The sequence below is a fragment of the Pseudomonas sp. 31 R 17 genome (assembly GCF_900004915.1).
GTDB classification, from domain to species: Bacteria; Pseudomonadota; Gammaproteobacteria; order Pseudomonadales; family Pseudomonadaceae; genus Aquipseudomonas; species Aquipseudomonas orientalis_A.
This window is the reverse complement of the sequence record NZ_CVTN01000065.1, coordinates 523,133-580,803: the sequence shown is the minus strand read 5'-3', so window position 1 is coordinate 580,803 and position 57,671 is coordinate 523,133. Positions and strand designations below refer to the sequence as shown.

Below are 57,671 nucleotides of genomic sequence, written 5' to 3'. Positions count from 1 at the left end.
CGGTCGCAACAGCGGCGCAATGCTCAAATACGGCTACTCGAGCAACGACCATGAACAGGTCTACAGCAGTGCCGTGTACGGCCGCACCGACGACGGCCGTTTCGATGCGCTGGCCTATCTGACCCAACGCGACGGCGGCGACATGAAGGTTGCCGCCAAGTTGCCCAACGAGAACAACCAGTACCCGATCAATCCTCAGCGCCTGCCCAACAGCGCCCAGGATGTGGACGGCAAGCTGTTCAAGGTCAACGCGTACTTCACCGAGGAGCACAGTGTCGGCCTGTCCTACTCGCGCTCCCACAGCAACCGCTGGACGCCCTTCTCCGCCGCCAGCTACCCGACACCGCCGACCCAGCTCAACATCGACCGCTACGGTTACGAAGGTGCACTCAAGCGCTTTCTGGCGCACCGCGATACCGTCGACACCACCTGGTCGGGCAAGTACCACTACCAGCCGCTGGACAACCCGCTGGTGGACATGACCGTCAAGTACTCCCAGTCCAACACCGAACAGAGCGACGAGCGTGACGCCACCGCGTTTTTTCAGTTGGCCACCGGCGGGCGCAAGATGGACACCGCCTACACCGACAAGCATCTGGATATCCGCAACGTCAGCCTGTTCGACACCGGCCCCCTGCAGCATGCGCTGACCGTCGGCGGGCAGGTGCGCAAGCACGTGCGCGACACCGAAATGTGGATGCCCGGCAGCACCTACAATACGCCGCGCTATAACTACGGCCATTTCCAGCCGGGCTTCATGCCCCACGGCAAGGTCGACACCAACAGCTTCTTCATCCAGGACGCAGTGACCCTGGGCGACCTGACCATCACCCCGTCGCTGCGCTACGACCATGTGCGCAACCGGGGCGAAGGCAATGATGCGCCGTACTACAACAACCCTGACCCTGCGATCGGCCACGACTACAGCGACCGCACCTACACCGGCTGGTCGCCGCGCCTGGCGCTGTTCTGGACCGTCACGCCCAACGTCGGCCTGTTCGCCAACTGGAGCCAGACCTGGCGTGCGCCGGTGATCGACGAGCAATACGAAGTGCAGGGCCTGGGCAGCCGCACCGCCACCAGCGTGGACCTGGACCCGGAGCGCATCACCTCGATTACCCTGGGCAACATCACCCACTTCGACAATCTCGTCGCCCAGGATGACAACCTGCAATTGCGCACCACCTTGTTCCACAACAAGGTCGAAGACGAAATCTTCAAGGCCACCGGCGTGGGGTGCCGGAACCAGGCCGTCAACGGCGGCACGATTGGCTCCGCCTGCCCAGCGGGGGCGATGTCCAACTACCGCAATATCGGCGGCCTGACGATCAAGGGCATCGAAGTCGAGTCGATCTATAACTCCACCTACGTGTTCGGCTCGGTGTCATTCGCCTATGCCAAAGGACAGCACGAAGGCGCCTATACCAACCCCTGGGGCCCGGACGTGGCAGCGCGGGATATCCCGCCGACCAAATGGGTGCTGGTGCTGGGTACCCACATTCCGGCCTGGGATGCCCAGGTAGGCTGGATGGGCCAGTTCATCGGCGCCACCCACCGCCTGCCCAGCGACAACTATTCCGGCGGCCCGGGCTCAGCGGTCGGCGATCTGTTCTACGACCAGTACGACAACAAGCGCTACAACACCCAGGGCCTGTTCGCCAAATGGACACCGCAACAGGCGTACCTCAAGGGCACCGAGGTGAACTTCACCGTGGACAACCTGTTCAACGAAAACTTCCGCCCGGCGTTAAGCGGCGACCGCGCCTATACCAAGGGGCGCGATGCGAAGATCAGCGTGACGCGATTCTTCTGATTGCGACACCGGTAGGAGCGAGCTTGCTCGCGAAAAACTCACAGGCGCCGCGCTCATTCAGGAAGCACGCGTTATCGTTGACGATTTTCGCGAGCAAGCTCGCTCCTACAGACCGGCATTAGGGCAAGCCCCCTCCCACATGGGTCCTGTGTTCAGGTCAAGAAACCATCGGCGCGCAGCAGGGTTTCCAGGCAGTGTTCGGTGATGTGGTAGAACGCCTTGAGTTCCTGGATTTTCACCAATAGCTGCGCGTTGTCCAAAGGCTCGGCACGCTTGACCGCCAGGATCATCTTGTTCTTGTTGGTGTGTTCCAACGAGATGAACTCGAACACTTTGGTCTCATAGCCGCAGGCTTCGAGAAACAAGGCGCGCAGGCTGTCGGTGACCATTTCCGCCTGTTGGCCCAGGTGCAGGCCGTATTGCAGCATCGGCTTGAGCAGCGCCGGGCTCTGGATCTGCAGGCGAATCTGTTTGTGGCAGCACGGCGAACACATGATGATCGACGCACCGGAACGGATACCGGTGTGAATCGCATAATCGGTGGCGATATCGCAGGCGTGCAGGGCGATCATCACGTCCAGCCGGCTCGGCGCAACGCTGCGCACGTCGCCGCACTTGAACACCAACCCCGGGTGTTCCAGGCGCGCGGCCGCTTCGTTGCACAGGGTGACCATGTCCTGGCGCAACTCGACACCGGTCACTTCGCCTTCGGCCTTGAGCGTGTTGCGCAGGTAGTCGTGGATCGCAAACGTGAGGTAGCCCTTGCCCGAGCCGAAATCGGCAACGCGTACGGGTTGGTCGAGCTGCAACGGCGACGACGTCAGCGCATGACTGAACACTTCGATGAACTTGTTGATCTGCTTCCACTTGCGCGACATCGACGGGATCAGCGCCTGCCTGGCGTCGGTCACGCCCAGGTCGGCGAGGAACGGCCGGCTCAGGTCGAGGAAGCGATTTTTCTCGCGGTTATGCTCGGCCGATGGCGCCTCACGCAATTGCTGCGGCTTGCTTTTGAACAACGAGCTTTTGTTCTTCTTGCTGTATTCCAGCTGGGCTTCGTCAGTCAGCGACAGCAGGTGCGCGTTCTTGAACGCGGCCGGCAGCAGCTCGGCAATCGCCGCCACACCGTCGGCCAGCGCCAGGTTCTTGGTGATGTCGCGGGTCTTGTAGCGGTAGACGAAGGACAGGCAGGGCTGTTCCTTGACGGTGACCGGTTTGATGATCAGCCGCTGCAGTTCGGCTTCATCACCGACGTACTTGGCCAGCACCAGCTTGATAAAGGCGTTATGCGCCAGGCTTGCGTTCAACAGGTCGATGAACTGGGCATGATGATCCGGCGCAGGGCTGGCGGGTTGAGCGGTGACGGACATGAACAAAAACGCCTCGGGCAAAGAATGCCGAGCATTTTAGGGGGGATAACCCGCAACGGCACGGAGTTATTTGACCAGTGGTCAGTTCCAACAGAAGGTAGATCCAAATGTGGGAGGGGGCTTGCCCCCGATAGCAGTGGATCAGTCAGTATATTTGTAACTGACAGACTGCAATCGGGGGCAAGCCCCCTCCCACATTTAGAACGGTGTTGCCCTGGTTATTCGAGTACGACCAGGCGATTGGGCAGTTCATTGCGCGTCTGCGTCACCGGCACATGCACCTTGAGCAATTCACCACACGCCTCGATGCACGCAATGAACCCGGCCAGCGTTTGCCCCTGCTTCACCTGCTGGGTAAACGCCTTGACGATGCCGTCCCAGTTGCTGTCGTCCAACCGCTTGGAGATGCCGTCATCCACCAGGATTTCCACATAGCGCTCCGCCTCGCTGACAAAAATCAGCACCCCGGTGCTGCCCAGCGTGTGGTGCAGGTTCTGCTCAAGGAACTGACGGCGCGCCAGGTTCGAGGCGCGCCAATGGCGTACCGAGCGGGGGATCAAACGGGTGGTGACCTTGGGCAACCGAAACACCAGGCACAGCACAATGAAAGTCGCCCACTGCGCCAGCAACAAGGTGTACATGGTCAGGTAGCCCGACAAGTAATGCACCACGCCAGGCACCACCAACGCGATCAGGCTGGCCCACAGCAACGGGATGTAGGCGTAGTCATCGGCACGCGCCGCCAGCACGGTGACCAGTTCGGCGTCAGTCTGTTGCTCGACCCGGGCGATCGCCTCGGCCACTTGGCGCTGCTCGTGTTCAGTCAGTAATGCCATGGTTGTAGATGCTCTATTTTCGTTATTGTCATTACCAGCCGCCCGACGCCCCGCCACCGCCGAAACCACCACCGCCGCCGCGAAAACCACCGCCACCGCCACCGCCACCGCCGCGTCCGCTGCTGCTGAGGATCGCCAGCAGGATCGCGCCCACCGGCAGGCCCATGCGATTGCACAGCCACAACACGCCGATCAGCAGGACGAACAAACCGATGGAAAAGCCGGGATTGTCCTTGGCGAAATTCGTATCCGCCACGTGGGCCGGTACAGCCAGCGGTTCACCGCCCACCACCTGGATCATCGCCGCGACACCGTCGCTGATGCCCTGGCTGAAATTGCCGGCCTTGAACTTGGGCGCGATCACCTGATTGATGATCACCCAGGACTGCGCATCCGTCAGCACACCTTCCAGGCCGTAGCCGACTTCGATGCGCAACTTTCGCTCGTCGCGGGCAACCAGCAACAGTGCGCCGTTGTCCTTGCCCTTCTGGCCGATGCCCCACGCGCGGCCCAATTGATAACCGTAGTCTTCAATCGGCACGCCCTGCAGGTCGGGCACGGTGACCACCACGATCTGGTCACCGGAGGTCTGCTCCAGCGCCTGCAATTGCTGGGTCAGTTGCTCGCGCACCGCCGGGTCGATCATCTGGGCGTTGTCCACCACCCGCCCGGTCAATGCCGGGAAGGTCAGGGCCGCCTGGGCCAGGCCCACGCAGCCCAGCAGCCACAGCGCCAGGCCTATCCGTAATAAACGCATCGACACCTCAAGGCAGCGTTATTTGAACTTCACCTGCGGTGCCTTATCGGCATCGGCACTGGTGGCTTCAAACGTGGCGCGGATCGGCAAGTCGCTGTACATCACGCTGTGCCACAGGCGGCCCGGGAACGTGCGGATCTCGGTGTTGTAGGTCTGCACGGCCTGGATAAAGTCGCGACGGGCCACGGCGATACGGTTTTCCGTGCCCTCAAGTTGCGATTGCAGGGCCAGGAAGTTCTGGTTGGCCTTCAGGTCCGGATAGCGCTCGGACACCACCATCAAACGGCTGAGTGCGCCGCTCAGGCCGTCCTGGGCCTGCTGGAACTGCTTGAGTTTTTCCGGGTTGTCGAGGGTGCTCGCATCCACCTGGATCGAGGTGGCCTTGGCCCGCGCTTCAATCACGGCGGTGAGGGTGTCCTGCTCGTGGGCGGCGTAGCCCTTGACCACTTCCACCAGGTTGGGAATCAGGTCGGCACGGCGTTGGTACTGGTTCTGCACCTGGCCCCAGGCAGCCTTGGCCTGTTCGTCCAGGGTCGGGATGTTGTTGATGCCGCAACCGCTCAGCACGCTGCTGATCAATAACAGCGCCGCGGCTTTCAAGCCCCAGCGGTAACCTTGTGCTGCTTGCATGGTGTTTCTCCTGCCCAATCTGGATGGAATGTGATGACTAACCCTATAAACCACACGCTTGGGGCATAATCCGCCACCACTGGAATGCTTCGAGCCAATCAGCTACAAAGATGCCCAGCGCGAAAAAGAGTTCAGAGTGTGCTGCATTTATCTGAACAACACCCGAACAACAATAGACGCTCCCGTCATTTTGGCCGATCAGCCTGACCGCTGTGCAGTGAGCCGAAAAAGGATATTCATGAAGAAGCTGTGTTTGCTCGGCCTTGTCGCCACTCTGGCCAGCCACCCCGTATGGGCAGAAACAAAGCCTGCTGCGCTTAAAGACAAGGACGCCTTCGTCAGCGACCTGCTCAGGCAGATGACCCTCGATGAAAAGATCGGCCAGCTGCGCCTGATCAGCATCGGCCCGGAAATGCCCCGCGAGCTGATCCGCAAGGAAATCGCCGCCGGCCGCATCGGCGGCACCTTCAACTCCATCACCCGCCCGGAAAACCGTCCGATGCAGGACGCGGCCATGCGCAGCCGCTTGAAGATCCCGATGTTCTTCGCCTACGACGTGATCCACGGCCATCGTACGATTTTCCCGATCAGCCTGGCCCTGGCCTCCAGCTGGGACATGGACGCCATCGGCCGCTCCGGGCGCATCGCCGCCCAGGAAGCCGCCGCCGACAGCCTCGACATCACTTTCGCGCCGATGGTCGACATTTCCCGTGACCCGCGCTGGGGCCGCACCTCCGAAGGCTTCGGCGAAGACACCTACCTGGTCTCGCGCATTGCCGAAGTGATGGTCAAGGCCTTCCAGGGCGCCAGCGCCGCAAATGCCGACAGCATCATGGCCAGCGTCAAGCACTTCGCCCTGTACGGCGCGGTGGAAGGCGGCCGCGACTACAACGTGGTCGACATGAGCCCGGTCAAGATGTACCAGGACTACCTGCCGCCCTACCACGCGGCGATCAAGGCCGGCTCAGGTGGCGTGATGGTGGCGCTCAACTCGATCAACGGCGTACCCGCCACCGCCAACACCTGGCTGATGAACGACCTGTTGCGCAAGGACTGGGGCTTCAAGGGCCTGGCCGTGAGCGACCACGGCGCGATCTTCGAACTGATCAAGCACGGCGTGGCCAGGGACGGGCGTGAAGCCGCCAGGCTGGCGATCAAGGCCGGCATCGACATGAGCATGAACGACACGTTGTACGGCAAGGAACTGCCGGGGCTGCTCAAGTCCGGCGAGATCGAACAGAGCGACATCGACAACGCCGTGCGCGAAGTGCTCGGCGCCAAGTACGACATGGGCCTGTTCAAGGACCCGTACCTGCGCATCGGCAAGGCCGAGGACGACCCGGCCGACACCTATGCCGACAGCCGCCTGCACCGTGCCGATGCCCGCGACATTGCGCGCCGCAGCCTGGTGTTGCTGAAAAACCACAACCAGACCCTGCCCCTGAAAAAATCCGCGACCATCGCGCTGGTGGGCCCGCTGGCCAAGGCCCCGATCGACATGATGGGCAGTTGGGCCGCAGCCGGTAAGCCGGAACAGTCGGTGACCCTGCTTGACGGCATGAACGCCGTGATCGGCGAAAAGGGCAAAGTGATCTATGCTCGCGGCGCTAACATCACCGGCGACAAGGCGGTGCTCGACTACCTCAACTTCCTCAACTTTGATGCCCCGGAAGTGGTGGATGACCCGCGCCCTGCCCAAGTGTTGATTGATGAAGCGGTAAAGGCTGCAAAGAATGCTGACGTGATTGTCGCGGCCGTGGGCGAGTCCCGTGGCATGTCCCACGAGTCGTCGAGCCGCACCGACCTGAACATCCCGCAAAGCCAGCGCGACCTGATCAAGGCCCTCAAGGCCACCGGCAAGCCGTTGGTGCTGGTGCTGATGAACGGCCGGCCGCTGTCGATTCTCGAAGAGAACCAACAGGCTGACGCGATCCTGGAAACCTGGTTCTCCGGGACCGAAGGCGGCAACGCCATCGCCGACGTGCTGTTCGGTGACTACAACCCGTCGGGCAAGCTGCCGATCACCTTCCCACGCTCCGTGGGGCAGATTCCCACCTACTACAACCACCTGAGCATCGGCCGGCCGTTCACGCCGGGCAAGCCGGGCAACTACACCTCGCAGTACTTCGATGACACCACAGGTCCCCTGTTCCCGTTTGGCTATGGCCTGAGCTACAGCACATTCGGCCTGTCGGACATGGCGCTGTCGTCCACTACCCTGAACAAGACCGGCAAGCTCGACGCCAGCGTCACGGTGAAGAATACCGGCAAGGTCGATGGCGAAACCGTGGTGCAGCTGTATATCCAGGACGTGGCCGGCTCGATGATCCGCCCGGTGAAAGAGCTGAAGAACTTCCAGAAAGTCATGCTCAAGGCGGGTGAAGAACGCACCTTGCACTTCACCATTACCGAGGAAGACTTGAAGTTCTACAACGCCCAGCTCAAGTTCGCCGCAGAGCCGGGGGAGTTCAATGTACAGATCGGGCTGGATTCCCAGGATGTGCAGCAGCAGAGCTTCGAGCTACTTTGATCTAAAGCTGTATGTAGGAGCGAGCTTGCTCGCGAAAAACTCACAAACGCCGCGTTCATTCAGAAAGCCCGCGTTATCATTGACGTTTTTCGCGAGCAAGCTCGCTCCTACATTTGATTGAGGTGATTCGACTAGCCGCGCCGATCCAGCAGATTGACCACCAACCGATCAATCCAGCCCCACACCCGCTGCTTCACCCGCCGCCACAATGGCCGCGCCTTCCACGCCTCCAGGCTCACCGCCTGGCTTTGCGCAAAATCACGCTCGAAACTGCCCGCCACCGCCTGCGTCAATTCAGGGTCCAACGCTTCCAGGTTGGCTTCCAGATTGAAGCGCAGATTCCAGTGGTCGAAATTGCACGAGCCAATACTGACCCAGTCATCCACCAGCACCATCTTCAGGTGCAAAAAGCACGGCTGGTATTCAAATATCTGCACGCCTGAACGCAGCAGACGCGGGTAATAGCGGTGCCCGGCGTAGCGCACCGACGGGTGATCGGTACGCGGGCCGGTGAGCAGCAAACGCACATCCACACCGCGCCCGGCCGCACGGCGCAAGGCGCGGCGCACGCTCCAGGTGGGCAGAAAGTAGGGCGTCGCCAGCCAGATACGCCCTTTGCTGCTGTTCAAGGCGCGAATCAAGGACTGCAGGATATCGCGGTGCTGACGGGCGTCGGCATACGCCACGCGGCCAAGCCCCGGCCCGGTGGCAGGCACCTTGGGCAAGCGCGGCAAACCGAAATGGGTGGCCGGTTTCCACTCCCGACGTGCCGCGTTGGCGTGCCACTGGCGGTCGAACAGGGCCTGCCAGTCCAGCACCAGCGGGCCGCTGATCTGCACCATTACTTCATGCCAGTCGGCCGTGTCTTGCCCCGGCGTCCAGAATTCATCGGTAACGCCGGTCCCGCCGATCACCGCGACGTCCTGGTCGATCAGCAACAGCTTGCGGTGGTCGCGGTACAGGTTGCGCATCCAGCGTCGCCAGCTCAGGCGATTGTAGAAACGCAGCTGCACCCCCGCGTCGGTCAAGCGCTTGCGCAGCCCGAGGGTAAACGCCAGGCTGCCGTAATCATCGAACAGGCAGCGCACCTGCACCCCACGCTCGGCCGCGAGCACCAGCGCCTGCACCATCGCTTCGGCACAGGCCCCGGCTTCTACAAGGTACAGTTCCAGATCCACCTGCCGCTCGGCGCGGGCGATGCCCACCAGCATCTGCGGGAAAAAATTCGGTCCGTCGATCAACAGCTCGAAACGGTTGGCGCTGCGCCACGGGAACACCGCGCCGCCCACGTCAGCGCGCCGTGAAGATCAGCACCGCACCCACCGGCACCGACAAACTGATCGACTTCAACCCCGCCGCCTTGCGCAACGCGGCCACACCGGGTTGCAGCTCGAAATCTTCGGCGCGCACCACCACCGGCTCCAGGGTCACGACCTGAAAGCGCCGGTCATCCAGGCGCGTGGCCAACAGCTCGGCGTTGTAGGTATGGGTCTTGCCATGCAAGGTAATGCTCAGCGGCAGGCGCAATTCCAATTGCGCGCCGGACGCCAAGTCATTGATCGGTTGCAGGTTGATCTGCGTGCTGATCAACGCTTCGGGAAACTGCTTGATCTGAAACAGCTCCTTACGCATGCGCTCGTCACGCAGCGGGATACCACTGTTGATCGACTCCAGCTCCACCTGCACCTGGGCCGCGCCCTGGCCGTCGACCTTGCCGTGCAGCACCAGGAAGCGGTGCACTTCGGCAATCTCGGTGTTTTTGGTGGTAACAAAGGACAGGCGTGAGGATTCGTTATCCAGGTACCAGTCGGCGTGAGCAGGCACGGTGGCACAGGTCAGCAACGCGAAGGCCAGCGGTTTGACATTGAACATAAAGACTCATGGGGCAAAAAACCTGGGCGAACCTTAAGCGCAATATCACGAACGGCGCAAATCCAATGTGGGAGGGAGCTTGCCCCCGATGACGGTGGATCAGCAACACATCCAGTGACTGACACTCTGCCATCGGGGGCAAGCCCCCTCCCACAGAGAATCTTTGGTGTGTCAGGGGTTGAGGCGGCAGCCTTGGCGATCACCTAACCACCGCGCCGTATGCGTACGCCCCAACCCACTCGCCGTCACTTCACTACGCTCCGGCGTGTCGACAAACGCACTGGTCGGCACGTACTGCTTCACATACCCCAGGCAATACTGCGCCGGGTTGTTCTGCACATACCGGCACGAGCAATACTCCTTGGCCGTGTACGCCGCGATGATGTCGGGGAAGGCTTGCAGGTTGACGCGCTCGTGCCAGATCCAGCCCAACACTGCGAGCAGGAGCACCAGCAAAACACTGACAACCGGATGACGGCGGATCATGACCGCACCGCCGCCAGCACGCGCTTGAGCAGTTCGTTATGCCGGTAGCTGCCGTCGCGGTCATCGCCGTAGCGCACGATCACCAGGTGTTCGTCGGGCAGCACAAACAGTGCCTGGCCCCAATGCCCCAGTGCAGCGAAGGTGTCGGCCGGCGCGTCGGGCCAGGGCTGGGGCGCGCCCTTGTTGAGCCACCATTGGCCGCCGGGCACAGCGTCATCCTGGCCCGCTTTGTATTTGTCGAATGGCTGCCGATTGAAGGCCACCCACGCTTTGGGCAGCAACTGTTGCTCGCCCCAGCGTCCGTCCCGGGCCATCAGCAAGCCGACCCGCGCCAGGTCGCGAGCGGTGAGGTAGGCATAGGACGAGGCGACGAAGGTTTCGTCGGCATCGGTTTCCCACGTCGCGTTGCGAATGCCCAATGGCTTGAACAGCGCATCCCACGGATAGCTCATGTACGCCTTGTGGCCGAGCATCCCTTTAAGCGCAGCGGACAGAATGTTGCTGTCGCCGCTGGAATAGCGAAACGCCTGGCCGGGTTCGGCGGCGGCCTCGGTATCGGCGGCAAATTGCGCCATATCGCCATGCCCGCGGGTGTAAAGCATCGCCACGACAGAAGACTTCAACGGGGCGTATTCATAGTCCTCCTGCCAATCCAACCCCGAAGCCCAATGCAGCAAGTCGGCCATGCTGACCTTGGGGTGCTGTTTCATCGGCGAATAGAAGCGCGCGACGGGGTCGGTGAGCTTGAAGCGCCCTTCACCGTAGGCCACGCCGAGCACCGTGGCCATCAGACTTTTGCTCACCGACCAGGTCAGGTGCGGGGTGCTGACGGTGGTGGGTGCGGCGTAGCGTTCATAGATGATCACGCCGTCACGAATAACCAGCAGCGCGTCGGTGCGAATGCCTTGGCGGGTGGTGTCGTCACGGGGCGGGAAAGCGTAGGCGTTCAGCGCATCGAAGGCGGGACCTGCCAGGGGTGTGCCCAGGGCCCACTCCTTTTCGGGCCAGACTTCGGCGCGGGCAGTAACGGTGACGAACAGCACAACAACAACACACAACAGGCCTCGGACCATGGGCACAAACTCAAGGGGGGCATTCAAGCCCGCGAGCCTAGCGCAGGCCCATGACAGATTTGCGACATGAGGCTTGTCACCCAACCGTCACCGTAACTTCATGGAGATGACACCGAGGCTACATAGCCTGACTTTGGACAACAAAGTCGACTGGCCGCAACCTGGCCGGCACTCGGAGACTCGCTATGACTCAGATCGCCCGCATCAGCGACAAAGGCAATGAACGCCGCCTGCAAGCCGAACGCCTGGTAGGCGCACAGGCCTTGCAGGAAGCCCAGGCCCTGCGGTTCAACGTGTTCAGCGGCGAGTTCAACGCCAAGCTGAAAGGCGCGGAACTGGGTCTGGACATGGATGACTATGATGTTCACTGCAGCCACATCGGCGTGCGGGATTTGAACAGCGGTCGGCTCGTCGCTACCACGCGTTTGCTCGACCACCAGGCCGCCAGCACCCTGGGCCGGTTCTACAGCGAGGAAGAGTTCAGCCTGCATGGCTTGCTGCACTTGCAGGGCCCGATCCTGGAAATCGGCCGCACCTGCGTCGACCCGGCCTACCGCAACGGCGGCACCATCGCGGTGTTGTGGGGGGAGTTGGCCGAGGTGCTCAACCAGGGTGGCTACAGCTACCTGATGGGCTGCGCGAGTATCCCGATGCACGATGGCGGCATCCAGGCCCACGCGATCATGCAGCGTCTGCGCGAGCGCTACCTGTGCAACGAGCACCTGCGCGCCGAACCGAAGAAACCCCTGCCGGCCCTGGACCTGCCCTCCAACGTCATCGCCGAAATGCCGCCGCTGCTCAAGGCCTATATGCGACTGGGGGCGAAGATCTGCGGCGAACCGTGCTGGGACGAAGATTTCCAGGTGGCCGACGTGTTCATCCTGCTCAAGCGCGATCAGCTGTGCCCGCGCTACGCGCGCCACTTCAAGGCGGCGATGTGATGGACCGCCTGCGCGTGTACGGGCGCATCGCCCGCGTCCTGCTGGTGGTGGCGCTGGGCCTGAGCATGGCCAGTGTGTTTGGCCTGTTCGAGCGCCTGGGGGTGGCCAACTCAATGGTGCGGCGCCAGCGATGGTCGCGGTTCTTCATGGCCCGGCTGACCAATGCCCTGCCCTTTCGCGTGACGGTGCACGGCGAGCTGCCGCAAACGCCGATGCTGTGGGTGAGCAATCATGTGTCCTGGACGGATATTCCGCTGCTGGGCATGGTCACCCCACTGTCGTTTCTGTCCAAAGCCGAAGTGCGCACCTGGCCGGTGGCCGGCTGGCTGGCGGCCAAGGCCGGCAGCCTGTTCATTCGTCGCGGTTCAGGTGACAGCCAGTTAATCCGCAAGCAGATGACCCGTCATCTGGAACAACGTCACCCGCTGCTGATGTTTCCGGAAGGCACCACCACCGACGGACGCAGCCTGCGCACGTTTCACGGGCGCTTGCTGGCCAGTGCGATCGATGCGGATGTGTCGCTGCAACCGGTGGCGATACGGTATCTGCGCGACGGTCAGGTGGACTCACTGGCGCCGTTCATCGGCGATGATGACTTGCTGTCGCACCTGATGCGGCTGTTCGCCAATGACCAGGGCGATGTGGAGATTCATCTGCTCAAGCCGATTGCCTGCGCCGGGCAGGAGCGCGCGGCGCTGGCGTATCAGGCGCAGCAGGCGGTGCAGAAGGCCTTGTTCGGGCCGTTGCCGGAGAGTGAGCAGGCGCATGTGCGACCAGCGTTCGCTGCCTGAATGCTGTGAACACACTACAAATGTGGGAGGGGGCTCGCCCCCGATAGCAGTGATTCAGTCACTACATACAGTGACTGGCACACCGCCATCGGGGGCAAGCCCCCTCCCACATTTAGACCTCAGTGGTCAGCTGGATACGTGCAAAGCTCTGTAATTCGGGGTAGAAAACCCGGAAATCTTCACTCAAAGGCTCATAGAGTTCGCGCAACTCCTGCATCGCAAATCCCAGCGCCTCCGGGTCCGTCAGCCGCCGCGAAATCCCGCGCAACACCGGCTCCACCACCGCAAACTCACGATAAGACCCCAACCAGTCATCCGCCGCCATATACGGCGCAATCTGCGCCAGCCGCCCCGGCAACGCAGGTTCTGCGGCGAGCACGCGGTACACCTGCGCGGTGAAGCGCTCCAGGGGCTGGTCGGCATACAGCGCCCAATCCCGCGCCAGGCAATGGTCGAAAAACACGTCGAGCACGATCCCGGCATAGCGCCTGCGGGTCAGGCTGAAGCGCGACAACGCCGCCCCTACCAACGGGTGGCTGTCGGTGAACCGGTCAATGGAGCGATGCAACTGGATCGCCGCTTCGATTTGCGGGTTGAACTGGCCCTGCAGGCGGCCCTTGACGAAATCGCCATACAGGCTGCCCAGCAATTGCGCAGGCAGTTGGCCGCCCAGGTGCAGATGTGCGAGATAATTCATGGCGCGCAGTCTACCACTGCGACCAACATATCGTTATAACCCGATATACAGATTCGTGCAGATATCAGATCAAAATCATATTTGTATATCGGGATATGACGATTTAAAGTTCGCCTCATCGCGATATAACGTTTTACGACACCGAGCCCCTGCCATGTCCATCGACCTCGACGAAATAATAAAAGCCCTGGCCCACCCAGTACGACGAGACATCCTTACCTGGCTGAAAGACCCGAAAGTGCAGTTTCCCGAACAACTGCACAACCACGAATACGGCATCTGCGCCGGGCAGATCGACCAGCGCTGCGGCTTGTCCCAGTCGACCGTGTCGGCCCACCTGGCGACCTTGCAACGGGCGGGTCTGATCACCAGCCAGAAAGCCGGACAGTGGCACTTTTTCAGACGCAACGAAGAAACGATCCAAGCCTTCCTCGCAGCGCTCATTACCGAACTCAGCGCCCCTGCGCCGCAATAATGAGCCGCAAATGCCGCTCTCATTGCTGATGATTCTCGCGCTGCTGGTGCCCCTGATTACTTTCCGCCAGAACGGCAATGCCGACCTGGCCCCCGCGACCAACTGATCAACTTGAAGAGAAGGTACTTTCCCATGACGACTATTTTTGATCCGATAAAACTGGGCGACCTGGAACTGTCGAACCGCATCATCATGGCGCCGCTGACCCGCTGCCGTGCCGACGCCGGCCGCGTGCCCAATGCGCTGATGGCCGAGTATTACGTGCAACGCGCATCCGCCGGGCTGATCCTCAGCGAAGCCACCTCCGTGACGCCCATGGGCGTGGGTTACCCGGACACGCCGGGCATCTGGTCCAACGATCAGGTGCGCGGCTGGGCCAACATCACCAAGGCCGTGCACGGCGCAGGCGGCAAGATCTTCCTGCAACTGTGGCACGTCGGCCGCATCTCCCATGAGTCGTACCTCAATGGCGAGGCCCCGGTGGCGCCGAGCGCGGTCCAGGCCAAAGGCCACGTCAGCCTGGTGCGCCCGCTGGCCGACTACCCCACCCCGCGCGCCCTGGAAACCGCTGAAATCGCCGACATCGTCGACGCTTACCGCACCGGCGCCGAAAACGCCAAGGCGGCCGGTTTCGACGGCGTGGAAATCCACGGTGCCAACGGCTACCTGCTCGACCAGTTCCTCCAAAGCAGCACCAACCAGCGCACCGACCAGTACGGCGGCTCCCTGGAAAACCGTGCGCGCCTGTTGCTGGAAGTGACCGACGCTGCCATCGAAGTCTGGGGCGCCGGCCGCGTGGGCGTGCACCTGGCACCGCGTGCCGACGCCCACGACATGGGCGATGACAACCTGGCGGAAACCTTCACCTACGTCGCCAGCGAACTGGGCAAACGTGGCATCGCCTTCATCTGTTCCCGTGAAAAAGAAGGCGCCGACAGCCTCGGCCCGCAACTGAAAAAAGCCTTCGGCGGCATGTACATCGCCAACGAACGCTTCACCAAAGACAGTGCCAACGCCTGGCTGGCCGCCGGCAAGGCCGATGCGGTAGCCTTCGGCATACCGTTCATTGCCAACCCGGACCTGCCGGCACGCCTGAAGGCCGATGCGCCGCTGAACGAGCCGCACCCGGAAACCTTCTATGGCAAAGGCCCGGTGGGTTATATCGATTATCCGACGCTGGCACTCTGATCTACTGAAACGAAGAAGCCCCGGCTTGCGAGAGCCGGGGCTTTTTTATGGGCGGCGGTAAGCACCTGGCATGATCTGAAATGACCGGCCTCCTCTTGAATCATTTTCTACAGCGAGATCAATCCCTGCGCCAACGCCACCCCCACGGCTTGCCGCCGGCTGAACGAGCCCAACTTTCGACTCGCATTCGCAATGTGAAAATTAATGGTTCTCTCTGAACATCCCAGGATGCAGCTCATTTCCCAGGTCGTTTTTCCTACGCCGGACCATTTCAGCACCTCAGACTCCCTTAACGTCAGGCTGCAGGGTTGTTCACCCACGGCTTTCAAATGTTTTTGTGAGCCCTCCAGAAGAAAGGGAATCAGCATGAATAGCTTGCCCAGCGGACCATTCAGGTCATCGCGAAAATCGTCGGCAGAGTTCACGCATTGAGCGACGTTGAGCGATCCGGCCATTTCGTTGAAGCGCAGGGGAATGCTGACACCCTGTAAAAGTCCATACCCCTCGCGCTCCGTCCAGAACTGATTGGACCGGCCTCGCGCCTGTCTGCGCGCCAGGCCCCAGAAAAGGGGCGCAAAGTGATGGCGGCAATGCCTGATTATCGGGTCTACCTGAATGAAATTTTCATCCTTGTATCGCCTGAGCCAATCAGAAGGATAAGTCGTCATGATCCTGTTAAAGGGATCACTGGTGGTTGAAGGGCCAAGGCTCAGCAAATAGCGTTCATAGCCAATACGACGCAGCACCTTGCGCAGATGGCTTTCCCAATCTCGCCGGTGCAAGTCGGTCGCCAGTACGGAGAAGTCGTCCAATACCTCTTTGAAATTAATCCTCAGGAATAGGTCTTCTTTATACCTAAACAAGTCATCCACGATGAATCCCTGCCATACATAGAAGCTTTTTGAAACGACTTAATTAAAAAACGGGCCGCTGAACAAGCGACCCGCTATGCGCCACTTACAACCCTGCTTGGCGACAGTGTTGTTCTATAAAGCTTTTGAATATTCCAAGACCGTCCTCCGTCAAAATACTTTCGGGATGGAACTGGACTCCCTCTATAGGGTAGTCAGCATGCCGCACGCCCATGATGTATCCATCATCCGTCGAGGTGGACGTCACTGCCAGTTCACCGGGCAGCCCCTGATTATCAATAATCAGTGAGTGGTAGCGAGTCGCCTTGATTGAACGCCCCTCGGTATGAGTGTAGACACCTCGCCCATCATTATCGATGGTACTGATCTTGCCGTGCATGACATGGTTGGCTCGAATGACCGATCCGCCAAACGCCAAGCCAATGGCTTGATGCCCCAAACAGACGCCCAATATCGGCAGACGGCCTTTAAAATGCTGGATAACCTCAATGTACCCCGCATCCTGTGGATGTCCAGGTCCGGGGCCCAAGACGCAAAAGTCTGGCATATACGCTTCGATACGTTCGATTAAATCTGGAACATCATTGCGCTCCACCTGGGTCTCCAGTCCAAGTTGTTCAAGATATTGGCTGATAATGAATACAAAACTGTCATAGGCATCAATCAGGAAAACTTTCATTGCAGAATCTCCTTTCCGGTAACCGCACGATAGACAGAGCCCATTTTGTAGAAAGTTTCAGTCCACTCTTTATCCGGAACCGAGTCGGCCACCACGCCTGCCGACGCACGCAAGTAATAAGTACCGTCTTTATGAACCGCTGAGCGAATGCATAAAGCCGTATTGATGCTGCCGTCGAATCCAATCAGGCCGACTGCTCCGGCATATATCCCACGACGGTTGTTTTCCATGCTTTCGATAATCTGCATCGCACGTATTTTTGGCGCACCGGTCATGGTTCCCGCAGGGAAAGAAGCCTTGATCACGTCAAAGGCATCGAAGCCTTTTCGCAACAAACCACGCACGTTGGAGACCATGTGATACAGGTGAGAGTACTCCTCGACCAACATCAATTCATCGACTTCAAGTGAACCTGGCTGGCAGACACGACCGATATCGTTCCTGCATAAATCCACCAGCATCAAGTGTTCAGCTCGCTCTTTTTCAGAGCGCGTCATGCTCAGGATCAGCTCGCTGGAAGGTATGCCAGGGGTTTTGCCAACGGTTCCGGCGATGGGCCTCATCTCGATCAGATCGTCCTTGATGCGAACAAATAGCTCGGGGCTTGCGCCGATCAGGTCAACGCCACCCAGGTTGGCCAAATACATATAGGGAGACGGGTTGTTCTTGCGCAACGCTCGATATACATCAAAGGGTTTGACCCGCGTATCCACCTGCACTTCATGACCCAATTGGATCTGATAAATATCACCTTGGCGAATGTGGTCCAGCGCTTTGTCGACCCAGCCAAGAAATTGCTCTTTTTGCACCGTATCGCGCACCACCGTAAGCGATGGGTAAATAATCGGCGAGTCAACAGCCGGGATATCCGCAGCGTCCGCCAGCAGCGCCACGTAGTCATCGGTACTACGGGACTTCCAGAGCGAACTGTTGTTGACCATGACATCCACTGTCCCATTAGCGTGGAAGTACACCAGCGTCTGAAACACGGTCAAGGCAATGATCGGATAATCATTGGTTCGCTCGGTCAGGTCGGGAATATTCTCGACAAACCGAACGCAGTCATAGGAGAGGTAGCCAAAAAAAGCGAGGCTGGGGTTGGTCTGACGCGGAACCTCAAATGGCGTTTGTAACGCACGCAGCAAATCCCATACCGCATCGTTCGAACGGATGCCTATACGCCCTTTGTCATCCAGAACTATTTCCTGTGCCGACAATGCCCTTCTTAAATAACTGAGCAGTTGCTCATCAGCTTCAAGTGTTGCATACCCCTCATAAATTTTTACCGCCAACAAAGGTTCCATTCCGATAATTGTCGCCTTACGATCCCGGCTAGGGCCCGACAATGATTCGAGAATAAAGGTTTTATCGGCACCGAGTACTTTTGTCGCCGCTTCATACACAACAAGCGGGTCGCATTTCAAACGTTCGGTATGTAGTTGGATGCTCACGGGTGTGGTTATCCCACGCATGACATATCTCCTTTTTATTAATAACCGTCTCACACAGCAGAGCATCAAGCGCGCAGAGCAACGCCTCAAGCTGTCTGGCGATTCAACCAGCTAAGTATTGAAGTGAAGAATTCATCAGCCACGCGCCCACTCGGGTCCGCGAAAGCACATACTCAAAAAAGAGACAGAACTTCAGCGTACCATTCGCGTATTACGATTTTCATGAGAACAGCCACGAAATATCGAATAACAGCGCTCGGCTATTAATGAATTACCAATTAGGGGTGTTTGACTGAAACAGGCAGCAAGACACCGGCGGTTGCTGGATTAGCTACGCCAGATATTGCTTTTGAAAACCGAAAGATGGGCAGTGTTGGACTCGGAGGAAGATCCGAGGGAGTTCTTCAGCACTGATAGTCGGTAGTACATTTAAGACTTCCTGTGTCTTGAGGGCATTGCAGGAGTGATTCCTGAATACCCGTTGGATACTACTCATAGGTTCAATAGGGGTCAACCTCAATTACCTACGGTTTACAGGTGCTCTCATACAGGGCCGGCCACCGCTTGAGTCCCTGCAAGAAACTGCTGGATAGCCTGCATGGTTTGCTCGGCACACTCCAGATAGGGTACGTGCCCCGCATCCTCGATGATGCAAATGCTGGCCTGTGGCAGAAGTCGGCGGACCTCGTACAGGCACGAAACATCAAAGATCTGATCATTGCTTCCCCACACCACCAATAGCTTGGCTTGAACGTCCGCCAATCGCGGTTGAAGCGGGTACAGCCCGGCGTCCTTGAAGTCCCCGAGTATTTTTTCGATTTTCCCATAGCGTTGTGCCCCCTTATTGGCCAGCGCCCTCGTCAGAAAAGCTGGAACCTGGGGCGGGCGGGTGAACACCATCTCCCACAGGGCCTGCATTTCGCCAACGCAGCGGTAGCCAAAAGGGTGTTTACCCGACTCCAGAAACTGACTCATCGCCGGACTGAGCCGTGCCGCATGTAACCCCGCAGGGGCCATCGCGATCACGCGGGAAACGCCTACCGGATAAGTGGCCGCATAAAGACAGGCAATACAGCCACCTATAGAACTGCCTATCAACACGAGCTCCTGAAAGGCGTGCGCGTCAAAAAACGCCCTCAATCGGTCAACCTGAGCCATAGGGTCATAGCTTTGCAAGCCGTCGAACGACGACTCACCCTCCCCAGGGAGGTCGAGGAAAACGCAGTTGCAGGTCTCAATCAACGAGTAAAGCTTGGGGCCCCACTGATCCTTGCTGGCTCCCAGGCCATGAAGGAACACCAAGATAGGGCCGGCCTTGATCCCGCTCGATTGCAAGTAGGCGATCTCATAATCTGGCCCCTTCCACCGACGAACCTTAAGCCTGTAGCGAAACCGGTTTTGCTCACGCATGGCGAGCAATGCCCACCGACCTGGCCAGTTCATTAAACATCACCTCTCAAAGGGTTCGTCAATCAATCGGCGGGAGTGTTTACGGCACGGACCTGCCGTGGCGGTAGACGGACCTGGCACAATGCAACCCCTGNAAAACCGCCATGCCACCGACGACCAGGCTCAGCGAAACACCTTCCTGCAGAAGTACCTGACTGACCGCCACTGCAAAAACCGGTACCAATAACAGGAACGGCGTCAGGCGCTGGACCGGGTGCCGCCCCAACAGCCAATACCACAGGCCAAACCCGATCAGCCCACCACTGACAGCGGTATACAGCACGGCAGCCCAGGCTCTCGGGCTGGCAGTCAGTACCGAACCCCATGCAGGCGCCTCAACAGCGGCGGAAATCATCAGTAACTCCGGCGCGGCAATCAATGCCGTCCACGCGCTGATCGCTACAGGATTGAAAGGCCCCCAGCGCTTGGTAAGCACTGTTCCCACCGCGAAAACAAACGCCGCGGCAATCACCAGCAACACACCCGATAACGCACCGCCATTGCCAACACCCCCCAACACCGTCAGCACCCCAATCAATGCGATGACAATCCCGACTACCACCTGCAGGCCAATTCGCTCTTTCAAGACGGCGAAAGCCAACAGCAAAGTAAAGGGGGTGGCCAGTTGGTATGCGACAGCAGAGGTGGAGGCGTCCACCCGCGAGATGCCACAGTACAAAAGCCCGAAATGCAGCGTCCCCACCATTGACGCGATCCAGAATACGGGGAGTAGTTCGCGGCGTTTAGGGACGCCGCAAAACGGCACCAATACAATCGCCATCAAGGCAAAGCGCATGGCAACCATCAGAATTGGCGGGAGTTCCTGTCCCCCAATTTTAACTGCCGTCACTTGGGCGCCCCATAAAAAAGCTACCAGTACAGCTATCAACGAATCTCGAATAGGCATTAATCCATCATCCCGTTTGAAATTGGACTTGCTTGAGCAGGCGCAGGCGCTCGACGCCTTGGCGCGGGTGTTCATTCAATTTGTGAAAGTGTTCAAGGAGGCGATCCAGCGTCTCCCGCAGAGCCTGTTCCGCCTCAGTGTCCTGAACCAGTTGCGTGTTGAATGTGGCTGGAAAGCCGGAGCCAACAAGCACCATTTTGTTCAACAGAACGTTCATCACCACCTGACTGAACACGGCCGTATGTCCGTACCGGCGCCCCACCACGGCCACTGCGGCAAGCTTGTCCCGCAACGGGCGCTCCCTGGGTCGCAAAAAGCCATAACCCACCCGCTCCAGGAACGCCTGGAATCGACTGTTGGTGCCATAGGCATGCATCACGGGCAGATACAGGATGGCGTCGGCCTTGGCCATTTCATCGACAATCGCGCTGACATCGTCCTGCAGCAAACAATCGCTGTGTGAGCACGCGTTATCAGCGTCGCAGTAGTCGATACGATAATCGCGCAGCCAGAGGTCCTGGACCGATGCGCGTCCCTCCAAGTGGCGTCGAATCAACGACACCACCTGGCTGCTGACCCCGTGCAAGCGGTTTGACCCGACAATGACGATCAGCTTCATCAGCTCAGGACGCCTTGGCCAGCGGTACGTCGGCGATACGCTCGTATTCAAGCAACGATTCCTCCAGCAACTGACCGGTGAGGTACAGGGTTACCCTGGCCACTTCCTTGATCAGCGCCCGCTCTTCATCCGTCGTCACCGAGCGTTGCATTGCAAGGCGAACTTCTTCGGAGTGCTTTTCGTCGATGGTCGAATGGGCGACAAAGAATGTCATCTGCTCGTCCTTGAGCCCCAGGTCGGCGCGAAACTTGTTCAGGATCGGCTGGATATGCTCATACACCTCCTCTGCCCAATAGCTGTAACCTAAGCGGGCAACCGGCCCGAGACGAATAGCGACGTCATTCAGATAAGCGATCAGCGCCTGAGTAGGCGGTAGCGGAGCAGGTAGCGTCGCAGGCAAGGCGCCGATGGACTCCAAGTCGCGTATCACCATTTTTTCGTGCCCCAACTCTTCAAGCGCATGCTTGTAGACGAAGCGCAGCAACGTGGTCTGGCTCGGGTCCGCACTGAACGCACATGCCGCCTGATTAATCGAGTTGAAACGGGTGTAGTGATAAACCTGCAGCATCACCTGCTGATAAAGCTCGACCGTCATCGTCTGCTCAAGGCTGTGATTCCAATAGCGACCTTTCTTGATTTTGGCCCAGCCGCTGTCAACAATCGCGTCCAACTCCTTGAAAAAATTATCCATGAGCTATTCTTCCTTTGATGGAGTTAAAGACGGTTTCCAGTTCCAGATAAACCAAACTGTAATCCCGTGATGACTGGTAGTTCGTCCAGGTAATATCGTCAGCGAGAACATGGCCGCCGATATCGACATACAGGGCAACCAAACGCCCACGGCATAAAGCCGATATGTACCGAAACTGCGTATTGGCCTTCAACCAGATAGCGGTTTGCAAAAGGAATGACCTCAAGTGCATCCCCCCTCGGTACTTCTCATCCAATACCAACCGATTGGCATCAAATGAATCCATGGGATGAGCAAAATAATGCCCCACGTCAACCACGCGTTCGACGAAGCTCATGCCATGCCCCAATGGCGTTATCCGCATAGCACCGACTATCTCGTCGCCATCGAAATAAGCCATGTGGTACGAACAGGTATCGCGTAATGCCTCAGCGTCGGAAAAACTTTCCTCGTTGGCCGGGTTATCACCGATATAGCGAGATCTTAATGCGCAGACTTTCTGGAACAGTTCACTTTTCGCCGAAACGATTTGCACGGACATGCTCATGCACAGCCCCCCGCCTATCGATTGCGCTGATCGACAATTCGCGCTTCTTTCCAACTGAACCAACTGCCCAGGTTCACGTGGTCATCCAGGTCATCGACAACCATGATCGTTGCCTCGACGCCCAGGCGTTCGCGCACACGTTCACGAATCAGTAGTGTCAATTGGCTGCGGTCTCCTTCGTAGAATTTGGACATTTCCATCTTGGCGATCACCGTATCTCTGCCGTTCACGCAGTTAATGACGATCTGATAACCCAGGCATTGCTCCACACCTTCAAGCAGCGCTTGCTCAATATGGCCGGCGGTGAAAGCTTTGCCGTTGAGCGTCATCGCATCCTTGACGCGCCCGACCACTTTCATGACGTGCGCATGGGCGATCGGGTTCTTCGGGTTTTTTTGAATGCAAACCAGGTCGCCTGTACGGTAGCGAATCAGCGGCTTCACTCCATCGATCAACATCGTGACGCACAGCTCTCCTTCGCCACTGTCACCCAGGCTTTCACCCGTTTGCGGATTCAGCACCTCAATGATGTAGTTGAGTCGGTGAGGCATCAGTTGATCGCTGGCGTTGGCCGCGGCAATGATCATTGCTTCCTGGGAGCCGTACAGGCTGTTGTACGCTTCACAGCCCCAGAGGCTGTACAAGTTGTTCTTCAGCGCTGGCGTGCACAATTCGCCACTCATCATGAACGCCCGCAAGTGAAAGTCCTGACGAGGGTTGAAGCCAAGCCGCTCGGCTTCCTTGGCCAGCGCCAGCAGCAACCCGGGTGCCGACGCGACGACGCCAATACGCAAATCTTTCATCAACTGGAGCGTCTTGGGGTAACCGATAACCGGGGAATGTGGCCAGATTTTGGCGTTACAGACCCCAAGTTGGTGACAGACGTCGCCCAAGGTATCGCCGAAGGAGTGCACCTCGGTCGGTCCCATGACCCCTACAACCGTTTTCACTGTAGGGAAATGCTTTTCCAACACCGCTTGATAAGACATGGCCAGTTGTTTGTTGCTGGCATAACTTTCCTTCCTATCCCTCGGGCAAGGCGTAGCCGGGCCGGTGGTACCCGTGGTTTCGTAGTAATAGATACTGTCTTCCAATGTGCCTGAAAGAATGTCCAGCATGGACTCGCGCAAATCGTCCTTGGTGGTAAAAGGCAGCGAGGAAAGATTCGCCAGCGTGACACTGTCGACATCGATGTCCTTCAAATGCCCCGCATAGAAAGCGGACTTGTTTTTGACGTGGCGCAAGACTGTTCTAAGCTGGGCTTCATGCCATTGCTTCAAATCGCCTTCACTTAACGTATTGGTCCAATACGCTCGGTGAATATCGTCATACTTTACGGTGAACTCATCAAACACCTTTACCGCCCCCATAACCTGCTCCCTCATCGACGTAGGTTTTTCGCCACTGCGGCTGTCCGCTCTGGATGCAGACACTAACGAGCCACGGAAAACCACACACCTGTCTACTCGAGCAGTTGTTATCGGAAAAACTTTATGCTAACAGGCCGCGCCTACACGCCTGGCCGCCTTCACTTCCCCAGCGCTGCCTCGTGCTGCCGATCCCGCCATGAGATCCAATTGAAATAAAAAAGCCCCGGCCTTCGGGAGCCAGGGCTTTTATGGGGCGCAGGTAACATTCCTTCACAGCCTTGCAACAATATCGCTACAAAATACTTAGGCGGCTACCTATCAACCGCCCGCCAGCCCGTATATAAAGTCACCCCACAATTCAGGCAGAAGGACGATTGACCGTCCTTGGGCTTTACTGTTGACACAACTGGTCGCAATTACGCATTTTGTCTCAATTGCGCAGGCTCGGACTCAGGCGCAGCATGTCCAGCCCCGCGTCCACCCAGCGCTCGGCGTCCTGATGCAGTTGAAAGCTTTCAGGCACCAGCAGCCACTGGCCGATAAGGCCGTGGATGTAGGCATGAATGCACACCGCAGCACGGTTGGTATCAAGGCTTTCCGGTAATTGCCCGCGATGCACCGCGTTACGCAACGTCAGGCCGATACGCAGGTTGCACTCCAGGCTATGGGCCTGGCGCTGGCGGCGCATGTCACACATTTCATCGGTGAACTCGCACTTATGAAACAGGATCTCGTTGATGCGCCGGGTTTTCGGGTCCAGGGCCACTTGATGATAGAGATGAATCAGCAGTTTGCGCATGCACCCCAACGGATCGACTTCATCCTCGCTTTCACTCGCCCGGGCCAATTCGTCCAGGGGTTCGTGCAGCGTGTCGAGCAGGGCCTGCAGCAAATCGGACTTGTTACTGAAATGCCAGTAGATGGCACCGCGCGTCACGCCGGCCAGGGCGGCGATGTCCGCCAGCGTGGTCCGTGCAACGCCACGTTCATAGAAGGCTTGCTCGGCGGCTTGGAGGATCTGGCTGCGCGTTTCCTGAGCTTCCTCTTTGGTGCGACGAACCATGGCAGTAAAACCTCAATCAGAACACTGGGGACTATCGTTAACGCAACGTTAATAGACGTGAACGATCATCTGAATAATTGTGGGACGACACCGTCATGGGCGCCGAACGTACTAAAATCGAGGCTTTGGGCGCTGCTTTGTCAACATTCCGCCCTGCCTGTCAAGAGTTTACAAACAACCATGAACGTAAGTATATTGCGTAGCAAGCTACTTATCTACTCACGGCTTGTTTTTTACCCTTCCACACTTCTTGTGCGCACTCTGCGCGCCTGACCCGAGGATCTTCATGCAACTTAAGCCAGCTGTTACCGCTCTGGTCACTGCCGTCGCCCTGGCATCGCTGCTCAGCGGATGTAAAAAGGAAGAAGCGGCTCCGCCCGCTCAAACCCCTCAGGTCGGCGTGGTCACCATTCAACCGCAAGCCTTTACCCTGACCACCGAGCTGCCGGGCCGCACCACGGCCTTCCGCATTGCCGAAGTGCGCCCGCAGGTGAACGGCATCATTCTCAAGCGCCTGTTCAAGGAAGGCGCCGACGTGAAGGAAGGGCAGCAGCTCTACCAGATCGATCCATCGGTGTATGAAGCCACGCTCAAGAGCGCCCAGGCCAAGCTGACGCAGACCAAATCGATCACCGATCGCTACAAGCAACTGGTCGATGAGCAAGCCGTCAGCCGTCAGGAGTACGACACCGCAGTCGCCGACCGCATGACCGCCGAGGCCGACCTGCAGAGTGCGCAGATCAATGTGCGCTACACCAAAGTGTTCGCGCCGATTTCCGGGCGTATCGGCCGTTCTGCAGTGACCGAAGGCGCACTGGTCAGCAACGGCCAGGCCGATGCCATGGCGGTGATCCAGCAGTTGGACCCGATCTACGTTGACGTCACCCAGTCCTCGGCCGAAATGCTGAAACTGCGTCGTGACCTGGAAAGCGGCCAACTGCAAAAATCCGGCGACAACGCCGCCATGGTCAAGCTGACCCTGGAAGACGGCAGCGACTACGGCCAGCAAGGCAAACTGGAGTTTTCTGAAGTGTCGGTCGACCAGACCACCGGTTCCGTGACCCTGCGCGCCGTGTTCCCCAACCCCAACCATGTGCTGCTGCCGGGTATGTTCGTGCACGCCCAACTGCAAGCCGGTGTGAACAGCAAGGCCATTCTGGCGCCGCAACAGGGCGTGACCCGTGACCTCAAGGGCACTCCGACGGCCCTGATCGTCAATGCCGACAACAAGGTCGAGCAGCGTGAACTGGTGGCCAACCGCACCGCCGGCGCCTATTGGCTGGTGGAGAAAGGCCTCAACGCGGGCGATCGCGTCATCACCGAAGGCTTGCAGTACGTCAAGCCGGGCGCCGAGGTGAAAGTCACCGAAGCCGGCAACGCCAAGCCCGCCGGTTCTGCCGCTCCTGCTGCCGCTGCCGGCAAAGGGGAGTAATCCATGTCGAAATTTTTTATCGACCGTCCCATTTTCGCCTGGGTAATTGCCCTGGTGATCATGCTGGTCGGGGCACTGTCGATCCTGAAGCTGCCCATCAACCAATACCCGGCCATTGCGCCAACCGCCATTGATATCCAGGTGACCTACCCAGGCGCGTCCGCACAAACCGTGCAGGACACCGTGGTCCAGGTGATCGAGCAACAACTCAATGGTATCGACAACCTGCGCTATGTGGCCTCGGACAGTAACTCCGACGGCAGCATGACCATTACCGCGACGTTCAACCAGGGTACCAACCCGGACATCGCCCAGGTTCAAGTGCAGAACAAGCTGAACCTGGCGACCCCACTGCTGCCGCAGGAAGTGCAGCAGCAGGGTATCCGCGTGACCAAGTCGGTGAAGAACTTCCTGATGGTGATCGGTCTGGTGTCGGAAGACGGCAGCATGACCAAGGACGACCTCTCCAACTACATCGTGTCCAACATCCAGGACCCGATTTCCCGTACCTCGGGTGTGGGTGACTTCCAGGTCTTCGGTTCGCAGTACGCCATGCGTATCTGGCTCGACCCGGCCAAGCTGAACAACTTCCAGCTCACCCCGGTGGATGTCAGCAATGCCATCAAGGCCCAGAACGTGCAGGTGGCCACCGGCCAACTGGGCGGTCTGCCTGCCCTGCCCGGCACTCAATTGAACGCCACCATCATCGGCAAGACGCGTCTGCAAAGCGCCGAAGAATTCGCCAAGATCCTGATGAAAGTGAATCCCGACGGCTCGCAAGTGCGCCTGGGCGACGTTTCGCGTATTGAACTGGGCGGCCAGAACTACAGCATCAGCGCGCAATTCAACGGCAAGCCGGCGTCCGGTATGGCGATCAAGCTGGCCGCCGGGGCGAACGCCCTGGACACCGGTAAAGCGATCCGCGCCACCGTGGCGTCCCTGGAACCGTTCTTCCCGCCTGGCATGAAAGCCGTGGTGCCGTACGACACCACCCCGGTAGTGACCGAGTCGATCTCGGGTGTGGTTCACACCCTGGTCGAAGCGATCGTGCTGGTGTTCCTGGTGATGTTCCTGTTCCTGCAGAACTTCCGCGCCACCATCATCACCACCATGACCGTACCGGTGGTATTGCTGGGTACCTTCGGGATCCTGGCGGCGTTCGGTTTCACCATCAACACCCTGACCATGTTCGGCATGATCCTGGCCATCGGCCTGCTGGTGGACGATGCCATCGTGGTGGTGGAAAACGTCGAACGGGTGATGGCCGAGGAGCACCTGTCGCCCAAGGAAGCGACCATCAAGTCCATGGGCCAGATCCAGGGCGCCCTGGTGGGTATTGCCCTGGTTCTCTCGGCGGTATTGCTGCCGATGGCCTTCTTCGGCGGCTCCACCGGCGTGATCTACCGTCAGTTCTCCATCACCATCGTGTCGGCGATGGCGTTGTCGGTACTGGTTGCCCTGATCTTCACCCCGGCCCTGTGCGCCACCATGCTCAAGGCGATCGATCCGGAAAAGCACGGCCAACCCAAGCGCGGCTTCTTCGGCTGGTTCAACCGCACCTTCGACAGCGGCGTACTCAAGTACGAGCGCGGCGTGGGCGGGATGATCAAGCACAAGATCCCGGCTTTCATCGTGTATGCGCTGATCCTGGCCGGCATGATCTGGATGTTCACTCGTATCCCGAGCGCGTTCCTGCCTGAAGAAGACCAGGGCGTGATCTTTGCCCAGGTACAGACCCCGGTGGGCGCCTCGGCCGAGCGTACGCAAAAAGTCATCGACGACATGCGCGCCTTCCTGCTGCATGACAAGGAAGGCGAGCCAGGCGAAGGCAAGGCCGTGAAGTCGGTATTTACCGTGAACGGCTTCAACTTCGCCGGTCGCGGCCAGAGCTCGGGCCTTGCATTCGTGATGCTCAAGCCGTGGGACGAGCGTGATTCGTCGCAGTCGGTATTCGAAGTGGCCAAGCGGGCCCAGGGCTACTTCTTCGGGGCCTTCAAGGACGCCATGGTATTTGCCATCGTGCCGCCTTCGGTTCTGGAACTGGGTAACGCCACCGGCTTCGACGTGTTCCTGCAAGACCAGGGTGGTGTCGGCCACGACAAGCTGATGGCAGCGCGCAACCAGTTCCTCGGTGCGGCGGCCCAAAGCAAGATACTGGCAGGCGTGCGCCCCAACGGCGTGAACGATGAGCCGCAGTACGAACTGACCGTCGATGACGAGAAAGCCAGCGCCCAGGGCATCAGCCTGTCGGACATCCAGCAGACCCTGGCCATCGCGCTGGGCGGCAGCTACATCAACGACTTCATCGACCGTGGTCGGGTGAAGAAGGTGTATGTGCAGGGTGATGCGGCCAGCCGTATGTCGCCGGAAGACCTGGACAAATGGTTCGTGCGCGCCGACTCCGGGAAGATGGTGCCGCTGTCGGCCATCTCGTCGGGCAAGTGGATCTACGGCTCGCCCAAGCTCTCGCGTTATAACGGTGTAGCGGCCATGGAAATCCTCGGCACCCCGGCGCCTGGCTACAGTACCGGTGACGCGATGGCGGAAGTCGAGCGCATTGCCAAGGAACTGCCGGCCGGCGTCGGCTATGCCTGGACGGGCCTGTCGTACGAAGAACGTCTGTCCGGCTCCCAGGCGCCTGCGTTGTATGCCTTGTCGCTGCTGGTGGTGTTCCTGTGTCTCGCGGCACTGTATGAAAGCTGGTCGATCCCGATTGCGGTGATCCTGGTGGTACCGCTGGGTGTGATCGGTGCACTGATCGCCACCAGCATGCGCGGCTTGTCCAACGACGTGTTCTTCCAGGTGGGCTTGCTGGTCACGGTGGGCCTGGCGGCGAAAAACGCGATCCTGATCGTGGAGTTCGCCAAGGAGTTGCACGAGCAAGGCAAGGGCATTGTCGAGGCGGCCATCGAGGCGTCCCGCATGCGTCTGCGCCCGATCATCATGACGTCCATGGCGTTCGTGCTCGGCGTACTGCCGCTGGCGATTTCCAGCGGCGCAGGCTCGGGCAGCCAGCATGCAATCGGTACCGGTGTGATCGGCGGTATGATCACCGCAACGGTTCTGGCGATCTTCTGGGTGCCGCTGTTCTACGCAACCGTGTCTTCGGCCGGCGAACGCAAAAAGAAACACACCACTGAAACTCCTAAAGAGGCTGGCCAATGAGCAAGTCGCTACTTTCCCTAGCCGTCACCGCCTTCGTGCTCAGTGGCTGCTCGCTTATCCCTGACTACCAGCGCCCCGAAGCGCCGGTAGCGGCACAGTTCCCGCAGGGGCCGGCGTACTCGTCGGCCCAGGCGCCGGGCCAGGCTGCCGCCGAGCAGGGCTGGAAGCAGTTTTTCCATGACCCTGCCCTGCAGCAACTGATCCAGACCGCGCTGGTGAACAACCGTGACCTGCGCGTCGCGGCCCTGAACATCGACGCTTATGCGGCGCAGTACCAGATCCAGCGTGCCGACCTGTTCCCGGCCGTCTCGGCCACCGGCAGCGGCAGCCGCTCGCGTACTCCGGCGCGGCTGTCGCAGACCGGCGAATCGAGCATCTCCAGCCAGTACTCGGCGGGCCTGGGGATCAGTGCTTATGAGCTGGACCTGTTTGGTCGCGTGCGCAGCCTGAGCGAAGAAGCATTGCAGAAGTACTTCGCCACCGAAGAAGCACGGCGCAGCACCCAGATCAGCCTGGTGGCCAGTGTGGCCAATGCCTACCTGACCTGGCAGGCCGACAAGGAACTGCTCAAGCTGACCCAGGACACGCTCGGCGCGTTCGAGCAGAGCTTCAAGCTGACCTCGCGCAGCAACGAAGTCGGCGTGGCTTCGGCCCTCGACCTCAGCCAGGCGCGCACCTCGGTGGAAAACGCCCGGGTGCAGCTTGCCCGCTATACGCGCCAGGTGGCCCAGGATGAAAACAGCCTGACCCTGCTGCTGGGCACCGGCCTGCCGGCGAATATCGCCAGCAAGCCACTGTCCGATGACCTGCTCAGCGAAGTCCCCGCCGGCCTGCCGTCGGACCTGCTGCAACGGCGTCCCGACATCGTTCAGGCCGAGTACAACCTCAAGGCCGCCAACGCCAATATCGGTGCGGCCCGCGCGGCGTTCTTCCCGAGCATCAGCCTGACCGCCAGCGCCGGTACCGCCAGCCCGAACCTGGGCGGCCTGTTCAAGGGCGGCTCGGGCACCTGGTCGTTCGCACCGCAGATCAATATCCCGATCTTCAACGCCGGTAGCCTGCGCGCAAGCCTGGACTACTCGAAGATCCAGAAAGAGATCAACGTGGCCAACTACGAGAAGGCGATCCAGACCGGCTTCCAGGAAGTCTCCAACGGCCTCGCCGCGCGTGAGACCTACAAGCAGCAACTGGACGCCCAACGTGGCTTCGTCGCCGCCAACCAGGATTACTACCGCCTGGCCGAGCGTCGCTACCGCATTGGTGTCGACAGCAACCTGACCTTCCTCGACGCCCAGCGCCAACTGTTCAGTGCCCAGCAATTGCTGATCACCGACCGCCTGGCGCAGCTGACCAGCGAGGTCAACCTGTACAAGGCCCTCGGCGGTGGCTGGAACGAGCAGACGGCGAAAAATGAGCCGGTGAACGAACAAGCGCCGCCATTGAAATTGTTCTGATAGCGCCTGTGTAATCAAGCCGCTTCCCTGACCGGAAGCGGTTTTTTTTTGCCATGTCACTAACCCCTGCGAATCAAAGGTGGGCGCTGGCTTGCCTTCCCTTCAACCTTTCAGGGTAAGATTGGTAACAGATTCTTACAGACCACAGAGGGAGCTTGTCGTAATGATCGTAGGCATTGACCTGGGCACGACCAATAGCCTGGCCGCCGTGTGGCGCGGCGATGCCGCCGAAATGGTACCCAATGCCCTTGGCCAGTTGCTGACCCCAAGCGTGGTAGGCCTGGATGATCAAGGCCGTATCCTGGTGGGCCAAGCCGCCAAGGAACGCCTGCATACTCACCCGCACCTGACCACGTCGCTGTTCAAGCGCTACATGGGCAGTGCCACCGAAGTGCGCCTGGGCGACCGCTCGTTCCGCCCCGAAGAGCTGTCGGCGCTGGTCCTCAAAAGCCTCAAGGAAGACATCGAGCGCACCTATGGCCAAACCGTCACCGAAGCGGTGATCAGCGTGCCCGCGTACTTTAGCGACGGCCAGCGCAAAGCCACGCGCATTGCCGGTGAACTGGCGGGGCTCAATGTTGAAAAACTGATCAACGAACCCACCGCCGCCGCCTTGGCTTATGGCTTGCACCAGCGTGACAAGGAAACCTCGTTCCTGGTTTTCGATCTCGGCGGCGGCACCTTTGACGTGTCGATCATCGAGCTGTTCGACGGTGTAATGGAAGTACGTGCCAGCGCCGGCGACAACTTCCTGGGCGGCGAAGACTTCGACACGTTGTTGCTGGAACACTTCGTCGACAGCCAGCGCAATGCCCAGGGTTTCCCGCCCACCCGCAGTGTGTTGCAAGCCCTGCGTCGCGAAGCCGAGCGCGTGCGCAAAGCCTTGGGCCAGGACGACAGCGCCGAGTTCGCCCTGCGTATCGATGGCCAACAGTGGGTCACAACCATCACCCAGGCCGAACTCGCCAAGCTCTACACGCCCTTGTTGGAACGCCTGCGCGCACCGATTGAACGCGCCCTGCGGGACGCACGCATTCGGGTCGGTGACCTGGACGAAATCCTGCTGGTAGGCGGCACCACGCGCATGCCGCTGGTGCGTAAACTGGCCGCTGGTTTGTTCGGGCGTTTCCCCTCCATCAGCCTCGACCCGGACCAGGTGGTTGCCCACGGCGCGGCGATCCAGGCAGCGCTCAAGGCCCGCTCGGCGGCACTGGAAGAAATCGTGCTGACCGACGTCTGCCCCTACACCCTGGGTATCGAAACCTCGAACCAGTACGGCGGCCATATCGAAAGCGGGCATTACCTGCCGCTGATCGAACGCAACAGCAGCGTGCCGGTGAGCCGGGTCAAAAGCGTGGTCACGCTCTACGACGACCAGCCCCGGGTGCTGCTGAAAATCTACCAAGGCGAAAGCCGTCTGGTGAAAGACAACATCGAACTGGGCCAGTTGGAAATCCCCGTGCCCAAGCGCAAGGCTGGCGAAGTCTCACTGGACGTGCGCTTCACCTACGACAACAACGGTTTGCTCGAAGCCCAGGTGAACATTCCGCTGACCGGCGAGCAGCACTCGCTGGTGATCGAAAACAATCCTGGCGTGCTCAGCCCGCAAGAGATCCAGCAACGCCTGCAAGCGTTGGCATTGTTGAAAATTCACCCGCGCGACCAGCAGGTCAACACCGTGCTGACCGCCCGCCTCGAACGGCTCTACCAGGAAAGCCTGGGCGAGCTGCGCGAGCAACTCGGACACTGGGCCGCGCAGTTTCAGCAAGTGCTCGACACCCAGGACGAGCGCCGCATCCGTGAGGCCCGCAGCGAACTGACCCGACAACTTGAGCAACTCGATAACGGGTTCTGGCGCTGAAGGAAATCCACATGGACTGTTGGACAGTGTTGCAATTGGCGGACGATGCCGACGAACGGACCATCAAGCGAACCTACGCGCGACTGCTGAAAAGCTGCCGCCCGGACGATGATCCCGAAGGGTTCCAGCGTCTGCGCGAAGCCTATGAGGCTGCATTGGGGTACGCACGCTGGCGTGCAGACAACGAAGAGCAAGAGCGCGCAACTGCCGTTGTCGAACAGACCGACAGCCACCTCAAGGATTTGGCCGAGTTGATGGACGTCAGCACGCTCAGCCCCGCGCCCTTTGAAGCGCCAAAACCTGACCCGGTCCACGGGTTGCTCATCGGCCTCAACGCCGACAACCTCGATGAGCGCTGGGCCCAGGCCCGGCAACAGGACTGCAGCGACGCCTTCCAGGCCGGCCTGCTGCGCCACTGCTTTGAAGCCCCCGGCGAGCGCAGTGCAATTACCCGTTGGGCGATGCAACATCTGGAATGGCTGACACCCTGGCAACGGGTGGCCATGACGCCATGGCAGCACGATGCACTGACCAGTGAGCTGTTGCAGGAATATCGCCTCAACTTGCAGGAACTGCTGGAGCAAAAGGCCGAGCGCGAGTTCATCACCCAACTGACGCACTACAACGAGCAAGCCTGGCTGCGGGTGTTCGATCAGCAGCAACAGTGGCAACACATTATTCTGCAACTGCTGCACGACACCCAATGGAGCGTGCCGCTGTTTGAACGCGTATGCCAGGCCTTTGGCTGGGACGACCAGAAAGGCGTGTTTGCAGAACCCGCGTGGATGTGGCGCAGCCTGGTGTCGCGTTGCGAGCAGGAAAGCTTTTATATCAGCCTCCAAGACAAAGCCCAGGACACCCGGCGCACCTGCGCCGATGCCCTGGCCGCGCGCTTGTTGCTCACGCCCATGACCGCAACCCAACAGATGCGCATCATCGGCAGGTTTGGCCAAAACGAATGGAACGCTTGCCAGCATCTGGGCGAAACCCTGACCTGGCGTTATCCGCAGTTGATCGAACGCCTGCCCCAAAGCGACCTGTTCTTCTGGCGCAAATTCGTCCCACGACCGATTTACGTCCATGTGCTTATCCGGCTCTGGGCGATCTTTGCCTTGGCCGCTGTCCTGAACCTCGTTCACGTTGAAACCGAAAAGCTGGACTTCGGGGTCGTACTCATCTTGGTGGTATTGGCGATCTTGCCGGCCGCGGTCTTCTTTCGGATCACGCAGATGTGGGCCGGGATGAGTGCGTCCTTTGTAGTTGCGGACGTGTGGCTGAGCCAGTATTTGATCCCTAAACGCGTCAACCCCAACCAGTATTGGCTGGTGTTACGCCACGGCATCCCGCAATTGGCCATGCTCGCGGTGTGCGGGCTGGCACTGGGCATTCTGGGAGCGATTACGTATGCCGGGATGCTGCTGATCAACCTGCTGCACAGCAAACGCATCGGCCACATGGGTGAGAAAAGCCTGAAATTTCCGTGGCTCAACGGCCTGCATTGGGCCTTCTGGAGTCCGCTGCAAGTGGTATTCCTGGTGGTGATGGTGGCGGTGATCATCGCCGCGCAGCATTACCTGCCAGCGGTGCCATGGTCCCATATCGACCTGCCCAAACAGTAACGAGACGCTCGGGCCTGAGCGTATTGAGCAGGCCCGCAACTTGCGTTCGATCATCGCACACAACCCGCTCTCCCCCACTTTCATCGCCCCCGTACCGCCCCGCACCATGGCCCGCACCTGCATAACCCCAATAACAACAGGTCCAACACCATGAGCACGTTCCGCCCGCGCCAGCTATTGCTGGCAACCGCTGTCGCCAGCCTTGCCCTGCCCGTCGTCGCCGAAGAACACGGTTTTCTCGAAGACGCCAGCGCCAACCTCAACCTGCGCAATTTTTTCTTCAACCGCAATTACACCAACCCGACCAAAACCCAGGGCGGCGCGCAGGAGTGGACGCAAAGTTTCATCCTCGACGCCAAGTCCGGGTTCACTCAAGGCACGGTCGGTTTCGGTGTCGACGTGCTGGGCTTGTACTCGCTCAAGCTTGATGGCGGGCGCGGCACCGGCGGCACGCAGTTATTGCCGCTGGACCACGACGGCCGCCCAGCCGATGCGTTCGGTCGCCTGGGTGTGGCCTTCAAGGCGCGGGTTTCCCGGACTGAAGTGAAAGTCGGCGAATGGATGCCGGTGCTGCCGATTTTGCGCTCGGACGATGGTCGCTCATTGCCGCAGACCCTGCGCGGCGGGCAGATCACGTCAAAGGAAATCGATGGCCTGACCCTGTATGGCGGTCAGTTCCGTGCCAACAGCCCGCGGGACGACAGCAGCATGCGCGACATGTCGATGACCGGCAAAACCGCGTTCACGTCCGATCGCTTCAACTTCCAGGGCGCCGAATACGCCTTCAACGACAAACGCACACAAGTCGGCGTGTGGAATGCCCAGCTCAAGGACATCTACCGCCAGCAGTTCGTCAATCTGATCCACAGCCAGCCCGTGGGCGACTGGACCCTGGGCGCCAACCTGGGGTTCTTCTACGGCAAGGACGACGGCAGCGCCCGGGCAGCTGAGCTGGACAACAAGACCTGGTCAGGCCTGTTCTCCGCCCGTTACGGCGGCAACACCTTCTATGTCGGCCTGCAAAAACTCACCGGCAACAGCGCCTGGATGCGTGTCAACGGCACCAGCGGCGGCACCCTGGCCAACGACAGCTATAACTCGAGCTACGACAACGCCGAGGAAAAATCCTGGCAGGTTCGCCACGACTACAACTTTGCCGCCCTTGGCGTACCGGGCCTTACCCTGATGAACCGCTATATCAGCGGCAGCAACGTGCACACCGGCACGGTGACCGACGGCAAGGAATGGGGGCGCGAAAGCGAATTGGGCTACACCGTACAAAGCGGCAGCCTGAAAAACCTGACCCTGCGCTGGCGCAACTCCAGCATGCGGCGTGACTACAGCAACAATGAGTTCGATGAAAACCGGTTGATCGTCAGCTACCCGATAAGTCTGCTGTAAACCGGCGCCGCAGTTACTGTATGGTGCGCGCCTGCCGCTGCTGATCGCCCCAGCAGCGGCCTCTCATTCGAGCCCGCGCACAGCATGAAAACCTTCGCCTCCGCTATCGCACTGTTCGCCCTGGCCCTGAGCCTGGGCGGCTGCATCGGCTCGCCCATCGCCCTGACGCCGCAGACCGAGCAACGCCTGCAGGCCCGGGCGCCAATCCGTTTCCTGCTGACCTTCGATGACGGCCCCAGCGCCTCGGGCTACAACAACCCGAGCCGTTCGGTGGTGGCCGATCTGGCCGATAACCCGGTGTCGCCAGGGATCAAGGCGGTGTTCTTTCTACAGACCCAAGCCGCCCGTTCAGGCGGCAGCGCGCGGGGCCGCAAGACCATGGTGCGTGAGTCTGCCGCCGGCCATGTGCTGGCCTTCCACACGGCGACGGCGTTTCATACCAATCATCGCTGGCTCAGTGACGCCGAGCTGGAACGCACCCTGACCCAGGGCGCGGCGGACATCGCCGCCATCACCGGCACGCCGCCCCTGCTGGTGCGGCCACCGTTCTGGAACTACGACCACCGCACGTTCGCCGCCTACCGACGCCACGGCATGCAGGTGCTGTTGACCGACCTGAGTGCCAACGACGGCAAGATCTGGGGCTTCAATGGCAGCCCACGCCGACGCGCCAACCTGTACCGCCAGCTGTCAGTGGTGCGTGAGCGCATCGCATTGGGTGAGTTGCCGACGGTGGACGGCGTGATACCGGTGGTGGTGACCTTCCATGACATCAACCGCTACACCGCACGGCATATGCAGGAGTACCTGCAGATCCTGATGGACAGCGCCCGCATCAACGGCCTGAAGACCGCCGCCGAGCCCTTCTACACCGACACCGCCACCCTGCAACGCGCGGCGCTGGTCCGCACGGTCAAGGAGGTGAACGAGCCGGTGCATCTGCCGGGGGTGTGGAATTGGCTGTGGGATGCCGATGCCAACTGACTTCTACAGTCAATGAATATCCCCTGTAGGAGCGAGCTTGCTCGCGAAAAACGTCAACGATAACGCGTACTTTCTGAATGAACGCGGTGCCTGTGAGTTTTTCGCGAGCAAGCTCGCTCCTACAGACGGCATCAGGGCAAGCTCCCTCCCAAATTTTGAGCGCATTTCAACTCAGGGTTGGCGCGACTCCACACCCAACTCATCCCACACCGACTCGGCCAGATGAAACGTCGCATTCGCCGCCGGTATCCCGCAATAAATCGCGCTTTGCATCAGCACTTCCTTGATCTCGGCGCGGGTCACGCCGTTGCTGGCGGCGGCACGTAAATGCAGCTTCAACTCTTCGGTGCGGTTCATGCCGATCAGCATCGCGATGGTGATCAGGCTGCGGGTGTGCCGTGGCAAACCCGGGCGGGTCCAGATATCGCCCCACGCATGGCGAGTGATCATCTCCTGAAACTCGCTGTTGAAGTCGGTCAGGGCATTGAGGCTGCGCTCCACATGGGCGTCGCCCAGCACTTCACGGCGCACTTGCAGCCCCTCGGCATAACGTTGTTTCTCGTCCACGAAAAGCTCCTCAACGACCCAGCAGAAATTCAATCACGCGGTCGCTGAACGCAGCGCCGGCTTGTACATTGGACAGATGCGCCGCATAGAACTCGGCGTATTCGGCGCCCTTCACATGGTTCTGGATAAAGTGACCGCCGGCGGGTGGTGTCACCGCGTCTTCCGTGCCGGCAATCACCAGGGTGGGCACTTTGATCGACGCCAACTGATGACGGAAATCCGCATCGCGCACCGCCGCGCAGTTGGCGGCATAGCCTTGGGGCGAGGTGGCCGCGAGCATGTTGGTGATCTGCTCGGCCTGGTGGGGGTTGGCCGCGGCAAAATCGGCGGTGAACCAGCGTGCAATCGAGGCATCACGCAGTGCAACCATCGCCGCCGCGCCATCGCGCAACACCGTTTCGATACGCGGGTTCCACACCTCGGGCGTGCCGATCCTGGCAGCGGTGTTGCAGACCACCAGGCGATCGAGCCGCGTGCCGGCGTTGATGCCCAGCCATTGGCCGATCAACCCGCCCATGGACAGCCCACAGAAATGGGCACGCTGGATGCCCAGCGTATCCAACAGCGCCAGCACATCCTGGCCCAACTGTTCGATGCTGTAGGGCCCCTCGGTGACCAGGGATTTGCCATGGCCGCGGGTATCGAAACGCAGCAGGCGAAAATGCCGGGTGAACGCCGGCACCTGGATGTCCCACATATGCAGGTCAGTACCCAGGGAGTTGGACAGCACCAGTACCGGTGCATCGGCGGGCCCATCGAGTTGGTAATGCAGGTCGCCCTCGGCGAGTTGTACGAAAGCCACAGCGTTCTCCTTACGCAGTCAATGCAAAGTGTTCGGTCACGGCGCGGCTGACCCAGGTATGGGCCTGCCCCAGATAGTTGGCCGGGTCGAGCAGACGGTCCAGTTCGGCCGACGACAACTGGGCGGTGACCTGCGGCTGGTCCGCCAGCACGGCACGCAAATGCCGCTGCTCGGCGACCGCGCGTTTGCAGCACTGCTCCAGCAAGTGGTGCGCGGTTTCACGGCCCAGGCGCTGGGCAAGCACGCTGCTGACGGCTTCGGCCAGCACCAGGCCCTGGGTCAGCTCGAGATTGCGGGCCATGCGCTCGGCATCCACCTCCAGCCCTTCGCTGACCAGCAGCGCCTGTTCCAGTGCTCCCGAGACCAATCGGCAGATCTGCGGCAAGGTTTCCCATTCGGCGTGCCACAGTCCCAGGCTACGTTCGTGCTCCTGGGGCATGGCACTGAACATCGTCGCCACCAGGCCGGGCACTCGGGTCGCGGCGCTGATCAGCACGGCGGCGCCGACCGGGTTGCGCTTGTGCGGCATGGTCGAAGAGCCGCCCTTGCCCGGCGCCGAGGGCTCGAACACTTCCGCCGCTTCGGTTTGCATCAACAGGCTGATGTCGCGGCCGAGCTTGCCAAGGCTGCCGGCGATCAGGCCAAGCACGCTGGCAAACTCCACCAGACGATCACGTTGGGTGTGCCACGGCTGCTCGGGCAGGCTCAGTTGCAGCTCGGCGGCCAAGGCCTGCGCCACCGGCATGGCCTGCTCGCCCAGCGCCGCCAGGGTGCCCGACGCACCGCCAAACTGCAGCACCAGCAAACGCGGTTTCAATTCCACCAGGCGCTGGCGACTGCGCGTCACCGCGCCCAGCCAGCCGGCGATCTTCATGCCCAGGGTGACGGGCGTAGCGTGTTGCAGCCAGGTGCGCCCGACCAGGGGGGTCGGTGCATGCCGCTGCGCCTGGGCCGCCAATACATCGCCCAGGCGCGCCAGGTCCGCTTCGATCAGCTCCAGCGCGCGGCGCAATTGCACCACCAGGCCGGTGTCCATCACATCCTGACTGGTTGCCCCCAGGTGCACATAGCGCTCGGCCCCGGCGTCTTCAGCGGCAATCAACTTGCCCAGCGCCTTGACCACTGGAATCGCCGAGTTGCCCGCGGTGGCAATCGCCACACTGAGCGCATCCACGTCATACAGCGATGCCAGGCAGGCCTGGGCAATCGGCGCCACGGCGGCCTGCGGGATCAACCCGACCTGAGCCTCGGCCCGGGCCAGCGCGGCCTCGAAATCCAGCATGCCCTGCAGGCGCCCCTGGTCACAGAACACCTCGGCCATGCTGTCAGCGGTGAAGTAGGCGTCGAACAGTTGGTTGCTCGTGCGCAGTGTCATAACTCATTCCTTACAAATCGTGATGCAGGTACGCCGCCTGTTTCGGCAGGCGCAAGCTGAACAGGAACGCCACGGCCATCATCGCGGTGACGTACCAGTAGAAGGTGTTTTCCATACCGATGGACTTCAGGCTCAACGCAACCACTTCCGCCGAACCGCCGAACACCGCGTTGGCCACGGCATACGCGAGGCCCACGCCCAATGCACGCACCTGGGGTGGGAACATCTCGGCTTTGACCAGGCCACTGATGGAGGTATAGAAGCTGACGATCGCCAGTGCCAGCGTGATCAGCACAAAAGCCAGGAACGGACTGGTGACGGTTTTCAGGGTAAGCAGGATCGGCACCGTGAACAGCGTGCCCAGACCGGCGAACCAGAGCATGGAATTGCGCCGGCCGATCTTGTCGGCGAGCATGCCGAACAGCGGCTGCATGCACATGTACAGAAACAGCGCGCCGGTCATGATGTAGCTGGAGGTCTTGGCGTGCATGCCGACGGTGTTCACCAGGTATTTCTGCATGTAGGTGGTGAAGGTATAGAAAATCAGCGAGCCGCCGGCGGTGTAGCCCAGCACGGTGATGAAGGCTTTGCCGTGGTCACGGAACAGCGCGACGATACTGCCGGCGTCCTTGTCCTCGCGCATTTCCTTGCTGGTGGTTTCCTTGAGGGTGCGGCGCAGCAACAGGGAGATCACCGCCGCGATGGCGCCGATCACGAACGGAATGCGCCAGCCCCAGGCACGCAATTCTTCTTCGGTGAGGATCTGCTGCAGGATCACCACCACCAGCACCGCCAGCAGTTGCCCGCCGATCAGGGTCACGTACTGGAACGAGGCGAAGAAACCGCGCTGGCCCTTGAGCGCCACTTCGCTCATGTAGGTCGCGGTGGTGCCGTATTCGCCCCCCACCGACAACCCCTGGAACAGCCGCGCCACCAGCAGCAGCGCCGGGGCCCAGGCGCCGATATCCTTGTAGGTCGGCAGGAAAGCGATGACCAGGGAACCGGCGCACATCATCAGCACCGAGATCATCATGGAATTCTTGCGGCCATGTTTGTCGGCCACCCGGCCAAACAGCCAGCCGCCGATCGGACGCATCAGGAACCCGGCGGCGAACACGCCGGCGGTGTTGAGCAGTTGGACGGTGGGGTCGTCCGAGGGGAAAAAGGCCGGCGCAAAGTAAATGGCGCAGAAGGCATAGACGTAGAAGTCGAACCATTCGACCAGGTTGCCGGAGGAAGCACCGACAATCGCAAAAATCCGTTTGCTACGTTCTTCTCCGGTGTAGTGACTGGTTTTTGTTGTCATGGTTTTTACTCAGTGGGAACGGTTATAGCCTAGACATACTTTGCAACAACCGTGTCATGCAAGCAGACTTTTGGCTATGGAGTGCTTGTAAGGGCCCCATCGGGGGCAAGCCCCCTCCCACACTTGGACTTGTGAATACATTCAAATGTGGGAGGGGGCTTGCCCCCGATAGGGCCCTAAAGCCAACTCAATAATCGAAAAACACCGTTTCCCTGTCTGTCCCCTGCAAAACCACATCCCACTGATAAACCCCCGCCGCATCCTGCCTGGCAATCAACGTACCGCGACGCTGCGCCGGCACACACGCCAGCAACGGGTCATCCCCATTCAACGCCTCACCGTCAAAATAAATCCGCGTCAGCAAGTGCTTCACCAACCCCCGCGCAAACACCAGCACCACCAGATGCGGCGCCTGGGTCGTGCCTTGAAGCCCGGGCACACTGCCCGGCTTGATCGTAGTAAAGCGGAAGCGCCCCTCGGCATCCACCGGCACGCGGCCAAAGCCTTCGAAGTTGGGATCCAGCGCTTTGTCCTGCTCGTCTTCCGGGTGGTCGTACTTGCCGGCGGCGTTGGCCTGCCAGACCTCAAGCATGGCGTCGTTGACCACATCGCCGTTGCCGTCCACCACCTGCCCGCTGATCGCCACGCGTTCGCCCAGGGTGGCGGCGACCGTCAGGTCTTCGCGGTTCAGCCAGGTCAGGCCGATGTGGTAATACGGCCCGACGGTGTGGGACGTGGTTGCGTAAAGGCTCATCTCATTTCTCCATCGGCGTGGCGTCGCGGCCGCGCAGGACGATGTCCCAGCGGTAGCCGAGGGCATAGGAAGGAATGGTTTTTTCCAGATCGAAGCTTGCGATCAGGCGTTGCTTGGCACTGGTGTCCGGCACGCAGTTGTAGATCGGGTCGTATTCGAGCAGCGGGTCGCCGGGGAAATACATTTGCGTGACCAGCCGCGTCAGCACGCTGGGTCCGAACAGCGAAAAGTGGATATGCGCCGGGCGCCAGGCGTTGTGGTGGTTGCCCCACGGGTAGGCGCCGGGCTTGATGGTCTGGAATTGGTACCAGCCCTCGGCGTCGGTGACGGTGCGCCCGGTGCCGGTGAAGTTCGGGTCCAGCGGCGCATCGTGCAGGTCGCGCTCGTGGTTGTAGCGACCGGCGGCGTTGGCCTGCCAGATCTCCACGAGGATGCCCGGCACCGGCAGGCCGTTTTCATCCAGTACTCGCCCGTGAATGATGATGCGTTCGCCCTGGGGCTCGCCCTCGTGCTGGGCGGTCAGGTCGTTGTCTTTCTCGCTGACGCGCTCGGCGCCGATGGTGGGGCCGGTGATTTCCGACAACGAATGGGGCAGAAACACCAACGGCTGCGAGGGCGAACGCAAGTTCGTCGACTGGTAGGCCGGGTGCAGGTAGTCAGGTTGAGTGCCCGCGTGCGGGCGCCGGTAACCGGGCTTGTCATTCATGCAGCAATCCTCTGTTGTTAGACGCGTTCAATCGCCAGGGCCAGGCCTTGGCCCACGCCCACGCACATGGTCGCCAGGCCTTTGCGCCCGCCGGTTTTTTCCAGCTGGTGCAGGGCTGTCAGTACCAGCCGCGCACCGCTCATGCCCAGGGGATGCCCCAGGGCGATGGCGCCGCCGTTGGGGTTGACCTGCGGCGCGTCGTCGGCGATCCCCAACTCGCGCAGCACGGCCAGGCCTTGGCTGGCGAAGGCTTCGTTGAGTTCGATCACGTCAAAATCGGTGACCGCCAGACCGAGGCGCTCCACCAGCTTGCGCACCGCCGGCACCGGGCCGATCCCCATCACGCGCGGGGCGACGCCGGCACTGGCCATGCCCAACACCCTGGCGCGGGCGGTGAGTCCGTGTTTTTTCACCGAGTCGGCCGAGGCCAGAATCAGCGCAGCAGCACCATCGTTGACGCCCGACGCGTTGCCGGCGGTGACGGTCTTGTCCGGGCCGTTGACCGGCTTGAGTTTGGCCAGGGTCTCAAGGGTGGTGTCCCGTGGATGCTCATCATGCTCCACCACGGTTTCGCCTTTTTTATGGGCCACCCGCACCGGCACAATCTCTTCGGCAAAGAAGCCGGCGGCCTGCGCGGCAGCGGTACGTTGCTGGCTGCGCAGGGCAAAGGCATCCTGGTCGGCGCGCGAAACATTGTAGTCGTCGGCGACGTTATCGGCGGTCTGCGGCATCGCGTCGACGCCGTATTGGGCTTTCATCAAGGGGTTGATAAAACGCCAGCCGATGGTGGTGTCTTCCAGCTTCATGGTGCGTGAAAACGCCGCATCGGCCTTGCCCATCACGAACGGCGCGCGGGACATCGACTCGACGCCGCCGGCAATCGCCAGCTCCATTTCGCCGCTGGCAATCGCGCGAAAGGCCGTGCCGATGGCGTCCATCCCCGAAGCGCACAGGCGGTTGAGGGTCACGCCGGGAATGCTCTCCGGCAGGCCCGCCAGCAGCAGCGCCATGCGTGCCACGTTACGGTTGTCTTCACCGGCCTGGTTGGCGCAGCCGAGGAACACTTCATCCACGGCGCTCCACTCCACCGTTGGGTTGCGTTCGATCAACGCCTTGATCGGCAGGGCCGCCAGGTCATCGGCGCGCACCGTGGACAGGCCGCCGCCGAAGCGGCCGATGGGGGTGCGAATGGCGTCACAGATAAAGACATCGCGCATCAGGCTTCTCCCGGTGCTTGGCCATGGGCGGCTGCGGTGCGTGCTTCGAGGTCACGCAGGGCGCTCAGCTCAACCTCAGTCGGTTCGGCGGTCACCTCGACCTGGTCGGCAAAACGAATGGCCCAGCCGGTCGCCGCGACCACTTGCTCGCGGGTCACCCCAGGGTGCAAGGCAGTGACCACGAACTCATGGCTGCCCTCCTCCGGCTCCATGATGCACAGGTCGGTAATGATGCCGACCGGACCGGCCCCCGGCAGCCCCAGGCGCTTACGCGAATCCCCGCCTTCGCCGTGGCCGACCGAGGTGATGAAGTCCAGCTTGTCGACAAACGAACGGGACGACTGTTTAAGGATGATCAACACGCTTTTGGCGGAACCGGCAATTTCCGGCGCGCCGCCGGCACCCGGCAGACGTACCTTGGGCTGGTGATAATCGCCGACCACGGTGGTGTTGATGTTGCCGAAACGGTCGACCTGAGCCGCGCCGAGAAAGCCGACGTCGATGCGCCCGCCTTGCAGCCAGTAGCGGAAGATTTCGCCGGTGGGCACCACGGTATCGGCCGTTTCCGCCAACTCCCCGTCACCGATGGACAGCGGCAACACCGAGGGCTTGGCGCCAATCGGGCCGGACTCGTAGATCAGCACCACGTCAGGCGAGGAGGTCAGGCGCGCCAGGTTGGCCGCCTTGGACGGCAGGCCGATGCCGACGAAGCACACCGAGCCATTCTTGAGGCGGCGCGCGGCGGCGACGGTCATCATTTCATTGGTGGAATAGGTCATTACTTGGCCTCCTGCGCGCTGGCCAGCCTGGCCTGGAACTCGCTGAAATCAGCAGTGCCGTGGATGTATTCGTCGATCCAGGCGGTAAAGGTCCCACGGTCGCGGGCAATCGGGTCCCACGCCTGGTAGAAACGGTTATCCCGCTCGTTGTAGCCATGGGCGTAGGACGGGTGCGCGCCACCGGGCACATGGCACACGGCGGTCAGGGCCCAGGTCGGCAATACGCAGCTGTTCATCGGCGCGTTCAGGTCGTCGACGATTTCCTCGACGGTGACGATGCAGCGCTTGGCCGCCAGGGCCGCTTCCTTCTGCACGCCAAGAATGCCCCATAGCAGCACGTTGCCCTTGCGGTCGGCCTTCTGCGCATGGATTACCGTGACATCCGGGCGTACCGACGGGACGGCCGCCAGCACTTCGCCAGTAAACGGGCACGTGACGGTCTTGATCAGCGGGTTGACCTTGGGCAAGTCGGAACCGGCGTAGGCCCGCAGCACCGCAAACGGCAGGCCGGAGGCGCCGGCGACGTAGGCGTTGGCCAGGTCGGCATGGCTGTGTTCTTCGATCTCCAGCGGCTGCGGCCACTGCTTTTCCACCGCGTCGCGCAGACGATGCAGGGAACCCACGCCCGGGTTGCCGCCCCAAGAGAAAATCAACTTGCGCGCACAGCCGGCGCCGATCAACTGGTCGTAGATCAGGTCAGGCGTCATACGCACCAGCGTCAGGTCTTTCTTGCCCTGACGAATGATTTCATGACCTGCGGCGGTGGGGATCAGGTGAGTGAAGCCTTCGAGGGCGACGGTATCGCCGTCGTTCACGAAGCGCTTGACCGCATCGCGCAGGGTGAGAATTTCAGCCATGGGGTTGGGCTCCCGGTGTTGATCGAAAAAGGCGCTGAGGGGGGCGCCGAAGTGCTTGAAGATTAAGCCGGGGGAATGGGCCAAACAATCCGATAATCGACTCAGCGTTCGATTATCGAACGCATTGTTGCGGGGCTAACTTTTCTGAACAGCGCGATCAACTGTGGGAGGGGGCTTGCCCTAATACCAGTCTGTAGGAGCGAGCTTGCTCGCGAAAAGCTCACAGGCACCGCGTTCATTCAGAAAGCACGCGTTATCGTTGACGTTTTTCGCGAGCAAGCTCGCTCCTACAGACAGGCATCAGGGCGTGCCCCCCTCCCACATTTTGAATTGTGCCAGACGTCAGGTCGCATCGGCGTGGCTGACCATGCCCTTGATCAGCACCGCTGCGGTGGCCAACCCCGCCGGAATCACCAGCGCCGTCAGCACCTGCTCGAAGTTCCAGCCCAGGCCCAGCAAGGTCGCGCCCATCCACGCACCGAGAATCGCGCCGAAACGGCCAATGCCGAGCATCCACGACACGCCGGTGGCGCGGCCCTGGGTGGGGTAGAAGCGCGCAGCCAGGGAGGGCATCGCCGATTGCGCACCGTTGACGCACATCCCGGCAATCAGCACGAGGGTCGCCAACAGGGTGATATTGCCCAGGCTCTGCCCGACCGCGTAGGCAAATACCCCCGCCAACAGGTAGAAGGTGCCAATCACTTTGTGCGGGTTGAACCGGTCCATCGCCCAGCCCACGCCGACGGCGCTCAATACGCCGCCAAACTGGAACAACGCCCCGATAAAGGCGGCCTGCTCCATGCTGGCGCCACTGTCGCGCATCAGGGTTGGCAGCCAGCTGGTGAGCAGGTAGACAATCACCAGGCCCATGAAATAAGTGAGCCACAGCAACAGCGTGCCGGCACTGTAGGTACCGGAAAAAATCACCGCGAACACGTTGCGCGCCTTGACGGTCTTTTGCTCCGGCACGCTGAAGTGAGTGGCCTGGGCGACAATGCCGGGGTCAATCGGGGACAGGGCCTTGCGTACCTTGTCGGTACCACGGTTGCGCACCACCAGGTAACGCGCCGACTCCGGCAACCAGACCAGCAGCACCGCGCCCAGGATCAACGGCAGGATGCCACCGATCAGCAACAGGCTGTGCCAGCCGAAGGCCGGGATCAACTTGGCCGAGATAAACCCGCCACCGGCCATGCCCAGGTTGAAGCCGCAAAACATGCTGGTCACCAGCAGCGACTTGTGCCGCTCGGGGGTGTATTCGGAGAGCAGCGTGGTGGCGTTGGGCATGCCTGCGCCCAGCCCCAGGCCCGTCAGGAAACGCAACACCAGCAGTTGGTCGACATTGCTGCTGTAGGCCGAAGCCAGGCTGAAGGCACCGAACACCAGCACCGCGCCCACCAGCACCACTTTGCGCCCGAAGCGGTCGGCCAGCGGGCCGGAACCCAGCGCGCCGAAGACCATGCCGATCAACGCGGCGCTCATCACCGGGCCGAGGCTCGCGCGGTCGATGCCCCAGTCCTGGGACAGCGCGGGTGCGATAAAGCCCATGGCGGCGGTGTCGAGGCCGTCGAGGAAGACAATCAGGAAGCACAGGATCACCACGCGCCACTGGTAACGTGACAAGGGCTGGGCATTGATGAAGGACTGCACGTCCAGGGTAGAACCGACAGATGGCTGATTCATTATTTTTATTCCACACCGATGGCGGGCCAGCGACCTGGGGTCGCCATTATTATTGGAGCGCGCCCTGAAGCGCTGCCGCACATTAATAAGCCAGGGGAAACAGCGTCAATTGATCACGCCGGGTTCTGTGCGGTCACCGAACACTCAGGCAAACAGTTGCATGCTCAGCTCGCGACTGGCGCTGAGCATGCTTGGCAGGAACCGCTGCTCCAACTCGCTGCGGCTGACCCGCCCGGCATGGGTGCTGACATTGAGCGCGGCCAACACCTGGCCGGATGCGTCGTAAACCGGTACGGCGATCGAACGCAGGCCCTGCTCCAGTTCCTGATCGACGATGCACCAACCCTGCTGACGCACCTGTTGCAGGCATTCGAACAACGCTTCGGGCGTGGTCAAGGTACGACTGGTCTTGGTTTGCAGGTCGGCGTGGTCAAGGTAATCCTGCAACGAAGCGTCATCCAGGGCGGCCAGCAGGATGCGGCCCATGGAGGTGCAGTACGCCGGCAAGCGCCCGCCCACGGAAAGGTCAACGGAAATCAGGCGCTGAGTGGTGGCCGAGCGGGCGATGTAAAGAATGTCGTCGCCTTCGAGGGTCGCCATGTTGCAGGCCTCGTGAAGCTGTTCGCTCATGCGATCCAGGTAGGGCTGGGCCGACACGGCCAGGGGGGTCGACGATAAATAGGCGTGGCCCAGGGTCAGTACCTTGGGCAGCAACGAGTAGGTACGGCCATCGGTGGTGGCATACCCCAGCTTGATCAAGGTATGCAGGCAGCGGCGCACGGCGGCACGCGGAATTTCGGTGCGATGGCTGATCTGGGCGATGGTCAGGTGACGCTTGCGCTCCTGAAACGCCTGCACCACGGCCAGGCCACGGGCCAGGGAGGTCATGAAGTCCGGATCACCGGTGAACGCCTGGATGCGCTTGGCCGGTGATGCCACGATCGGCGGCGCCACCGACGCGAAGGAGTTGCGCAATTGATCGTTCATTTCAGGGATCCTTTTTCTTGTTTTCAACCACAGAAGGGCTGGCTGCTATTACAAGCCGCACGGTTAGCGATGCACAAGGCAAGGGCGGCAACATTGGGCGATTATCGGACGATGATGCGATTATCGCAATTCTCGGTTGCCGAGCCCGCTACAGCGCGTTGCCCGGTAAAAAACGGCTGTTTTGGGGGTATATGTTCAGCCAATACTTACGCTGTGATGTAACAAAACTCGCACATGAAGTTGAGACTTTTTAAATTTATGCCGATAGCGTTCTTCAAATGCGTCGCTATAATGCAGCCTGTACAGAGGTCAGCCCAATTCGGTTATTGGGATCGGAGCTCGCCCGGCGCCGCATCCCGTGCGCAGGGTCGATTAAAGCAGTGGATTGAAAAAGCGATCTCAGGTCCCTACTTAAACTTGAACAGGGCGTCTGTTGAAGTATGTACACCCGAGGCGCCTTTTGGCATGAAGTTGTACCCTTATTAAACCCAACTCAATTAGGTAACACTGTGACGAAAGATGAACTGCGCGCGGAACTTGAGCGCCAGGAGCAACGTTACAAGGACGTTTACGGCGGGGAAGTCACCACCTACGCCGCCCAGCCTGAGCCGGAACGTAAGCCCTGGCGCAAGCGCGCCAGCCTGCTGGACCAGGCGTTCGCCCAGGAAATCCAGAAGATCGAGCAAGAACTCAAGGCCGAAGAGCCCTAGGGCGAGTTGAGCCTCCAGGCTTTACGGTCGGCGCCGGTCATCACCTGCGAAGGGCAGCGACCTTCAAAACCACTGGTCGGCGCCCTACTGCTGCTAACGAAATTTCATACAAATGTTTCACACATGACATTTTTGTGTCGAAACCGTGTTTTTTCGCGCCCTGGCTTTACAAATCAAGCACTTGCCAAAGCCCCGAAAACCCTGGGATGCGCCTGCGCAGGCCGGTTTTTTTCACGCCAGATTGTTACCGATGAGCAGCTAATGCATCGATTACCGCGGTTTTCTGGCATAATCGCGCCCCCTTACGACCGGGTCAGAAAACCTTCATGATCGATTTATTCAGCGGACTGGATGCTTGGGTTCTAGTGAGCCTGTTGCTCGCCCTGGCCTTTGTCCTCGCCTTCGAGTTCATCAATGGCTTTCATGACACCGCTAACGCGGTGGCCACAGTCATCTATACCAAGGCCATGCCGCCGCACCTGGCGGTGTTCTTCTCCGGGGTGTTCAACTTCCTCGGCGTGTTGCTCGGCGGTGTGGGTGTCGCCTACGCCATCGTGCATCTGTTGCCGGTGGAGTTGCTGATCAATGTGAACACCGGCCATGGTTTGGCGATGGTCTTCTCATTGTTGGCGGCGGCAATCACCTGGAACCTGGGCACCTGGTACTTCGGTATCCCCGCCTCCAGCTCCCACACGCTGATCGGTTCGATCCTCGGTGTGGGCCTGGCCAACGCCCTGATCAACGATATTCCCCTGGCTGACGGTGTGAACTGGCAGAAAGCGATCGATATCGGTGCGTCCCTGGTGTTCTCGCCGATGGCCGGCTTTCTCGTCGCAGCCCTGGTGCTGATCGGCCTGAAGTGGTGGCGCCCGCTGTCGAAGATGCACAAGACCCCGGACCAGCGCCGCAAGCTTGACGACAAGAAGCACCCGCCGTTCTGGAACCGCCTGGTGCTGGTGATTTCGGCCATGGCGGTGAGCTTCGTGCACGGCTCCAACGATGGGCAAAAAGGTATCGGCCTGATCATGCTCGTGCTGATCGGTATCGTGCCGGCGCAGTTCGTGCTCGACCTGGGCAGCACCACCTACCAGATCGAACGTACTCGCGATGCCACCGTGCATTTGAGCCAGTTCTACCAGCGCAACAATGCCACGCTCGGCGAGTTCCTGGCCCTGGGCAAAAGTGTCAAGGACGATCTGCCGGGCAAGTTCCAATGCAACCCGCAGCAGACCGAGCCGACCATCAACGCGCTGGTTGATACGCTCAAAGGTGTTTCCGACTACCACGCGTTGAGTGCCGACCAGCGCATCGAAGTACGTCGTTACCTGCTCTGCCTGGACGATACCGCCAAGAAAGTCGGCAAGCTGCCTGGCCTGGATGCGCGTGAAAAGTCCGACCTCGACAAGCTACGCAAGGACCTGACCGCCACGACCGAGTACGCGCCGTTCTGGGTGATTCTCGCGGTCGCACTGGCCCTGGGCCTGGGCACCATGGTCGGCTGGAAACGCGTGGTACTGACCATCGGCGAGAAGATCGGCAAGCAAGGCATGACCTATGCCCAAGGCATGTCGGCGCAGATCACCACCGCCACCATGATCGGCTTCGCCAATATCTTCGCCCTGCCGGTGTCCACCACCCACGTGTTGTCTTCCGGCGTGGCCGGCACCATGGTCGCCAACAAAAGCGGCCTGCAAGGCGGCACCGTCAAGACCATCCTGATGGCTTGGGTATTGACCTTGCCGGCAACCGTAGGCCTCTCGGCCGGGTTGTTCTGGCTGGCGTCCTGGGCGCTGGGCAGCTGATCAGTCGCCTGCAATGAAGAAGGTGCGATTCGCGAGAATCGCACCTTTTTTTATGGCCTGATGATCGCTCCCACGCTCTGCGTGGGAACGATAGGCAAAAAAAAAGGGCGACCGAAGTCGCCCAAAATGCCTTGCGTGCCCTGTAATCCGGAAAAACCTAGGGTTTTTTACGCTTGTTCGCGTCTTTCCAGATAAAAAATCCGAATCCAACAAAAAACAGCACCATGAGGCTTACGGTCAGCACTCCGGCAAATACCACATTATCGATAAACATGACCGGCCTCCTGCACTTGCCCTGTTGCGATAGGGCTAAGTTAATGGAGAAGGCGGAATGGAAAATTGACAGGGATCAATGTCGCCCGCGACGGGGCGTAAAGAAGGGCAATAACTGACCTGGATCAATCCAGGCAAGTTGATTCAACGTTTTTTCGGCTTGTTCTTCGACTTCTTCTTGGCTTTACCCAGGGGCATCGCCTGTTCAAACGCCTGACGCACTTCGTTCAGGCGTTTGTCATTGAGGTCATGCACGCGCTTGGCGCGTTCGGCATTCAGGTCGATCAGCTTGTCGTCGTCACTCATGGCTTGGCTTACGTAATGGCGGGAATGCCCAATAATGCGGTCTCCCGCGCCCGACGGCAAATCAGCGGGCGACAAAATGCAGGGCATCGACCAGAATCGACCCTTTCCTTCCTCCCAGGAGACGCAACCCGGTGGCACTGCACAAGGACCTTCCTCCGTTGCTGGCCCTGCGCGCCTTTGAGGCTGTGGCACGGCACTTGAGCTTTATCAAGGCGGCAAATGAGTTGTCGGTAACCCAGAGCGCCCTGAGCCACCACGTGCAAAAACTTGAGCAACACTTGGGCAAACCGCTGTTTATCCGGCGCACACGTGCGATAGATCTGACGGTGGACGGCCAGCATTACTACAACGAAATCCGCCCGGCCCTGGATGCCATTGCAACCGCCACCCGCCACCAAAAAGCAGTACCCGGCCCCAGCCTGTTGCGCGTCGGCTTGCTGGCGTCCTTCGCCACGCTGTGGCTGGCGCCGCGTCTGGCCGAGTTTCTCAATCGCTACCCGCATGTCCAGGTTGAATTGCTGCCCGCCATTCAATTGGCCAACGTCGCCGGTGCCGAGGTTGACCTGGCCATCCGTTACGGCAAGGGCGACTGGCCCGACGTGCACGCCACGCGACTGATGACCGAAACCCTGTCACCGGTATGCAGCCCGGCCTTCAAGGCCGGCCAATCCCACGATAGCCCGCTGTTGATGGCCACCTCACACCGCCCGTTCGAGTGGACGGATTGGTCGCAGCATTATCAGGTCGACCTCGAGCGCCACCCTCGCGTGATGCTGCATGACTACAACATCGTGGTCGAAGCCAGCGTGGCCGGCCAGGGCATCGCCATGGGCCGCCATCGCCTGATCCAGCGCAAGCTTCGCGACGGCAGCCTGGTGGAGGCATTCGACTGGCCGCCTTACCACAGTGAGATCGGCTACTGGCTGATCACGCCCCACAGCCCGCCGAGCGAAGCGGCAGCATGTTTCATTCAGTGGCTGCAGGAAACCTGCGCCGACGCATGATTTTTTTCGATGCGTCGATTGAGATCTATCCGTTTGTCGGCCACTCGTGCAGCCAACATGCTGGAACCTCCCCCTCAAGAGGTTGCATCATGAGCGACTCCATCCGTCAACGCGTACACGCCCTTGGCCTGACACTGCCGACTGCCAGCCAACCGGCGGCCAACTACATCAACCATGTCGTCAGCGGCAACCAACTCTTCATTTCCGGGCAAATCCCCCTGCTCGATGGCACGCCTGCCTACGTCGGCCGCGTCGGCGACACGCTGGATGATCAACAAGGCGCCCAGGCCGCAGAACTCGCGGCACTGGGCCTGCTCGGGCAACTGAGCGATGCCCTGGGCGATGACCTGTCGCGCGTGGTGCGCATCGTGAAGCTGGGGGTATTCATCGCCTGCACCGCCGATTTCCAGCGCCAGAGCACGGTCGCCAATGGCGCGTCGAACCTGTTGGTCAACGCCCTTGGTGACAAGGGCCAGCATGTGCGCACCGCCGTCGGCGTGAGCAGTTTGCCGGCGGGCGTGGCCGTGGAAGTCGACGCCATTGTCGAGTTGCAACCGTGACCCCGCTGGCCATCCGACAACTGCGAGCGGCCACGCCCGGCTGCCGGGCCGGCACCGTGCACTTCAATCATGCCGGTGCTTCTCTGCCCAGCCAGGCCACCCTCGACGCCATCGTCGCGCAACTGCAACGCGAAGCCCGGGACGGTCCGATGGAAGCTGGCGAGCATGGCGCCGTGCTGGTGGAGCAGGCCCGTCACGCCGCCGCGCAATTGCTCAATGCGCCCGCGTCCTCGATTGCCTTCGCCAGCAGTGGCTCGACGGCCTGGAACCTGGCGTTCCAGGCCTTGGGCCCATGGCAGCCAGGTGACCGCATTTTGGTCGGCCGCCATGAATGGGGCGGTAACCTGGCGAGCATGGCAATGGCCATGCAAGCAGGTGCCCGAATCGACGTCATCCCCTGCGACGCGGCCGGCGCAGTGTGCCCGGTGGCGCTGGAGGCGATGATCGACGCCGACGTGAAGTTGATCAACCTCACCTGGCTGCCGGCCAACGGTGGCCTGATCAACCCTGCCCAGGCCATCGGCGAAGTGGCGCGGCGTCATGCCATCCCCTACTTTATCGACGCTGGCCAGGCGCTCGGCCAGGTGCCTGTGGATGTACAGGCGCTGCACTGCGATGTGCTCAAGTGCGCCGGCCGCAAGCACCTGCGCGGGCCACGGGGCACGGCACTGTTGTATGTAAGGCCGGCGTTTTTGCAGCGCCTGAATCCTGCCCAGCGCGATGTGTTTTCAGCCCCCTGGACCGCCGCAGGTTTCGATGTGCGCAACGACGCGCGGCGCTTCGAAACCAGCGAAGCGTCCTTTGCCTTGCTGGCCGGACTCGGCAATGCCTTGCAGGAGATCAACCAACTGGGGATCGAGCAGGTATGGGAAGGCGTCTCGCGCACCAGCGCGCGAATCCGCGAAGGGCTGCGCCAGATCCCGGGGATTTCCTTGCATGACATGGGCACGCTGCAGTCCGGACTGATCGCCTTCAACCTGACCGGTTGGGACGCCTTCGAACTCAAGCAGCGCCTGGGCTTGCAGCGCATCAACATCGGCGCCAACGGTGTGGCCTACACACCACTGGACATGCAAGCGCGCGGGTTGAACAGCATTGCGCGAATCTCCGTCAGCCCACTCAACGACGACCGGGACTGCGCGTTACTGCTGGGGGCTTTGCGAGCACTGCGCGACTAAACCTCGATGTCGACCCACAAGCCCTGACGCGGCGCGTCTTCAATCAGCGGCGCCACGGGCACGGTGTTGTCGGCGTTGAGCAGATCGCCGGGAATCGGCAGGTGCTGCTCAGGGTCGTCGCCGGCCTCACGCTGACGTTTTTGCTGCTCTTGCTGGCGGCGTTGTTCTTCGCGCAGCAGAAAGGTCGACTGCTCCGCATCGCCCTTTTTCAGGTCGATAGTGCTCTCGTTGGAGCTCGGTTGAACCGGCACGACGGGCGGGATATCCGGCTTCTGGCGCACCGGATCGAGTTGCGACGTGACCGGCGCGACACTGACGGGCAGCATGGGTGGCAACATAATCTTGATTCTCCTGATCAACAGGCTGTCGGCGCGCCCCAGGGCGACTTGAGCGCGCGCTCGCCAAGCTGTGACCCAGTCGACAGTTGTGAGTGCCCGCCACCCGTCGATTTAGCCGGCGGGCGTGCGCACCAACCCAGTAGTTTTCGTCAGAGTCCTTGGGCGTGGGGCCTTGTTCCGTTAAGATAGTCGGCTTTTTCACGGCGGGAGTCAGGCAGCATGGCGCAGCAGTATCAACCGGGGCAACGCTGGATTAGTGACAGCGAAGCAGAGCTGGGGTTAGGCACCGTTCTGGCACAGGACGGCCGCTTGTTGACCGTGCTCTATCCGGCCACTGGCGACACTCGCCAGTATGCGCTACGGAATGCGCCCCTCACCCGCGTGAGGTTTTCACCGGGCGACAGCATCACCCATTTCGAAGGCTGGAAAATGACCGTACAGGAAGTCGACGACGTCGACGGCCTGCTGGTCTACCACGGCCTCAACGGGCAGAACGAGCAGGTCACCCTGCCGGAAACCCAACTGTCCAACTTCATCCAGTTCCGCCTTGCCAGCGACCGCCTGTTCGCCGGGCAGATCGACCCGCTGGCCTGGTTCTCGCTGCGCTACCACACCCTGGAACATACCAGCCGCCAACTGCAGTCCTCGCTGTGGGGCCTGGGCGGCGTGCGTGCGCAACCGATCGCGCACCAACTGCACATCGCCCGCGAAGTCGCTGACCGTATCGCGCCGCGGGTATTGCTGGCCGACGAAGTGGGCCTGGGCAAGACCATCGAAGCGGGCCTGGTGATCCATCGCCAGTTGCTCTCGGGCCGCGCCAGCCGCGTGCTGATCCTGGTGCCGGAAAACCTGCAGCACCAGTGGCTGGTGGAAATGCGCCGCCGCTTCAACCTGCAGGTTGCACTGTTTGACGAAGAACGCTTTATCGAAAGCGATGCCACCAACCCGTTCGAAGACACTCAGCTGGCGCTGGTCGCCCTGGAATGGCTGGTGGACGACGAGAAGGCCCAGGACGCACTGTTCGCGGCCGGTTGGGACCTGCTGGTGGTCGACGAAGCCCACCACCTGGTGTGGCATGAAGACAAGGCCAGCGCCGAATATTCGCTGGTCGAACAACTGGCCGAAGTGATTCCCGGCGTGCTGCTGCTCACCGCCACCCCGGAACAACTGGGCCAGGACAGCCACTTCGCGCGCCTTCGCCTGCTCGACCCGAACCGCTTCCACGACCTGCACGCCTTCCGCGCCGAGAGCGAGAACTACCGCCCGGTGGCCGAAGCCGTGCAGGAGCTGCTCGACAAGGGCCGCTTGTCGCCTGCCGCGCACAAAACCATCCAGGGTTTCCTTGGCAACGAAGGCGAAGCCCTGCTCACCGCCGTCAACGATGGCGATACCGAAGCCAGCGCACGCCTGGTGCGTGAGCTGCTCGACCGTCACGGCACCGGCCGCGTGCTGTTTCGCAACACCCGCGCCGCCGTACAAGGCTTCCCGGAGCGCAAGCTGCACGCCTACCCGCTGCCGAACCCGGACGAATACATGGAGTTGCCGCTGGGCGAACATGCCGAGCTGTACCCCGAAGTCAGCTTCCAGGCACAACCGGACATCGAGGAAGAGCACCGCTGGTGGCGCTTCGACCCGCGTGTCGAGTGGCTGATCGACCAGCTGAAAATGCTCAAGCGCACCAAGGTCCTGGTGATCTGCGCCCACGCCGAAACCGCCATGGACCTGGAAGACGCCTTGCGCGTACGTTCCGGCATCCCGGCCACGGTGTTCCACGAAGGCATGAACATCCTCGAACGCGACCGCGCCGCAGCGTACTTCGCCGATGAAGAATTTGGCGCCCAGGTGCTGATCTGCTCGGAAATCGGCAGTGAAGGCCGCAACTTCCAGTTCTCCCACCATCTGGTGCTGTTCGACCTGCCGTCCCACCCGGACCTGCTGGAACAGCGCATCGGCCGTCTGGACCGGATCGGCCAGAAACACGTGATCGAACTGCACGTACCGTACCTGGAAACCAGCCCGCAAGAGCGCCTGTTCCAGTGGTACCACGAAGCGCTGAACGCGTTCCTCAATACCTGCCCGACCGGCAACGCCTTGCAGCATCAGTTCGGCCCGCGCCTGCTGCCGCTGCTGGAGAACGCCGACGACGGCGAGTGGCAAGCGCTGATCGACGAGGCCCGTGCCGAGCGTGAGCGTCTGGAACAGGAACTGCACACCGGCCGCGACCGCTTGCTGGAACTCAACTCCGGCGGCGCCGGTGAAGGCGATGCGCTGGTCGAGGACATCCTCGAGCAGGACGACCAGTTCGCCCTGCCGATCTACATGGAAACCCTGTTCGACGCCTTCGGCATCGACAGCGAAGACCATTCGGAAAACGCGCTGATCTTGAAACCCAGCGAAAAGATGCTCGACGCCAGCTTCCCCCTGGGCGACGACGAAGGCGTGACCATCACCTACGACCGCAACCAGGCGCTGTCGCGTGAAGACATGCAGTTCATCACCTGGGAACACCCGATGGTGCAAGGCGGCATGGACCTGGTGCTATCCGGCTCCATGGGCAACACCGCCGTGGCGCTGATCAAGAACAAGGCGCTCAAGCCGGGCACCGTCTTGCTGGAACTGCTGTATGTCAGCGAAGTGGTTGCCCCGCGCTCGCTGCAACTGGGTCGCTACCTGCCCCCGGCAGCGCTGCGCTGCCTGCTGGATGCCAACGGCAATGACCTGTCCGGCCGCGTGTCGTTCGTGACCTTGAACGACCAGTTGGAAAGCGTGCCGCGTGCCAGCGCCAACAAATTCGTGCAGGCCCAGCGCGACCAGTTGACGCCGCGCATCAACGCCGGCGAAGAGAAAATCGCCCCGCGTCACGCCGAGCGCGTGGCCGAGGCCAAGCGTCGCCTGGCAGCCGACACCGACGAAGAACTGGCGCGCTTGACCGCCCTGCAAGCGGTCAACCCGACCGTCCGCGACAGCGAGTTGGTCGCCCTGCGCAACCAGCGCGAGCAAGGCCTGGCCATGCTCGACAAGGCCGCGTTGCGCCTCGAAGCGATTCGAGTGCTGGTGGCCGGTTGATCACTGCCTGCTGAAAAAGAACGGCCCGCACACAATGCGTAATGCCGTTCAGTTAAGCGTACATCGCCCTCTGTAGGAGCGAGCTTGCTCGCGAAAAACGTCAACGATAACGCGTGATTCCTGATTGAACGCGGCGCCTGTGGTTTTTCGCGAGCAAGCTCGCTCCTACAAAGAGCCTTAACTGAACGGCATTACGCACACAATGCGGGCCTTTTTTATAAGCCTTCAGCGCCTCATCGGCGCATAGGTATCTACACAACTTCGCAGCCTACAGCCGCCAACACTAACCACGATGCGAAGCGAGCCGCTCTTGCTCTTGATCTGCTTTTGATCCTAGGCGCCCCGTTAAACCACGCTGGCCGAACGCAGGCTTGAATC

Annotated in this window: 53 protein-coding genes (1 of these 53 cut by a window edge); 20 read left to right on the top strand and 33 right to left on the bottom strand. The window is 60.7% G+C overall.

The features are described 5' to 3' along the window. A protein-coding gene (locus BFP89_RS14830; protein ID WP_065886198.1) for a TonB-dependent receptor crosses the window boundary here: on the top strand, positions 1 to 1,813 show its 3' portion. 746 nt of this gene lie to the left of the window's left edge; only the last 1,813 of its 2,559 coding nucleotides appear in the window; its start codon lies off the left edge, out of view; the stop codon is at positions 1,811 to 1,813. A 152-nt stretch (positions 1,814 to 1,965) separates the two neighbouring features. Here the strand turns inward: BFP89_RS14830 and BFP89_RS14825 are convergent, their stop codons facing one another. The 4 genes from BFP89_RS14825 to BFP89_RS14810 all read right to left on the bottom strand — a co-directional run bounded on the left by BFP89_RS14825 (position 1,966) and on the right by BFP89_RS14810 (position 5,406). Continuing rightward, positions 1,966 to 3,183, bottom strand: coding sequence for a class I SAM-dependent methyltransferase (locus tag BFP89_RS14825; protein WP_065886197.1), 1,218 nt, complete (start codon positions 3,181 to 3,183; stop codon positions 1,966 to 1,968). A 218-nt stretch (positions 3,184 to 3,401) separates the two neighbouring features. Next, the gene (locus BFP89_RS14820; protein WP_065886196.1) at positions 3,402 to 4,019 is read right to left on the bottom strand and encodes a TPM domain-containing protein; all 618 of its coding nucleotides are present in this window, start codon (positions 4,017 to 4,019) and stop codon (positions 3,402 to 3,404) included. A gap of 31 nt (positions 4,020 to 4,050) precedes the next feature. Continuing rightward, complete coding sequence (locus BFP89_RS14815) at positions 4,051 to 4,776, bottom strand: TPM domain-containing protein (protein ID WP_065886195.1); 726 nt, start codon at positions 4,774 to 4,776, stop codon at positions 4,051 to 4,053. An 18-nt stretch (positions 4,777 to 4,794) separates the two neighbouring features. Beyond that, entirely contained in the window at positions 4,795 to 5,406 is a 612-nt protein-coding gene (locus BFP89_RS14810; protein WP_065886194.1) for a LemA family protein, read from the bottom strand. A gap of 238 nt (positions 5,407 to 5,644) precedes the next feature. Here BFP89_RS14810 and bglX point away from each other — a divergent pair, with 238 nt between their 5' ends. Beyond that, positions 5,645 to 7,936 carry a beta-glucosidase BglX gene (gene bglX, locus BFP89_RS14805; protein ID WP_065886193.1) on the top strand — a complete coding sequence of 764 codons (2,292 nt, stop codon included), beginning with the start codon at positions 5,645 to 5,647 and terminating at the stop codon, positions 7,934 to 7,936. Positions 7,937 to 8,067: 131 nt separating this feature from the next. Here bglX and BFP89_RS14800 read toward each other — a convergent pair whose 3' ends face one another. The 4 genes from BFP89_RS14800 to BFP89_RS14785 all read right to left on the bottom strand — a co-directional run bounded on the left by BFP89_RS14800 (position 8,068) and on the right by BFP89_RS14785 (position 11,367). Then, entirely contained in the window at positions 8,068 to 9,225 is a 1,158-nt protein-coding gene (locus BFP89_RS14800) for a phospholipase D-like domain-containing protein (protein ID WP_065886192.1), read from the bottom strand. 1 nt (position 9,226) lies between these two features. Further along, complete coding sequence (locus BFP89_RS14795) at positions 9,227 to 9,808, bottom strand: YceI family protein (protein WP_065886191.1); 582 nt, start codon at positions 9,806 to 9,808, stop codon at positions 9,227 to 9,229. Between the two features lie 171 nt (positions 9,809 to 9,979). After that, complete coding sequence (locus BFP89_RS14790; RefSeq protein WP_065886190.1) at positions 9,980 to 10,294, bottom strand: amidase; 315 nt, start codon at positions 10,292 to 10,294, stop codon at positions 9,980 to 9,982. Beyond that, positions 10,291 to 11,367: a serine hydrolase domain-containing protein gene (locus BFP89_RS14785; RefSeq protein ID WP_065886189.1), complete on the bottom strand. Its 1,077-nt coding sequence runs from the start codon at positions 11,365 to 11,367 to the stop codon at positions 10,291 to 10,293. Before BFP89_RS14785 ends, BFP89_RS14790 begins: the two co-directional genes overlap by 4 nt. Positions 11,368 to 11,552: 185 nt before the next feature. Between BFP89_RS14785 and olsB the strand changes: the two genes are divergently transcribed. Then, the gene (gene olsB, locus BFP89_RS14780; RefSeq protein WP_065886188.1) at positions 11,553 to 12,308 is read left to right on the top strand and encodes an L-ornithine N(alpha)-acyltransferase; all 756 of its coding nucleotides are present in this window, start codon (positions 11,553 to 11,555) and stop codon (positions 12,306 to 12,308) included. Further along, on the top strand, positions 12,308 to 13,099 hold the full coding sequence (locus tag BFP89_RS14775) for a lysophospholipid acyltransferase family protein (protein WP_065886187.1): 792 nt from the start codon (positions 12,308 to 12,310) through the stop codon (positions 13,097 to 13,099). The genes olsB and BFP89_RS14775 overlap by 1 nt, the downstream gene beginning before the upstream one ends. A gap of 112 nt (positions 13,100 to 13,211) precedes the next feature. On the opposite strand, the gene BFP89_RS14770 is transcribed toward BFP89_RS14775, so the two are convergent. Further along, the gene (locus BFP89_RS14770; RefSeq protein WP_065886186.1) at positions 13,212 to 13,796 is read right to left on the bottom strand and encodes an acyl carrier protein phosphodiesterase; all 585 of its coding nucleotides are present in this window, start codon (positions 13,794 to 13,796) and stop codon (positions 13,212 to 13,214) included. A 154-nt stretch (positions 13,797 to 13,950) separates the two neighbouring features. Between BFP89_RS14770 and BFP89_RS14765 the strand changes: the two genes are divergently transcribed. Next, positions 13,951 to 14,271: an ArsR/SmtB family transcription factor gene (locus BFP89_RS14765; protein WP_065886185.1), complete on the top strand. Its 321-nt coding sequence runs from the start codon at positions 13,951 to 13,953 to the stop codon at positions 14,269 to 14,271. Positions 14,272 to 14,403: 132 nt separating this feature from the next. Next, the gene (locus tag BFP89_RS14760; protein ID WP_065886184.1) at positions 14,404 to 15,459 is read left to right on the top strand and encodes an alkene reductase; all 1,056 of its coding nucleotides are present in this window, start codon (positions 14,404 to 14,406) and stop codon (positions 15,457 to 15,459) included. 107 nt (positions 15,460 to 15,566) lie between these two features. Here the strand turns inward: BFP89_RS14760 and BFP89_RS14755 are convergent, their stop codons facing one another. The 10 genes from BFP89_RS14755 to BFP89_RS14710 all read right to left on the bottom strand — a co-directional run bounded on the left by BFP89_RS14755 (position 15,567) and on the right by BFP89_RS14710 (position 25,107). Next, a complete protein-coding gene (locus tag BFP89_RS14755) occupies positions 15,567 to 16,331 on the bottom strand; it encodes a LuxR family transcriptional regulator (RefSeq protein ID WP_065886183.1) in 765 nt (254 codons plus the stop codon). An 85-nt stretch (positions 16,332 to 16,416) separates the two neighbouring features. Next, entirely contained in the window at positions 16,417 to 17,010 is a 594-nt protein-coding gene (locus tag BFP89_RS14750) for an anthranilate synthase component II (protein ID WP_065886182.1), read from the bottom strand. After that, positions 17,007 to 18,482 carry an anthranilate synthase component I family protein gene (locus BFP89_RS14745; RefSeq protein ID WP_065886181.1) on the bottom strand — a complete coding sequence of 492 codons (1,476 nt, stop codon included), beginning with the start codon at positions 18,480 to 18,482 and terminating at the stop codon, positions 17,007 to 17,009. Before BFP89_RS14745 ends, BFP89_RS14750 begins: the two co-directional genes overlap by 4 nt. Before the next feature lie 522 nt (positions 18,483 to 19,004). Then, positions 19,005 to 19,904, bottom strand: a complete 900-nt coding sequence (locus tag BFP89_RS14740; protein ID WP_065886180.1) for an alpha/beta fold hydrolase — start codon at positions 19,902 to 19,904, stop codon at positions 19,005 to 19,007. Positions 19,905 to 19,950: 46 nt separating this feature from the next. Further along, positions 19,951 to 20,817: a DMT family transporter gene (locus tag BFP89_RS14735; RefSeq protein ID WP_256097354.1), complete on the bottom strand. Its 867-nt coding sequence runs from the start codon at positions 20,815 to 20,817 to the stop codon at positions 19,951 to 19,953. 7 nt (positions 20,818 to 20,824) lie between these two features. Then, positions 20,825 to 21,436: a flavodoxin family protein gene (locus tag BFP89_RS14730; protein ID WP_065886179.1), complete on the bottom strand. Its 612-nt coding sequence runs from the start codon at positions 21,434 to 21,436 to the stop codon at positions 20,825 to 20,827. A gap of 4 nt (positions 21,437 to 21,440) precedes the next feature. After that, on the bottom strand, positions 21,441 to 22,127 hold the full coding sequence (locus BFP89_RS14725) for an iron-containing redox enzyme family protein (RefSeq protein ID WP_065886178.1): 687 nt from the start codon (positions 22,125 to 22,127) through the stop codon (positions 21,441 to 21,443). Beyond that, positions 22,120 to 22,674 (bottom strand): acetyltransferase, encoded by a 555-nt coding sequence (locus BFP89_RS14720; protein WP_065886177.1) that lies wholly within the window; start codon positions 22,672 to 22,674, stop codon positions 22,120 to 22,122. Before BFP89_RS14720 ends, BFP89_RS14725 begins: the two co-directional genes overlap by 8 nt. A 14-nt stretch (positions 22,675 to 22,688) precedes the next feature. Beyond that, positions 22,689 to 24,044 (bottom strand): phenylacetate--CoA ligase family protein, encoded by a 1,356-nt coding sequence (locus BFP89_RS14715; protein WP_065886176.1) that lies wholly within the window; start codon positions 24,042 to 24,044, stop codon positions 22,689 to 22,691. Between the two features lie 430 nt (positions 24,045 to 24,474). Then, entirely contained in the window at positions 24,475 to 25,107 is a 633-nt protein-coding gene (locus BFP89_RS14710; protein ID WP_065886175.1) for a TetR family transcriptional regulator, read from the bottom strand. 286 nt (positions 25,108 to 25,393) lie between these two features. Here BFP89_RS14710 and BFP89_RS14705 point away from each other — a divergent pair, with 286 nt between their 5' ends. The 7 genes from BFP89_RS14705 to BFP89_RS14675 all read left to right on the top strand — a co-directional run bounded on the left by BFP89_RS14705 (position 25,394) and on the right by BFP89_RS14675 (position 37,023). Beyond that, complete coding sequence (locus BFP89_RS14705) at positions 25,394 to 26,539, top strand: efflux RND transporter periplasmic adaptor subunit (RefSeq protein WP_065886174.1); 1,146 nt, start codon at positions 25,394 to 25,396, stop codon at positions 26,537 to 26,539. Between the two features lie 3 nt (positions 26,540 to 26,542). Next, positions 26,543 to 29,704: an efflux RND transporter permease subunit gene (locus tag BFP89_RS14700; RefSeq protein WP_065886173.1), complete on the top strand. Its 3,162-nt coding sequence runs from the start codon at positions 26,543 to 26,545 to the stop codon at positions 29,702 to 29,704. Continuing rightward, complete coding sequence (gene adeC / locus BFP89_RS14695) at positions 29,701 to 31,158, top strand: AdeC/AdeK/OprM family multidrug efflux complex outer membrane factor (protein ID WP_065886172.1); 1,458 nt, start codon at positions 29,701 to 29,703, stop codon at positions 31,156 to 31,158. The genes BFP89_RS14700 and adeC overlap by 4 nt, the downstream gene beginning before the upstream one ends. Positions 31,159 to 31,321: 163 nt before the next feature. Further along, positions 31,322 to 33,019, top strand: coding sequence for a molecular chaperone HscC (locus tag BFP89_RS14690; RefSeq protein WP_065886171.1), 1,698 nt, complete (start codon positions 31,322 to 31,324; stop codon positions 33,017 to 33,019). Positions 33,020 to 33,030: 11 nt separating this feature from the next. After that, positions 33,031 to 34,638, top strand: a complete 1,608-nt coding sequence (locus tag BFP89_RS14685) for a J domain-containing protein (protein ID WP_065886170.1) — start codon at positions 33,031 to 33,033, stop codon at positions 34,636 to 34,638. Positions 34,639 to 34,788: 150 nt separating this feature from the next. After that, on the top strand, positions 34,789 to 36,039 hold the full coding sequence (locus tag BFP89_RS14680) for an OprD family porin (protein ID WP_065886169.1): 1,251 nt from the start codon (positions 34,789 to 34,791) through the stop codon (positions 36,037 to 36,039). 84 nt (positions 36,040 to 36,123) lie between these two features. Further along, complete coding sequence (locus BFP89_RS14675; RefSeq protein WP_065886168.1) at positions 36,124 to 37,023, top strand: polysaccharide deacetylase family protein; 900 nt, start codon at positions 36,124 to 36,126, stop codon at positions 37,021 to 37,023. Between the two features lie 171 nt (positions 37,024 to 37,194). On the opposite strand, the gene pcaC is transcribed toward BFP89_RS14675, so the two are convergent. The 11 genes from pcaC to pcaR form a co-directional block, all read right to left on the bottom strand. Further along, a complete protein-coding gene (gene pcaC / locus BFP89_RS14670) occupies positions 37,195 to 37,590 on the bottom strand; it encodes a 4-carboxymuconolactone decarboxylase (RefSeq protein WP_065886167.1) in 396 nt (131 codons plus the stop codon). Positions 37,591 to 37,600: 10 nt separating this feature from the next. Beyond that, positions 37,601 to 38,392, bottom strand: coding sequence for a 3-oxoadipate enol-lactonase (pcaD, locus tag BFP89_RS14665; RefSeq protein WP_065886166.1), 792 nt, complete (start codon positions 38,390 to 38,392; stop codon positions 37,601 to 37,603). Between the two features lie 10 nt (positions 38,393 to 38,402). Continuing rightward, a complete protein-coding gene (locus BFP89_RS14660) occupies positions 38,403 to 39,767 on the bottom strand; it encodes a 3-carboxy-cis,cis-muconate cycloisomerase (protein ID WP_065886165.1) in 1,365 nt (454 codons plus the stop codon). Positions 39,768 to 39,777: 10 nt separating this feature from the next. After that, positions 39,778 to 41,073 (bottom strand): MFS family transporter, encoded by a 1,296-nt coding sequence (locus BFP89_RS14655; RefSeq protein WP_065886164.1) that lies wholly within the window; start codon positions 41,071 to 41,073, stop codon positions 39,778 to 39,780. 187 nt (positions 41,074 to 41,260) lie between these two features. Beyond that, the gene (gene pcaG / locus BFP89_RS14650) at positions 41,261 to 41,827 is read right to left on the bottom strand and encodes a protocatechuate 3,4-dioxygenase subunit alpha (RefSeq protein WP_065886163.1); all 567 of its coding nucleotides are present in this window, start codon (positions 41,825 to 41,827) and stop codon (positions 41,261 to 41,263) included. A 1-nt stretch (position 41,828) separates the two neighbouring features. Beyond that, positions 41,829 to 42,533 carry a protocatechuate 3,4-dioxygenase subunit beta gene (pcaH, locus tag BFP89_RS14645; RefSeq protein ID WP_065886162.1) on the bottom strand — a complete coding sequence of 235 codons (705 nt, stop codon included), beginning with the start codon at positions 42,531 to 42,533 and terminating at the stop codon, positions 41,829 to 41,831. A gap of 17 nt (positions 42,534 to 42,550) precedes the next feature. After that, complete coding sequence (gene pcaF / locus BFP89_RS14640; protein ID WP_176718423.1) at positions 42,551 to 43,753, bottom strand: 3-oxoadipyl-CoA thiolase; 1,203 nt, start codon at positions 43,751 to 43,753, stop codon at positions 42,551 to 42,553. Further along, positions 43,750 to 44,529, bottom strand: coding sequence for a CoA-transferase subunit beta (locus BFP89_RS14635; RefSeq protein ID WP_065886160.1), 780 nt, complete (start codon positions 44,527 to 44,529; stop codon positions 43,750 to 43,752). Before BFP89_RS14635 ends, pcaF begins: the two co-directional genes overlap by 4 nt. Next, on the bottom strand, positions 44,529 to 45,386 hold the full coding sequence (locus tag BFP89_RS14630; protein WP_065886159.1) for a CoA transferase subunit A: 858 nt from the start codon (positions 45,384 to 45,386) through the stop codon (positions 44,529 to 44,531). The genes BFP89_RS14635 and BFP89_RS14630 overlap by 1 nt, the downstream gene beginning before the upstream one ends. A 342-nt stretch (positions 45,387 to 45,728) precedes the next feature. Then, positions 45,729 to 47,069, bottom strand: coding sequence for an MFS transporter (locus BFP89_RS14625; protein WP_065886158.1), 1,341 nt, complete (start codon positions 47,067 to 47,069; stop codon positions 45,729 to 45,731). 144 nt (positions 47,070 to 47,213) lie between these two features. Beyond that, on the bottom strand, positions 47,214 to 48,056 hold the full coding sequence (pcaR, locus tag BFP89_RS14620) for a pca regulon transcriptional regulator PcaR (RefSeq protein ID WP_065886157.1): 843 nt from the start codon (positions 48,054 to 48,056) through the stop codon (positions 47,214 to 47,216). A 17-nt stretch (positions 48,057 to 48,073) separates the two neighbouring features. Between pcaR and BFP89_RS28560 the strand changes: the two genes are divergently transcribed. The 3 genes from BFP89_RS28560 to BFP89_RS14610 all read left to right on the top strand — a co-directional run bounded on the left by BFP89_RS28560 (position 48,074) and on the right by BFP89_RS14610 (position 50,568). Further along, positions 48,074 to 48,310, top strand: coding sequence for a M15 family metallopeptidase (locus BFP89_RS28560; RefSeq protein WP_141689089.1), 237 nt, complete (start codon positions 48,074 to 48,076; stop codon positions 48,308 to 48,310). Positions 48,311 to 48,565: 255 nt separating this feature from the next. After that, positions 48,566 to 48,766: a hypothetical protein gene (locus tag BFP89_RS14615; protein ID WP_003172389.1), complete on the top strand. Its 201-nt coding sequence runs from the start codon at positions 48,566 to 48,568 to the stop codon at positions 48,764 to 48,766. 326 nt (positions 48,767 to 49,092) lie between these two features. Next, positions 49,093 to 50,568 (top strand): inorganic phosphate transporter, encoded by a 1,476-nt coding sequence (locus tag BFP89_RS14610; protein WP_057723136.1) that lies wholly within the window; start codon positions 49,093 to 49,095, stop codon positions 50,566 to 50,568. A gap of 157 nt (positions 50,569 to 50,725) precedes the next feature. On the opposite strand, the gene ccoM is transcribed toward BFP89_RS14610, so the two are convergent. Next, the gene (ccoM, locus tag BFP89_RS29555; protein ID WP_017530457.1) at positions 50,726 to 50,842 is read right to left on the bottom strand and encodes a cytochrome c oxidase subunit CcoM; all 117 of its coding nucleotides are present in this window, start codon (positions 50,840 to 50,842) and stop codon (positions 50,726 to 50,728) included. Between the two features lie 143 nt (positions 50,843 to 50,985). Continuing rightward, positions 50,986 to 51,147, bottom strand: a complete 162-nt coding sequence (locus BFP89_RS28945) for a hypothetical protein (RefSeq protein WP_090408332.1) — start codon at positions 51,145 to 51,147, stop codon at positions 50,986 to 50,988. 131 nt (positions 51,148 to 51,278) lie between these two features. On the opposite strand from BFP89_RS28945, the gene BFP89_RS14600 reads away from it, so the two are divergent. The 3 genes from BFP89_RS14600 to BFP89_RS14590 all read left to right on the top strand — a co-directional run bounded on the left by BFP89_RS14600 (position 51,279) and on the right by BFP89_RS14590 (position 53,889). After that, positions 51,279 to 52,151, top strand: a complete 873-nt coding sequence (locus tag BFP89_RS14600) for a LysR substrate-binding domain-containing protein (RefSeq protein WP_065886155.1) — start codon at positions 51,279 to 51,281, stop codon at positions 52,149 to 52,151. 89 nt (positions 52,152 to 52,240) lie between these two features. Beyond that, positions 52,241 to 52,711: a RidA family protein gene (locus BFP89_RS14595; RefSeq protein ID WP_065886154.1), complete on the top strand. Its 471-nt coding sequence runs from the start codon at positions 52,241 to 52,243 to the stop codon at positions 52,709 to 52,711. Beyond that, on the top strand, positions 52,708 to 53,889 hold the full coding sequence (locus tag BFP89_RS14590) for an aminotransferase class V-fold PLP-dependent enzyme (protein ID WP_065886153.1): 1,182 nt from the start codon (positions 52,708 to 52,710) through the stop codon (positions 53,887 to 53,889). Before BFP89_RS14595 ends, BFP89_RS14590 begins: the two co-directional genes overlap by 4 nt. On the opposite strand, the gene BFP89_RS14585 is transcribed toward BFP89_RS14590, so the two are convergent. Continuing rightward, on the bottom strand, positions 53,886 to 54,227 hold the full coding sequence (locus BFP89_RS14585; protein ID WP_065886152.1) for an aspartate-semialdehyde dehydrogenase: 342 nt from the start codon (positions 54,225 to 54,227) through the stop codon (positions 53,886 to 53,888). The two genes, BFP89_RS14590 and BFP89_RS14585, sit on opposite strands and share 4 nt — an antisense overlap. 219 nt (positions 54,228 to 54,446) lie before the next feature. Between BFP89_RS14585 and rapA the strand changes: the two genes are divergently transcribed. Beyond that, positions 54,447 to 57,293 (top strand): RNA polymerase-associated protein RapA, encoded by a 2,847-nt coding sequence (gene rapA / locus BFP89_RS14580; RefSeq protein ID WP_065886151.1) that lies wholly within the window; start codon positions 54,447 to 54,449, stop codon positions 57,291 to 57,293. Positions 57,294 to 57,671 lie beyond the last annotated feature (378 nt).

Coding starts and splice junctions, on each gene's coding strand:
- BFP89_RS14825 (WP_065886197.1), bottom strand. CDS start 3,183: ATGTCCGTCACCGCTCAACCCGCCAGCCCTGCGCCGGATCATCATGCC.
- BFP89_RS14820 (WP_065886196.1), bottom strand. CDS start 4,019: ATGGCATTACTGACTGAACACGAGCAGCGCCAAGTGGCCGAGGCGATC.
- BFP89_RS14815 (WP_065886195.1), bottom strand. CDS start 4,776: ATGCGTTTATTACGGATAGGCCTGGCGCTGTGGCTGCTGGGCTGCGTG.
- BFP89_RS14810 (WP_065886194.1), bottom strand. CDS start 5,406: ATGCAAGCAGCACAAGGTTACCGCTGGGGCTTGAAAGCCGCGGCGCTG.
- bglX (WP_065886193.1), top strand. CDS start 5,645: ATGAAGAAGCTGTGTTTGCTCGGCCTTGTCGCCACTCTGGCCAGCCAC.
- BFP89_RS14795 (WP_065886191.1), bottom strand. CDS start 9,808: ATGTTCAATGTCAAACCGCTGGCCTTCGCGTTGCTGACCTGTGCCACC.
- BFP89_RS14790 (WP_065886190.1), bottom strand. CDS start 10,294: ATGATCCGCCGTCATCCGGTTGTCAGTGTTTTGCTGGTGCTCCTGCTC.
- BFP89_RS14785 (WP_065886189.1), bottom strand. CDS start 11,367: ATGGTCCGAGGCCTGTTGTGTGTTGTTGTTGTGCTGTTCGTCACCGTT.
- olsB (WP_065886188.1), top strand. CDS start 11,553: ATGACTCAGATCGCCCGCATCAGCGACAAAGGCAATGAACGCCGCCTG.
- BFP89_RS14775 (WP_065886187.1), top strand. CDS start 12,308: ATGGACCGCCTGCGCGTGTACGGGCGCATCGCCCGCGTCCTGCTGGTG.
- BFP89_RS14770 (WP_065886186.1), bottom strand. CDS start 13,796: ATGAATTATCTCGCACATCTGCACCTGGGCGGCCAACTGCCTGCGCAA.
- BFP89_RS14765 (WP_065886185.1), top strand. CDS start 13,951: ATGTCCATCGACCTCGACGAAATAATAAAAGCCCTGGCCCACCCAGTA.
- BFP89_RS14760 (WP_065886184.1), top strand. CDS start 14,404: ATGACGACTATTTTTGATCCGATAAAACTGGGCGACCTGGAACTGTCG.
- BFP89_RS14750 (WP_065886182.1), bottom strand. CDS start 17,010: ATGAAAGTTTTCCTGATTGATGCCTATGACAGTTTTGTATTCATTATC.
- BFP89_RS14745 (WP_065886181.1), bottom strand. CDS start 18,482: ATGCGTGGGATAACCACACCCGTGAGCATCCAACTACATACCGAACGT.
- BFP89_RS14740 (WP_065886180.1), bottom strand. CDS start 19,904: ATGAACTGGCCAGGTCGGTGGGCATTGCTCGCCATGCGTGAGCAAAAC.
- BFP89_RS14730 (WP_065886179.1), bottom strand. CDS start 21,436: ATGAAGCTGATCGTCATTGTCGGGTCAAACCGCTTGCACGGGGTCAGC.
- BFP89_RS14725 (WP_065886178.1), bottom strand. CDS start 22,127: ATGGATAATTTTTTCAAGGAGTTGGACGCGATTGTTGACAGCGGCTGG.
- BFP89_RS14720 (WP_065886177.1), bottom strand. CDS start 22,674: ATGAGCATGTCCGTGCAAATCGTTTCGGCGAAAAGTGAACTGTTCCAG.
- BFP89_RS14715 (WP_065886176.1), bottom strand. CDS start 24,044: ATGGGGGCGGTAAAGGTGTTTGATGAGTTCACCGTAAAGTATGACGAT.
- BFP89_RS14710 (WP_065886175.1), bottom strand. CDS start 25,107: ATGGTTCGTCGCACCAAAGAGGAAGCTCAGGAAACGCGCAGCCAGATC.
- BFP89_RS14705 (WP_065886174.1), top strand. CDS start 25,394: ATGCAACTTAAGCCAGCTGTTACCGCTCTGGTCACTGCCGTCGCCCTG.
- BFP89_RS14700 (WP_065886173.1), top strand. CDS start 26,543: ATGTCGAAATTTTTTATCGACCGTCCCATTTTCGCCTGGGTAATTGCC.
- adeC (WP_065886172.1), top strand. CDS start 29,701: ATGAGCAAGTCGCTACTTTCCCTAGCCGTCACCGCCTTCGTGCTCAGT.
- BFP89_RS14690 (WP_065886171.1), top strand. CDS start 31,322: ATGATCGTAGGCATTGACCTGGGCACGACCAATAGCCTGGCCGCCGTG.
- BFP89_RS14685 (WP_065886170.1), top strand. CDS start 33,031: ATGGACTGTTGGACAGTGTTGCAATTGGCGGACGATGCCGACGAACGG.
- BFP89_RS14680 (WP_065886169.1), top strand. CDS start 34,789: ATGAGCACGTTCCGCCCGCGCCAGCTATTGCTGGCAACCGCTGTCGCC.
- BFP89_RS14675 (WP_065886168.1), top strand. CDS start 36,124: ATGAAAACCTTCGCCTCCGCTATCGCACTGTTCGCCCTGGCCCTGAGC.
- BFP89_RS14660 (WP_065886165.1), bottom strand. CDS start 39,767: ATGACACTGCGCACGAGCAACCAACTGTTCGACGCCTACTTCACCGCT.
- BFP89_RS14655 (WP_065886164.1), bottom strand. CDS start 41,073: ATGACAACAAAAACCAGTCACTACACCGGAGAAGAACGTAGCAAACGG.
- pcaG (WP_065886163.1), bottom strand. CDS start 41,827: ATGAGCCTTTACGCAACCACGTCCCACACCGTCGGGCCGTATTACCAC.
- pcaH (WP_065886162.1), bottom strand. CDS start 42,533: ATGAATGACAAGCCCGGTTACCGGCGCCCGCACGCGGGCACTCAACCT.
- BFP89_RS14635 (WP_065886160.1), bottom strand. CDS start 44,529: ATGACCTATTCCACCAATGAAATGATGACCGTCGCCGCCGCGCGCCGC.
- BFP89_RS14630 (WP_065886159.1), bottom strand. CDS start 45,386: ATGGCTGAAATTCTCACCCTGCGCGATGCGGTCAAGCGCTTCGTGAAC.
- BFP89_RS14625 (WP_065886158.1), bottom strand. CDS start 47,069: ATGAATCAGCCATCTGTCGGTTCTACCCTGGACGTGCAGTCCTTCATC.
- pcaR (WP_065886157.1), bottom strand. CDS start 48,056: ATGAACGATCAATTGCGCAACTCCTTCGCGTCGGTGGCGCCGCCGATC.
- BFP89_RS14610 (WP_057723136.1), top strand. CDS start 49,093: ATGATCGATTTATTCAGCGGACTGGATGCTTGGGTTCTAGTGAGCCTG.
- ccoM (WP_017530457.1), bottom strand. CDS start 50,842: ATGTTTATCGATAATGTGGTATTTGCCGGAGTGCTGACCGTAAGCCTC.
- BFP89_RS28945 (WP_090408332.1), bottom strand. CDS start 51,147: ATGAGTGACGACGACAAGCTGATCGACCTGAATGCCGAACGCGCCAAG.
- BFP89_RS14595 (WP_065886154.1), top strand. CDS start 52,241: ATGAGCGACTCCATCCGTCAACGCGTACACGCCCTTGGCCTGACACTG.
- BFP89_RS14585 (WP_065886152.1), bottom strand. CDS start 54,227: ATGTTGCCACCCATGCTGCCCGTCAGTGTCGCGCCGGTCACGTCGCAA.
- rapA (WP_065886151.1), top strand. CDS start 54,447: ATGGCGCAGCAGTATCAACCGGGGCAACGCTGGATTAGTGACAGCGAA.